Source organism: Pseudoalteromonas sp. SWXJZ94C (assembly GCF_015864385.1).
In the GTDB taxonomy this organism is placed as follows: Bacteria; Pseudomonadota; Gammaproteobacteria; order Enterobacterales; family Alteromonadaceae; genus Pseudoalteromonas.
This window is the reverse complement of sequence record NZ_JADYXF010000009.1, coordinates 56,847-114,517: the sequence shown is the minus strand read 5'-3', so window position 1 is coordinate 114,517 and position 57,671 is coordinate 56,847. Positions and strand designations below refer to the sequence as shown.

Genomic DNA, 57,671 nt, shown 5'->3' with positions numbered 1-57,671 from the left:
GAGCTAGCGCAAGGTCAATATACCGTTGTTGCAGAGGTTAGAGACAGTGTTGGTAACTTAACAACGCAGCAGGCTCAAGGTGAAATAGACAGTGTTGATCCTACATTAATTGTGAACGAAGTTAACGCGACAATAGATACAACACCTACAATTTCAGGCACAAGTAATGAGATAGGTGCAGATGTAAGCATTATTATTGGTGGTCAAACACTAACAGCAACTGTGGGTACTGATGGCAATTGGCAAGTAGATGTCCCCGTAGGACTTGTTGATGGTGATTATACGGCGCAAGTAAGTATTACCGATGACGCTAATAATATCAGCAGCACGACTATTGATTTAACAATTGATACCCAAGTACCTATTATTGTACTTAATGATATAACTGTATTTAACACTAATACACCAATTGTAAGTGGTACTTCAACTGAACCACAGAATACGGTGGTCGATATAGTCATTACAGATAGCAATAATGACACACACATTTTAACCGCAATAGTTGATGCTAACGGCGATTGGCAAGTTACGGCGCCAAGCTTGCCAGATGGCAATTATGATGTAGAGGTAAGTATTACCGATGATGCTGGCAATCAAGGTTTGGATACAGGCTCGAGCTTTATTGATACTCAAGCACCAAGTATTTCTATAAACGCATTAGGTACAATTAATGACAGCACGCCAACTATTTCAGGCACATCCAATGAACCTGAAAACACGAGTATTACAGTAACTGTGACCGATGGAGATAGTACCGAGACTTACACAACTGTTGTTGGTGCAGGAGGTGATTGGAGTGTAGATATAACCGACGCACTGACTGATGGTGAAGTTACAGTTTCTGCAAGTGTTACTGATACCGCAGGGAATGAATCAGTTGCAAATAGTACCGCAACGTTAAATACCAATGCGCCTACAATCAATATTAATACAATTGTTGATACGAACGATCAAACACCAGCAATATCGGGCACAAGTAGTGCGGCAGATAGCACAGAAATTACGGTCGTTATAACTGACGTTAATAACATTTCACATACTGTAACTACTTCGGTAGTAGGCGGGATTTGGAGTGTTGATGCGATAAGTATTCTTCCTGAAGGTGAGTTTACTGTTTCGGCAAGTGTGACTGAAGGTGGCTTAACGAGTAATGCAGCGGGCGAGGGCGTGATCGATTTAACTCCACCAGCACTTAATATTACACCGCCGGTAACGTCTAATGACACTACGCCTACAATTTCAGGCACAACTACAGCTCCACAAGGCGCCATAGTCGCTATTTTAATTACAGATAGCTTAGGTGCAGAGCAAACGGTTAATGCTACGGTTGGTGCAAATGGCATATGGTCAGTCGCTGCAAGTACAGAGTTGAGCGAGGGCACTTACACGGTTTTAGCTTCAACAACAGATACTGCCGGTAATCCTGTAAACACAAGTATTACAGGGGAAGTTGACATAACAGCGCCAGTTGTGACCATTAACGATATTGTTGGAGGTACAGACTTAACCCCAGGTATTTCAGGAAGTGTGACAGGTGCCAATGTGGGTGATGCTGTTGCAGTGGTATTCACTGATGCACAAGGTAATGAGCACACTGTAAATACAACGGTTCAAACTGGAGGTATATGGTCTGTAGAGGCAAGTAGCTCTCTTTCACAAGGAGATTATTCAGTTGAAGCATTTGTTACTGACAGCGCTGGTAATACCGGGGACGCAACAAATACAGCAACTATAGATACCATTGCACCAGAGATTAGTATTAATCAAAGTTCATTAATACTAACTCAAGATAGCACTCCATTGATTACAGGTACGTCTAACGAGGCAAATACAAACGTTATTGTTACCTTTACTGATTCTGCTGGAGTTTCTCATCAAATGACCGTTCAAACCGATGGCAATGGAGACTGGCAAGCGGCTGCTAATAATATTTTAGCTGACGGTGTTTACAGTGTTAGTGCAACTATTAGCGATGCGGCAGGTAATACTTCTACTGACAGTAAAACCGGTGGCGAGATTGATACAGTAGGACCAGAGCTAACAATAATGCCTTCGTTCTTAGTTGGGGGCATACTATCACTATCGGGTACCTCTGATTTGGGCCCTAATGAAACTGTAACAGTAACAACTAGGTTAGCAGGAAGTTTAGTTGATAGTACTTATGAAGTACTCACCGATGTTAATGGTGATTGGGAATTACTTGGCTTGACAATTAATATTATAGGCTTGTCTACAGTCACAGCATCAGCTACAGATGAAGCGGGTAATACAACGACGATAACGACAGCAGATATTGATAACACAACACCGTTATTAGATGCAGTAGTTAACTTTGTAACTGGAGAGGGGGACTTACCAATAATTAGTGGGTCAACCGACCAAGCACCAGGCACTGAAGTGCTAGTTAAAGTGGTAGATAGCGAAAATGCAGTACAAGAGCTAGTTGCTATAGTACAAGCCGATAACTCATGGGCTGTGCAAGTACCTCAATCATTGGCTGAAGGTACATATAATGCAACCGTAGATATAGTAAATGAGGTTGGTTTAACAACAACAATCTTATTGACCGAGGTTGTAGATACATTATCTCCCAGCCTAAGTTTAGAAGTTATTGGCACAACATCGGATTCAATGCCAATCATTCAAGGTACTAGTGATCTAATTAACGGTGTGGTAAAAATTCAGCTTGATGGTGGCTCAGTAATAGAGACGACAGTTAATGCTGCTGGGGAATTCACACTTCAACTAGATGTATTAACTGATGGGCAACACGTTGCTAATGTGAGTATTACCGATGGTGCAGGAAACGTAGTTACCGATACTCTCGTATTTGTAGTTGATGCACTAGTACCTGTGGTGAGTATTTTGCCATTGGCTATTAGCAATACCGATATATTAACTATTTCAGGCAGTTCTGAAGAGCCTGAAGGTACAGACATTGATGTAACTATTATTGGTAGTAATGGCAACGAAACCGTATTTAATACCTTAATTGGTAGCGATGGCAAGTGGTCTTTAGTAACTACTAGCTTATCAGATGGTGTATATACTGTTTCTGCAAGTATAACTGACGCGGCAGGTAATACAGGGCAGTCGGTCACTGAGCTAGTAACGATAGACACTTTACCCCCAATGCTAGCGATTGAGGCAATTGGTGTACTTAATACACTAACACCTACTATTGAAGGGACAAGCGATGAAAAGGTAGGAAGTTTAATTACCGTAAATATTACTGACTCTACAGATACATTATATGTAGTTACCACTTCGGTATTAGGAGACGGAACATGGCTTATTGTTACTCCTTTACTTGCTGAAGGTGACTTAACAATTGAGGCAATAAGTACAGATGATGCTGGGAATATAACAACAGTTACTCAAACGGGCACTATTAGTACAACCTTACCAGGTTTGTTAATTAATCAAATTGTAGATACAAGCGATACAACGCCAACAATTACAGGTACCACAGATATATTAGCAGGTGACGTACAGGTAGTTATTACCGATAGTAGCGGTACAGCAACGACATATAACACCCAAGCTATTGCAGGTGTATGGACTCTAATACCTACAACACCATTAGCTGAAGGTGCCTTTACTGTAAGTGCTACAGTTGAAAACTTAGGGCTTACAAGTTCTACAAGCCTAGGTGGCATTATTGATTTAACACCACCAACAGTTGAAGTTAACCAGTTACCTGTTACTAATAACCCGTTACCAACAATTACAGGTACAAGCGATGCACCAGCAGGTACAAATGTGAGTGTTGTTATTACCGATGCTAATAACAATTCACAAACTATTACCGCTCAAGTTTCAGGAAGTGGCACATGGTCAGTAACAGCTACCACCACGCTTAGTGAAGGTAGCTTTAGTGCAATAGCATCAATAAGCGATACAGCGGGTAACTCTGCTAGCGATACTATGGTGTCAAGTACCGATTACACAGCACCAACTGTAGTGATAGACCCAATTACAGTAGGGCAAGATACAACGCCTACCATTACGGGTTCTGTAACTGGAAGCTTTGCAGGTGCGGCTGTAATAGTTATGTTTACAGATTCTGCAGGCGCTTCGCACAGTGTTCAAACAAATGTGAATGCTGATGGGACGTGGAGCGTGATATCAGCAGAAGTACTTCCTGAGGGCAACTACAGCGTTGATGTAAGCATTGTTGATGGTGCAAGTAATACTGGTACGCAATCATCAAGTAGCGCAATTGACTCAGGTATTACAATTGATTCAGGATTGGTACTAACTACAGATCAAAACCCAGTTATAACAGGTACAGCCGCTCCTGGTGAGTCAGTAACGGTGACCTTTAGTGGCGCTACAGAGGCAACTGAAGCAGTAACTGCTGATGCATCGGGTGAATGGAGCGTAACAGCTAATACTAACTTAGCTGACGGGGTGTACACAGTAACAGCTGTAGCAACTGATACATCAGGTAATACAACTTCAAGCGGTAGTATATCTGGATTGGTTATTGATACTACACCACCTATAGTAAATGATTTTGAGGTTGATTATTTACTCGACGAGCTTACAGGACTTATAAAGATAGCTGTTGTAGGTTTTCATGGCACTACAGATGCAGAGCCCGGCACGACAGTTACATTAGATAACTCGTTACTACTTGGCTTAAGTATTGGAAATAAAACAACGACAGTGCAAAGCGATGGAAGTTGGGAGTTTACTAGTATTGATCTCAACTTAGGTGCTCTAGAACTTCTAGGTTTAGGACTAAACGATGTCAGAATTATATTTGAAGACGAAGCAGGTAATACCACAACCATTGATGGTGAAGGTACTGAAATACCGACTACATCAGATATTCAATCATCTCCAGACACCAATGTACTAACTTCGTTTGGTGAAGAATCAGCATTGGATGAGACAGCGCCTAATGATGTATCAAGCAACAACGTATCAAGCAACAACGTATTAAGCAGTGAGACTATTGATTTAGGTAATTTAAGCAGTTTATCAATAACGTCAGAACAAACTGTACAAATAGGTTCTGCAGAGCCACTTAATATTAACGATGTAATTGTTGATTCTGATGCAGATCAGCTTGTTGCTCTTAAGCTCCTTGATGATGAGGGTTCCTATATTGAGTATAAGCCATCGCAAAATGCAGAGCCTGCAGCTACAACACCTGCAAGTGATGTACAAACTCAATCAGAGGAGTTGATAAAACACCTAATAGAAAATGGTAACAATCAAACTGATATTTAACATACGAAACCCACCTTAAAAATATTTAAGGTGGGTTTTAGTGCAAGGTTATAATGCCAATTTGATTAAAGTATTACTTAATGTAATAAGTTGAAGTACTCATTTTAATATAGAGCGCTTGCATAGCTAATCATTAAGCAAAAAAGCCCTACTGATGCTATCAGTAGGGCTTTTTATATAATCTAGGTTTAAAGCACTAAGCTTTTAAGTTGTGTACTAACTTACTCTCGGTATTTACAGATTTACCGGCTTGGTCGTAGGTCATTGACGTTGGTGCGCCAATTAATATCTCTTTTAATTGTTTAACACTTAGTTGCGCTTGGCGGGCAGCATGAGCATTAACATTATTTTGTTTTTGGCATTGTTCCAGCTTGCTGCGAACTAATGAAATTAAATCAGGTATATCTTCGGCTTGTTCATTATTGCTAGCTATCAATTTGCTTAATTCTTTATCGAGCGAACTTAGCTTGGTTAAAAAAGACATTTTTTGTTGGGCAATTTCTTTTAAACCTTCACCACGTCGAGACGCAATCGCGGTAAGTTCGTCATTCAATAAAGAATGTAAAGATGCTAAGCAATCAACTTGCTCATTTAGTTTAATCGTAATTAAACCATTGTGATCAGCCATAAACGTTAAACTCAAAGTCAGCTAAATTTTTAGCAAGTTTTTCACTGTCTATTTGGTACTTGCCTTCGGTAATTGCTTTTTTTAGTTCAGCAACTTTATCACCATCAAAACCAGGCGACTGTTGCGCTTTATCTTGTAATGTTTTTAATTGCTGAGCTTGTGGAGTTAAGCTAACAGAATCGCTTGCAGCCTTAGGTGTAGCAGACTGAGCAGCTTGTGTATTTGCATTATCTCTTTGTAAATCAACTTTTTGTTGCTTAGCATTAGTTAAAACGTTTGCTTGTTGATTACCTGAACTAACTTGATTAACCATAATAATAAACCTGTATATTACCCAACTTATGCCAGTTTATCGGCATATACGCAGGATACTTTAGCATAAATCTAAATTAAATATTCACTTGCACAGACTCTACACCATCTACTCGCGCATTTAAAACTTTACCTGTTTTTTTGTTTTCAACTCGTATTTGTTCACCAATGGTCCCATCCTCTAATGCAACGCCAGAAGTTTTAATTTTGAGCCCTTTAAGGTTTGCATAAATGTTTACTGAGTCTCCCTTACACACCATACAAATATGGCTAAGTAATATTGGCATACCACTTCTAATATTGCGTTTACTTCTGCTGCCAATAAGCATTTTAGGATCATCTAAATATTGTATTCTTACAAAATGAGTTGGCTTCATTTCTACGCTTAGGTGAGAGCTTGTAATGACTTCTCCTCGCGTTAAATTTGCACTAGCAACAACAACTGGTGCCATTTCAATAACTCTTACATGAACATATTGAGCCCAATTTTGAGCGTCATTACATTTTATTTGTAAAGTAACTTGCCGGTTAAAAGGTGGTTCACTATTTGTAGATAACTCGGGTGCCATATCACAGTTTCTATCAGGAATTCGGCTGTCTAATGGCAATGCACTTATTTGCATTTTATTATTGTCGATATCACCAATTTTTGTTGTTACATAACTTACAGCCATCTCTTGCAATAAATCTTTATTGAATATTTTTGCGTGAAGGGGGAATGCTAAACAGAGGCTAGCAACAAAATAGAAAACACTGTATCTTCTGACTTTTTTTAACAAACTCATAATGTTTCGACTATGCTTATGGTTTCAAACAGGGTATAAATATTTGGCGTCAAAAAGAAGACGCTCCCGTGATGTTATGTAAGCTTAATAAATAGAAAGCAATTATCGTTCCGTATTATTTGTTTTCTTTAGGAGATTTGAATGGCAGGTATTTTAGACTCAGTAAACCAACGAACTCAGTTGGTTGGCCAGAACCGCCTAGAATTACTATTGTTTAAGCTCAGAGGACGGCAACGTTTTGGTATCAATGTATTTAAGGTGAGAGAAGTACTGCAATGTCCTCCACTAACAAGTATGCCAAAATCAAATGCCTATATTCGTGGTGTTGCGCACATTAGAGGTCAAACTATTTCAGTTATCGACTTATCGATGGCAGTAGGTGGGCGCCCAATAGAAAACATTAAAGACAGCTTTATTATCATTGCCGAATATAATCGCTCTGTACAAGGGTTTTTAGTCGGTGGGGTAGAGCGTATTGTTAACATGAATTGGGAAAAAATAATGCCACCACCATCAGGTGCTGGGCGTTATTCATATTTAACAGCCGTAACCGAGATTGAAAACGAATTAGTTGAAATTCTCGATGTAGAAAAAATTCTTAACGAAATTTGTCCTGTTAACACCGAAGTAAGTGCTGAAGTGGCTGCCAGTGGCGACATTCAAAAAGATTTAGGTGAGCGAATTGTTTTTATTGCTGATGATTCTGCCGTAGCGCGTAATCAAGTAAAGCGTGCATTAGAGCCGTTAGGCGTACAAACAGAACTTGCTAAAAATGGTAAAGAAGCTTTAATCAGGTTAAAAGAAATAGCAGAACTTGATTGTAAAAATGATATTACAGAGCGCGTAGCGCTACTTATTTCAGATGTTGAAATGCCTGAAATGGATGGTTATACACTAACGGCAGAAATAAAAGCTGACCCTAAGCTCGCTCCATTACATGTTATTTTACATACATCATTAAGCGGCGTTTTTAATCAAGCTATGATTGAAAAAGTAGGCGCAGATGATTTTATTGCTAAATTTAACCCAGATGAATTAGCAACAGCGGTTAAAAAATGGGTTAGTTGTGATTAATTTAAAAAGGTGGCTTTAACTTGGATAATAAAGACTTGCAGCAAAGTGAATACGATCAGTTTCGTTCGTTTTTAGAGCAGCAATGCGGTATTGTTTTAGGTGAAAACAAGCAATACTTAGTTAAAAGTCGACTTGCACCACTAATGACTCGGTTTGATGTAAAATCTTTATCAGAGCTAGTGAGTAAAACGATGGGGCTTCATGAGCGACAGCTTCGTGCAGCAGTTGTTGATGCAATGACCACTAACGAAACATTGTGGTTTAGAGATCAATATCCATTTGAGTTATTACAAAGTAAATTATTTCCTGAGTTTAAAGAATTAAGACGACCATTAAAGATTTGGTCTGCTGCAAGCTCTTCAGGTCAAGAACCGTACTCTATTGCAATGTCGGTTGCTGAGTTTCAAGTAAAAAAGCCAGGCGTATTACGTATGGGTGCGCAAATTATAGGCACTGATATTTCTAATACGATGCTTGATATGTGTAAAAATGCTGAATACGATGCCCTTGCTTTAGCGCGAGGTTTATCGGCTGAACGTCGTAAAAAGTTTTTTAAAGATAGCGGCAATGGTATGGCACAAGTAAACGACACAATAAAAAAACAAGTCAGTTTTAGGCATTTAAATTTACTCGATTCGTATGCATTGATGGGCAAATTTGATGTTATTTTTTGCCGTAATGTATTGATTTATTTTGCACCTGAAATAAAAGCTAAAATTATTAAACAGTTTGCTCAAGCGCTAAATCCTAAAGGGTACTTATTTTTAGGTGCATCGGAGTCGATGGCTGGGTTAAGTGACGAATTTGATATGGTGCGATGTAACCCCGGTATTATTTACCAAAAGAAATTATAACGTTTATTCCTTCCTTCTAAAACGACACATTATGTGTCGTTTTTCTTTTTAATACATAACCTTACAAAAATAACTGTTCTTCTAATATAAATGGCTTATTTTTTGCTTTATTTAAGGCAAGTCAATTTTTTGGAGATGGTTATGGCTATCAGTTTTGATAAAGCATTAGGTGTGCATCCGCAGGCTATGTTGATCCGTTCACAACGAGCAGAAGTAATTGCAACTAATATTGCGAATGCTGATACGCCGGGCTACAAAGCAAAAGATATAGATTTTGCCTCAGCATTAAAAGCGGCAAGATCACACCAGCAAAGCGGCAATACAATGGTACGCACTAACGATAAACACATTGGTGGTGGTACTCGCAGTATGGGTGATTCAGAATTATTTCGCTCGCCAAATCAATCAGATACAGGTGATGGTAACTCCGTTGATATACAGGTGGAACGGAACTTGTATACACAGAATGCTATGGAGTATCAGGCAAGCTTGCAGTTTTTAAGCGGCAGGTTTAAAGGTCTGAATAAAGCACTCGGTAGTCAAGGATAAAAATTATGAGTTTATATAATGTATTTGATATAGCTGGTTCGGGTATGAGCGCACAAAATGTACGCTTAAATACCACCGCGAGTAATATTTCTAATGCTAATACGATTAGTTCTTCTCAAGACAAAACATACCGAGCGCGACAACCTGTATTTGCTGCTGAACTTACCAAAGCGTCAGCATCAGCAAGTAATCCACAGGGCTCCGCTGTTGGCGTTAAAGTATTGGGTATTGTTGAAAGCAACAAACCATTACAAATTGAATATAATCCAAATCATCCAAGTGCGGATGAAAATGGTTATATCTATAAACCCAACGTTAATGTTGTTGAGGAGATGGCTAATATGATTTCTGCCTCTCGCTCTTATGAAACAAACGTGCAAGTTGCAGATGCAGCTAAGCAAATGTTAAGTAAAACACTGCTGCTAGGTCAGCGGTAACCGAGGGTAGGTTATGAGTACCGATATAAACACATCTTCATCCTATTTAGACTCTTTACGTTGGCAAGATAGTACGCCAGTTTCAACTGAAGAAGAAAGTGATGCGTTAACCCAAGAAGATTTCTTCTCGCTGTTAACACAACAGCTGTCGTTTCAAGATCCAAGTAACCCAGCAGATAACGATCAAATGATTGCGCAAATGACCAGCTTTACCATGGCGCAAGGAATTAGTGATTTGAATTCAAACTTTGAATCACTTGCCACATCAATGACCTCAAACTCAGCGCTACAAGCGTCGACGTTAGTAGGTAAACAAGCGTTACTAGAATCTAATACATTAGATTTAAATGAAACAGATGACGCAAAAGGTTCTATTGTTGCTGAAAACCCTGTTGAAAGTTTAACGTTGCGCGTTACCGATGCATCAGGTCAATTAGTGCGAAGCATTGATTTAGGATCTCAGTCTGCAGGCGCAGTACGCTTTGCATGGGATGGTAAAAATGATGCAGGTGAACGTTTACCTGAAGGTGAATATACAGTATCTGCTGAAGGCAGTACTAATGGTGAGTTTTCAAGCTTACCAATAGCAACGTTTAAAAATATTGAGAGTGTTAATATTAATGGCTCCAGCGGCATAATAATTAATACTAAAGAAGGTGCGGTTAGGCTGACAGATGTAGCAGAAATCGCGTAAAAATTTTAAGTATATTTCGCCTGTCAGCAGGCTAAAAATTAACAGGTTAAAGGTGAATTATGAGTTTCAATATTGCATTAACCGGCCTAGCTGCCGCTCAAAAAGATTTAGACGTTACTGCAAATAACATTGCAAACGTTAATACTACTGGCTTTAAAGAATCACGTGCTGAGTTTGCTGATGTATATGCATCATCTGTATTTAGCGCAGGAAACACTAAAAATGGTGACGGCGTGCAAACGACTACGGTTGCTCAGCAATTTCACCAGGGTTCATTACAATTTACTAATAACTCACTTGATTTAGCAATCACGGGCGAAGGTTACTTTGCGATGAGTGAAGATTTAGGTTCGCAAGACTTTTCATATACGCGTGCCGGTGCATTTAAATTAAATGAAGACAACTTTGTAGTGGATGCAAAAGGTAACTTTTTACAAGGGTTTCCGGTAGACGAATCAACAGGTGATACAACATCTGTAAGTTTGAGTACATCATCTCCATTACAAATACCAGATTCTTCAGGATCGCCACGTGCAACAACTCAAATATATTCGTCATTTAATTTAGATTCACGTAGTACGCAGCCAACAGTTACGCCTTTTGACTCAGGTACGAGTGCTTCTTATAACAGTTCTACATCAACAACTGTTTATGATTCGTTAGGTGAAGCACACGTTTTACAATTATATTTTGTGAAAACAGATCCTGCTACTACAGCAAATACATGGGAAGTTTACGGAACATTAGACGGTAAAAATTTCGATGCTAGTGGAACTGAAACAGCGGCTGGTGCTCATTCTCCTATCGACACACTTGCTTTTACATCGGCAGGTTTGCCAGATGTAACGTCTCCAGCTACAACGTTTGATGATGTTGCCTTAGCTTCAGGTGCGGCAGCAGGAATGAGCACTCTATTAGATAACGGTGCTAGTTTTTCTGAAAATATAAATGTAAGTTGGCGCGATGAAGCCGGCTCAGCAAATAAAATACCAACTCAATATGCAAGTAGCTTTGAAGTAAAAGCACTTGAGCAAGACGGTGCAACAGTTGGTCGTTTAGCCGGTATTGATATTGGTACCGACGGTAAAGTAGTTGCATCTTATAGTAATGGCGACTCAACATTTTTAGGTCAAGTAGCAATGGTGCGTTTTTCAAACTCACAAGGTTTGCAACAAGTAGGTGATACTTCTTGGAAATCAAGTTTGACATCTGGCGAGCCAATGGCGGGTGAACCAAACTCTGGTACGTTAGGGTCTATTAACTCATCAGCACTTGAGCAATCAAACGTTAATTTAACAAATGAACTAGTTGACTTAATTAGTGCTCAGCGTAATTTTCAGGCTAACTCTCGAGCGCTTGAAGTTAACTCTACAATTCAGCAAACTATTTTACAGCTGCAATAAATTAAACGTTCTACAGTTAAATATTTTAGGCTGCATTTTTGCAGCCTTTTTTGTTTCTACTGTTTATTTTATCGCCTCAATGTTGTGTCAATTTTAATCTGGCATCTATTTTGCATTTGTTAAGTCAGAGATTTTTTATGTGAGTCGATGTTATGGACAAAATGGTCTACATTGCGGCGTCTGGCGCCAAGCAAAGCCTACAAGGATTAGCGCTTAAAGCCAATAATTTGGCGAATGCCAATACAACGGGTTTTAAAGCTGATTTTGCTCAAGCGCGTTCTATGCAAGCATTTGGTGAAGGCTTACCTACACGCGTATTTTCTATGCAAGAACGTCCAGGTTCAAACATGACATCGGGCGGGATTATTCAAACAGGGCGAGACCTAGATATTGCAATGAGCGATAACGCATGGCTCAGCGTGCAAGATGAATCCGGCAACGAAGCTTACACAAAGGTAGGTACGCTAAACATAACAGCCGAAGGCATGTTAGTTACTAGTGGTGGTCGTCAAGTTATTGGCGAAGGTGGTCCGGTTATATTACCTGTGCCAATTGAAAAAATTGGTTTTAGTGAAGACGGTACTATTCAAGTTCGACCTCAAGGCGCACCCGCTAATTTTTTAGAAGAAGTCGATCGTTTAAAAGTAGTTGAAGCCAATGGCTCTCAGCTCGAAAAAGGTAACGATGGCTTATTCAGACCAAAGCCTAATCAAACGGTTGATACCTCAGCCAATGTAAAAGTATTAAGTGGTAGTTTAGAAATGTCGAATGTGAATCCGGTTCACGAAATGGTCGACATGATCAGCCATCAACGCCAATTTGAATTACAAGTAAAACTAATGAAAACAGCTGAAGAGATTGATAAAACGCAAGATCAGCTGTTACGCGTAGTTTAACTTTAAAATGAGGACACTATTATGAATCCTGCATTGTGGATCAGTAAAACAGGGCTTGACGCTCAACAAACCGATATATCGGTTATTTCAAATAACTTGGCAAATGCGAGTACGGTTGGTTATAAAAAAAGCCGTGCCGTATTTGAAGATTTACTTTATCAAAATATAAATCAGCCGGGCGGACGTTCATCGCAAGACACCGAAATGCCATCAGGGTTAATGTTAGGTGCTGGTGCAAAAGTGGTTGCTAACCAAAAAAACTTTTCACAAGGTAATATGTTAACCACCGAAAACTCATTAGATTGGATGATTTCGGGCTCTGGTTTTTTTGAAGTACTCCAACCAGATGGCAACATTGCTTATTCTCGCAATGGGCAATTTACTACCGATGGCGACGGAAGAGTTGTTACATCGGGCGCAGGTTATGTTGTTCAACCAGAAATGAATGTACCTGACGACGCGCAATCAATCACAGTTTCTCAAGACGGCGAAGTGTCAGTACGTGTTGCAGGACAAGCCGATAACGTTGTTATTGGGCAAATTACAATAAGTGACTTTATTAATCCATCAGGTCTTGAGCCTATAGGGCAAAACCTTTACACCGAAACCGCAGTAAGTGGTGCGCCAGTGCAAGGTAACCCAGGTGTTGATGGCTTAGGTACTATTATTCAGGGTTCACTTGAAACATCAAACGTAAACGTAACTGAAGAATTAGTAAACCTAATTGAAACACAACGTATTTATGAGATGAACTCAAAAGTAATTTCGGCAGTTGACGAAATGATGAGTTACATCAATCAACAGTTATAAGGTTTAGGGGTGAACATGCGTAATATTATGTTATTTGCAGCAGGTACTTTATTTTTAAGTGGTTGCGTATCAACACAAAATAGTGAAGTGGTGCAAGACGACCCTTACTACGCGCCAATGTACCCTGAGCCAAATATAGAGCCCGTTGTTGCAACCGGTTCATTGTTTAACACAAACGTATCTAACGATTTATACGCAGACAGAAAAGCGCTGCGAACTGGCGATATTATTACGGTTAAATTAGAAGAGTCGACTCAAGCCACAAAAGCGGCAAAAACAGAAACAGACAAAGAAACCGAGGCAAGCCTTGACCCCGTAATTGGTTTTGGCGGCTTACCGGTTAATATTGGTGGCGACAGCATTCAGTTTGGTATTGGTAGCGACTCCTCATTTACGGGTGATTCAAAATCAAACCAATCAAATAGTTTAGTGGGCGACATATCAGTAAATGTAATGCGTGTTTTGCCAAATGGTAACTTAGTTATACGCGGCGAAAAATGGCTAACACTAAATACAGGCGAAGAGTTTATTCGTTTAGAAGGTTTAGTGCGCCCGCAAGATGTAAGTTCAGACAATACAGTTGAGTCAAACCGAATCGCCAATGCGCGTATTCAGTACTCAGGTAAAGGGCAAACCCAAGAGGCACAAAGTCCTGGTTGGTTAACACGCTTTTTTAGTAGCTCGCTTTTTCCTTTTTAGAGGACATTCATTATGAATGGATTTAAAGTTTTTTGTTTAATCGCTTTACTAGGTTGCCAATTTTCGGCAAATGCAGAGCGTATTAAAGATGTCTCTATGGTTGAAGGCGTTCGCTCTAACCAACTAGTTGGTTATGGTTTAGTGGTCGGTTTACCTGGCACTGGAGAGCAAAGCAAGTTTACTCAACAGAGCTTTATGGGCATGTTAAGTAACTTTGGTATTACATTACCTTCTACTTTAAGCCCTAAAATTAAAAATGTAGCGGCAGTGGCCGTACATGCTGAGTTACCAGCATTTAGAAAGCCAGGGCAAACAATTGATATTACCGTATCGTCTATCGGTAGTGCGGGTAGTTTACGTGGTGGCACGCTAATACAAACATTTTTAAAAGGGGTTGATGGCAATGTATATGCCATTGCACAAGGCAGTCTTATTGTAGGTGGTTTAGGTGCACAGGGTTTAGATGGCAGTAAGGTTGTTATTAATACCCCCACGGTTGGTCGAATTCCTAATGGAGCAACGGTTGAGCGCGCTGTTAAAAGTCCGTTTTTGCAAGGTGACTACATTACCTTTAATTTAAATCGCCCTGATTTTACAACAGCAAAACGCCTTGAAGAAACAATTAACAACCTAGTTGGTCCTAACAGCGCACAAGCGTTAGATTCTGTTTCTATTCGTGTACTAGCCCCAAGAGATGCATCGCAACGCGTATCGTACTTATCAACGCTCGAAAACTTAGAGTTTAAACCGGCCGATATGGCTGCAAAAATTATTGTTAACTCGCGTACAGGTACCATTGTTATTGGTAAAAACGTAAAATTACAACCTGCAGCTATTACGCACGGTGGTTTAACCGTCACTATTTCTGAGCAACAAAACGTATCGCAGCCAAACCCATTAAGCGAAGGTCAAACCGCAGTAACACAACAAAGCATTATTGATGTAAAGCAAGATGATTCTCGTGCATTTGTATTTAATCCAGGTGTAAGCTTAGATGACCTAGTACGCGCAATTAATGAAGTTGGTGCGGCACCAGGCGACTTAATGGCTATTTTAGAAGCACTAAAAGAAGCGGGTGCAATTAACGGACAACTAGTTGTAATATAAAAACAAAGTTAGCCCTTGCAGTTTACTTGCTAGGGCTAAGCTAAAAAACCTCATTTATAATCCACTTATAAATTCAAAAACACATCAACTGGCTCAATTTTTGCATTTTTAACTGCATTATTCATTATTGTGTCAAAAAGCTGATGGAAACAAATCATCTCGATAAACAAAACTTTTTTGATTTAGGCAACTTAAACTCACTTCGTAAAGAAGCCTTAACAAGTGGCGATGCATCAACAGATGCCTCTAAAGCTGCACTCAAAAAAGCGGCGGCACAATTTGAAGCTATTTTTACGCAAATGCTGCTTAAAAGTATGCGTAAAGCAAACGAAGCGTTTGAAGACAAAGAAAGCCCATTTAACTCAAGCGGCGTAAAATTCTTCCAAGAAATGCACGATCAACAGCTCTCAACAGAACTCTCATCAAATGGTTCATTAGGGCTTGCTGACTTAATTGTTCAGCAGTTATCTCCCGATGGTAAAAAGTTTATGCCGGGCTCTGTACTAAGAACCACTAACGATATTTTTAGCGATAAAAGCATCGGTTCTGCACCTTCTTATGAGCAAGCCGAGAAAAAGGCAGAGCCTATAGTTAATAGCGTTGAAGCAAGTACCGAAAAGCCAAAAGCAACTGCACCTGCATTCGAAACCGCCGAAGAGTTTGTAAGTTCAGTATGGGAGCATGCAAAAACAGCAGCTAAAAAAATAGGTTTAAACCCAGCTGTAATGGTTGCACAAGCGGCGCTTGAAACTGGTTGGGGCAAACATATTATTAATAAAAGCGATGGCAATAGCTCAAATAATTTATTCAATATTAAATCGGATAAAAGTTGGGAAGGTGAAAAAGCCAGCAAAGTAACTCTCGAATTTGAACAAGGTACGGCTGTTAAAAAACAAGCCAGCTTTAGAGCCTACGATTCAATTAAAGAGAGCGTAAACGACTTTGTTGATTTTTTGACGCAAAACCCTCGTTATAAAGAAGCACTACAAAATACAGCAAAGCCGAGCGACTTTTTAGATTCACTACAAAAAGCAGGTTATGCAACCGATCCAAATTATGCCAGCAAAATAAAACAGGTACTTAACAGTACTGAATTAAAAGACATTGCGGCAAATGTGATCCGCCAAGGAGTAAAGTAACATGTCGTATGATTTACTAAATATTGCCAGTTCAGGAGTAAGAGCAAGTTCTGAGTTACTGCAAACGACAAGTAAAAATATTGCCAACGTAAATACCGAAGGCTATGTACGCGAACGCACAGAATTTACAACCACAATAGATAATCAAGTAGGGCAAGGCGATACCTACCGTTTACTTAATCAATTTGCTCAAGAGCAGTTAAACAGAGACACCTCTAATAAAACGTTTTTTGATCAATTTGTAACAGAAGCAAATAGAGTCGACACCTTATTTTCAGAAGAAGCAAACAGCTTATCTACAGGTATAAATTCGTTATTTAATAACGTACAAGAAGCGCTTAACCAGCCATCGTCAACGCTTGCTCGCTCTTTGGTTATGACAGATGCGCAAAGCTTAATAAATCAAATGGATAGGTTATCAGGTATTGTGTTCGATCAGCAAAGTGTAGTGAACGAACAGCTAGAAATATTCTCAGATGAAGCTAATGCGCTTATTCAAAATATTAGCTCTTTAAACCAAAATATAGCCGCTGTAAATGGGACCAGTAATGCCGCCGATGCCAGCTCAACTTATAACGAACGCGACAAAGCAATACGTGACTTGTCAGAGTTAATTGATATTGAAACACTTGATGGTCCAAATGGCGAAAAACTTGTATTTATGGGAACAGGTGAAGCCGTTGTAATGCAAAGTGGCTCGTTTAATTTATTTTCTATGACGGGCGATCCCGATCCTAATTTTAAAGAGCTAACGCTAGATGTTAATGGTGGCAAGGCTGTGCCTCTTGAAATAGATGCTAGTAAATTAAAAGGAAAAATTGGCGGTTTACTCGCATTTAGAGACGATATTTTAGTGCCAGCACAAAACCAAATTGGTCAAATGGGCTTAGCTATAGCTGATGCATTTAACGAACAAAACAAACTAGGTATGGATGCAAACGGTGAGCTAGGTGGAGATATATTTACCATACCTACAGTGAATGCTTTTGCTTATCAAAGTAATAGCAGCGGTGTTACAAGTATGACAGCCACGGTTGAACCCGGTAAAGGTGATGAATTACCTGCCAGCGATTTTATTATTACCTACACAGCTAATCCTAACGAAGTAAGTATTCAGGCAATTGATAATAAAGGCGAGTTAATTGGCACGCCATCACTTGCAGATACAACGAGTGGTGTAATCAATGCATCATCAATGATCAATGGTGACGAGTCTTTTGGATTACAAATAGCAATTACTGGTGCGGGTGCTGCTGGCGATCAATTTCAAGTAAAACTGAATTCTCAAGCGGCTACGAGTATATCGCTTGCAACAGGGCGTGGAGAAGAACTTGCACTGGCGTCACCAATTAGAACAGCTAACGATTTAAATAATACCGGAACAGCCACTATTTCTGCAGGCGAAGTAACCGATGTAACAACGGGGAGTTTTACTTCAGACCCTTTAGCGTTAACTAACGGCAGTATTTCTTTAGTTAAAACGGGAAACCTAAACGAATATCAAATTTCGGATGGAAGTAATACCGCAACAACAATTATTATTCCACCGCCAGGTAATAATGTCTTAGCTCAAGCAGGAGCGCCGTATAGTGATTATGGTTTTGATTTTAATATAGAAGGCACTCCGGCAACCGGCGATACGTTTACACTAGAACTTAATGAAGGTGGCTTTGACGATAACCGAAATGGTTTAAAGCTTGCTGAATTGCAAAATGGTGAACTGGTACGTCAAAATGTTGTTACAACCTCCACCGCCGACAACCATAAAACATTTAACCAAGCCTATGCTGGTATGGTTACCGATATAGGTGTAGTGACAGGGCAAGCAATTACAAGTGGAGCCGCATTTGATGCTCTTGCACAGCAATCTGAAGCTTGGTATGAATCACTTTCAGGGGTAAACCTTGATGAAGAAGCTGCAAATTTACTGCGTTTTCAGCAGTCTTATGCAGCATCAGCGCAGGTTTTATCTGCTGCGCGTTCTATTTTTGAAACTTTACTTAGTGCTGCGAGGTAATTATGCGTTTATCAAATAATTTAATGTATCAAAGCAGTATTAATAAAATACTGGACGGGCAGCAAGGTGTAGCCAATGCACAAGAACGAGTTAATACAGGTCAAAAATATTTAACAACGTCTGAAGCACCAGCAGATATTTCACAAGCAATGCTGTATTCAAATAAAATACAAACCAACGAGCAATACACAAAAAATATTAATCAGCTTAATGGTCGCCTAGAAACAGAAGAAAGCGTATTACAGAGTATAAATACTAATATTCAACAAGCACAGGAACTGGCATTACAAGCGGGTAATGGTGCTTACACCAAAGATGATCTAAAGTCGATTGCATCAGAGTTGAGTGGCATTCAACAAACGTTAGCTAATTTAATGAACACCCGCTCAGAAGACGGAAAATTCATATTTTCAGGCTACCAAGACAGCACGCAACCTTATCAGTTTGATTCAACACTGGGTGAGTACACTTATAATGGCGATCAAGGTATTCATCAAATAACCATAGCGGAAGGTGTCTCAATAAAATCAAGTGATAACGGCTTTGATACGTTTGAAAAAACGGCTGCGCGTTTGGATGTAGAATCTAACACCGCGAATGTTTCGGGTTCTGTTACAGCAGCAAGTGTTTATGTTGATGGTCAAACTGAGTTTGATAAATTTCATCAAGCTAATTACAACGCAGATCCAACAGCGTCAGCAACAGCAAATACGTATAACGTTGTTATTACAGCGGGCGCAACAGCAACCGATCCGGATCAATATGAAATTCAGCATGATGGCGTATCGCTTTCTCCTCCCGTGATAGGTGATATTACCGGCGAACCAATAGACTTTGCTGGAATGAAAATTGAATTTGAGGGTACTGCACCAGGTCAACTCGATTTTAGCCTAGAAAAACCAGAAAAAGAAAACGTACTTAATACACTACAAGCACTTATTACAGGCTTAAATGATGCCACGCTTGAAGGCGATGACTTTCAACAAGTGCTTGCCGATGGTGTTGTACAACTGCAAAACGCCAGTGAACAAGTGGTGTTTACACAAGCCAGTTTAGGTGGGCGTATGAATGCACTAGATAGGGTAACTGATTCTAATGCAGCCCTAGATATTCAAAACCAAAGTAATCGCTCAAGCCTAATAGAAGTAGATATGGCAGCGGCAATCAGTGAGCTAACAAAACAAGAAACTGCACTGCAAGCATCTCAAGCAACGTTTGGTCGCTTATCAAACCTTTCATTATTCGATTACATATAATCAGAAATACTTTGCCGCTTTACCTACTTTAAAGCGGCAATTTTTTCTACAAAATCGCGGCAATAACTTGCAAAAAATTGCGGCAAAAAATTGTCACTCCCTTCCAAATAACTTCACTCTTTATTTACTATTCAACAACCTCTATTTTTATATTTAAAAACAATCACTTAAAAATAATTTAAAGTTGGCACAGTAAATGCTTTTTCTAATAACAAGAAATTATTGAATAGTGGTTCCTGTTAAATCGTGTTGAACCACACTCTGTTTAAACCTAGGAGATGGTAAAATGGCATTAACAGTAAATACTAATGTGTCGTCACTAAACGCACAACGTAACTTATCTAAATCTGGCGAAGGCTTAGCAACTTCAATGGAGCGCCTATCATCAGGTATGCGTATTAATAGCGCAAAAGATGATGCCGCTGGCCTACAAATTTCAAACCGCTTAACATCGCAAATAAATGGTTTAGCGGTTGCTCAGCGTAATGCCAACGATGGTATTTCAATGGCGCAAACAGCTGAAGGGGCTATGAATGAATCAACAAACATCCTCCAGCGTATGCGTGAGCTTGCCCTGCAGTCAGCGAATGGTTCTAACTCTGCTGATGATCGTGATGCACTGCAAAAAGAAGTATCAGCTTTACAAACAGAATTAACTCGTATTGCAGAAACTACATCTTTTGGTGGGCAGCAACTACTTGATGGTGGTTTTGGCTCTAAAGCATTTCAAGTAGGTGCAAATGCTAACGAAACGATTAACTTATCACTTTCAAGTGTTGCAGCAAGTGATATAGGGACAAAGCAGGTTAATTTACAAAGCTCTTCACAAGGTTTTGGTTCATCGTCACTTATCGGAGAGGATTTAAGTGCTGGTAATGTAGATCATGATATTATTGATACTAAATATACTATAGCGGGTCGAGGCGGAGATGAATTTGAAGTGGATATCGCTGCGGGCTCTAGCGCTAAAGATGCAGTTAAAGCAATAAATGCAGTATCAGATTCAACAGGTGTTAAAGCACAAGCGCGTACCCAGGCAGAGTTAACAATAGGTGGTGCTCTTCCTGCTATTACTCCTGGAGCCCCTGCAGCAACACCACCCACTGTAGCTGTACCGGGTACCTATACTTTTAGTTTAAATGGCGGTGGTGACGCTAAGAGTATAACATTTGAAACAACGGGCAATGCTGCTGATGATCAAACGTTAATGGCCGCTAAAATTAATGAACAAACAGCTGAACACGGTGTTATAGCTAGTGTAGAAGATGGAAAGCTTTATATTACAAGTGATTCAGGTGAAGATATTTCAATAGAAAACTTCACTGCAACTGATGGGGATGGAACTGGAGCAGCTACAACTCTTACTGTTACATCTCAAGGCTATGATGGGACCCCATCAGGTAATCCTTCTGTATTGACAGGTAATACTGCAGCTACTGACACTACAAGAATTTATGGGGCTGTGCAGCTAAATTCTTCATCTACATTTACAGTTGAAGCTGATAATGTCTTATTAGCTGACACAGCAAATACGCCAGCAACAAGCAAAAATATAGGGGTTGATACTATTGATATAGATACCCAAAAAGGCTCGCAAGATGCATTAGCTATTATTGATAATGCAATTGCTAGTATAGATTCACAGCGTGCAGACTTAGGTGCTGTGCAAAATCGTTTTGGTCATACAATTAGTAACCTAGCTAATATCTCAGAAAACGTATCTGCATCACGAAGTCGTATTCAAGACACCGATTTTGCAACCGAAACAGCGCAAATGACTAAAAACCAAATACTACAACAAGCGGGTACGTCAATACTTTCACAAGCAAACCAAATCCCTCAAGCAGCACTTAGTTTGTTAGGCGGCTAGTTACTGTACTAATTGATGATTAGTTATATGAACGCACTTTATTAAGTGCGTTTTTTATGTTTGGAGACTTAAAATTAACTAAAAGCATAATATGTAAACTGTATTTTAAATCAATTTTAAATAACTAATCATTTAAAACAATGAGTTAGCTTTTATTAAACAAATAAATCAACTTATTTTTAAAATACCTCTAAAGATAATTTATCTCCTGCCGTTAACTTAATCAGTACGGAGCTGAGCATACATTTGTGACAGCTCTTGGTTAAATTAAAATAGCAACATTACGAAAGTAATCAGGAGTTTTATTATGATTTCAGTAAACACAAATGTATCTTCATTAAACGCGCAACGTAACCTTTCAGCTTCAGGTTCAGACCTTGCAACTTCAATGGAACGTTTATCATCGGGTATGCGTATTAACAGCGCAAAAGATGATGCGGCAGGCCTGCAAATTTCAAACCGTTTAACATCGCAAATTAATGGTTTAGGTGTAGCACAACGTAATGCTAACGACGGTATTTCAATGGCGCAAACTGCTGAAGGCGCGATGAGCGAATCAACTAGCATTTTACAGCGTATGCGTGAATTAGCACTGCAATCAGCTAATGGTTCAAACTCAGCAGACGACCGCGATGCTTTACAAAAAGAAGTGTCAGCTTTACAAACAGAACTTACACGCATAGCGGAAACTACCTCTTTTGGTGGACAGCAGTTGCTTGATGGCGGTTTTGGTTCTAAAGCATTTCAAGTAGGTTCTAATGCTAACGAAACGATCAATCTATCACTTTCAAGTGTTGCAGCAAGTGATATTGGAACAAAGCAGGTTAATTTACAAAGCTCTACACAAGGTTTCGGTTCATCGTCAATTATTGGAGCGGATTTAAGTGTTGTTCATGATATTACTGATACTGAATATACTATAGCGGGTCGAGGCGGAGATGAATTTGAAGTGGATATCGCTGCGGGCTCTAGCGCTAAAGATGCAGCTAAAGCAATAAATGCAGTATCAGATTCAACAGGTGTTAAAGCACAAGCGCGTACCCAGGCAGAGTTAACAATAGGTGGTGCTCTTCCTGCTATTACTCCTGCAGACCCTTTAGCAACACCACCCACTGTAGCTGTACCGGGTACCTATACTTTTAGTTTAAATGGCGGTGGTGACGCTAAGAGTATAACATTTGAAACAACGGGCATTGCTGCTGATGATCAAACGTTAATGGCCGCTAAAATTAATGAACAAACAGCTGAACACGGTGTTATAGCTAGTGTAGAAGATGGAAAGCTTTATATTACAAGTGATTCAGGTGAAGATATTTCAATAGAAAACTTCACTGCAACTGATGGGGATGGAACTGGAGCAGCTACAACTCTTACTGTTACATCTCAAGGCTATGATGGGACCCCATCAGGTAATCCTTCTGTATTGACAGGTGATACTGCAACTACTGACACTACAAGAATTTATGGGGCTGTGCAGCTAAATTCTTCATCTACATTTACAGTTGAAGCTGATAATGTCTTATTAGCTGACACCGCAAATACGCCAGTAACAAGCAAGAATATAGGGGTTGATACTGTTGATATAGGTACTCAAAAAGGCTCGCAAGATGCACTAGCTATTATTGATAATGCAATTGCTAGTATAGATTCACAGCGTGCAGATTTGGGTGCGATTCAAAATCGTTTCGACCACACTATTAGTAATTTGGCTAACATATCTGAAAATGTGTCTGCGTCACGTAGCCGTATTCAAGACACTGATTTTGCAACTGAAACTGCAGAAATGACTAAAAACCAAATATTGCAACAAGCAGGTACGTCAATCTTGTCGCAAGCTAACCAGTTACCACAAGCAGCACTTAGCTTATTAGGTTAATAAGTTAAACGTTATAGCTTAATGGATAGCTAGCTAGTACAAAAAGTCAGTATTAGTTTTTAAGACAAGGAGGTGGCTTTAGCTACCTCCTTTTGTGGTTTAAGGGTATAAATTAAGCTATTGTTGGTTTAATTAAGGGAAAAAAATAGGAATCTGTTATGAATACAATTACTTCAAACGCAGAAATTACAACATTACCGACCCCCGTTGCTGGTGATGATAAGCAAGTGGGGCAAGCTGCTCACTCTTTAACTGAGCGAGCGGTTGATGATGTAAAGCAGGTGGATGCACAAAATCAACAAAAGTTACAGAAAAATCAATACAACAATAATAACCAAGATGAAAAAGCTCAGCCGTTAGATCGCGAACAGTTAGAACAAATGGCGCAACAATTGCAGGATTTTATGGGCGAAATGAACCGAAGTTTGCAATTTAAAGTTGATGAAGATTCAGGCCGCGATGTTATTAAAGTACTCGATAAAGACAGCGGTGAAGTTATCAAGCAATATCCTTCTGAGGAAGTATTAAGTTTGGTTTCTAAATTGTCTGAATCTGCCGGTATTTTAATTGACCAAACGGTTTAGTGAGCGGTTCTAATTACTAATACTAAGTTAGTTTATTTTTGAGTATTTAAAGAGGTGAAGTATGTCTATTACATTTAATGGCTTAGGTTCAGGGTTAGCGGTAGCAGACATTGTTGATGCACTAGTTAATGCTGAACAAGCACCTGCTGAAGCTCGTTTAAATACTACCGAAGGTAACATAACTACAGATATTTCTGCTGCCGGAGCACTAAAAGCAGCGCTCGAAAAAGTGCAAACCTCAATGGAAGCATTGGGTGATAGCGATAATTATCAGCAACGTAATACATCAGGCAGTGATAGCTTTATATCTATTAGCTCAGATAAAGAAGCCCAGCCTGGTAGCTACAATGTAAAAGTGGATGCATTAGCGCAAGCCCATAAGTTGTCATCCCCTGCATTTGCGACCGATGAACCCATTGGCGCGGGTGTAATTACAATAGGCTCGGGCGAAAATAGCTTTTCTACGGTTTTATCGGCAACTAACACCTTAGAAGATTTACGCGACCAAATTAATAACGGCCCTTTTACTGGCAGTGATAGCAATGATTCGGTTGTTGCCACTATAATAACCAGTGATACCGGTCAGCATTTAGTACTTACAAGTAAAGAAACCGGCGAAGACAACGCAATTACAATTACCGTACAAGACGATGACGGTAATAATACCGATACTGGCGGACTTTCGCGTTTAGCATATGACGTATCAGATGCAGACCCATTAAACCATACTACAAATTTAACCGAAGTAAACGCTGCACAAAATGCACAAATAACAATTGATGGCACGTTAACTGTATCAAGTAATACCAATGAATTTACTAATGTGATTGATGGCGTGGATATTACCGCTAAAAAGTTGCATGCCACTGACGACGACTTAAGTGACATATCGGTTACCGAAAACAATAATAACATAGAAGCCGGTTTAAATAGCTTTATTACAAGTTACAACGAGCTGTTAGAGCTTAGTAATAGCCTGGGTTCATCAGGTGAAGGCGGTGCTGGAGTCATGGCTGGGGATTCACTACTTCGTGGTGTTATGTCAAAGCTGCGTAGTGAAATAACAAATCCCGTTGATTTAGGTGATGGTAACTCATTATCGCTTTCGCAATTAGGTGTCGAAACAGACCGCTACGGTGTTTTAACGCTAAATACAGAAACACTCAATGAAAAAATAGCAACGGATGTAGATTTAGTTCAGCAGTTTTTTGTAGGTGACGACGATGATGGTTTTGCACAATCGTTTGACGAAAAGTTAAGCTTTTATACAGACTCAGACGGTATTATTCAAAACCGCATAGATAGCAAAACAAACCAACTTGACGACATAGATGACCAGCGTTTAAGTCTTGCCAGTAAAATGGAGTCGCTATCGTCTCGACTATACGCGCAATATAACGCGATGGATTTATTAGTAGCGAGCCTTAATAACACCAGTAGTTATGTTCAAGCTCAGCTGGAAAATATGCCTGGGGTTGTACGAGATAACTCTTAATATATAAATAGCATATAGTTTTAATAGCTAAACCAAAACATAAAAAAACCGTTATTTATAACGGTTTTTTTATGTTTACTGTTTGAGGTGATTTTTAATTGGCTGCTTTATAAGCCTTAATTGCCTTGCCAGATTTTTTTTGTTTAATAATGGCTTTAGATGACTCGTTTTTAGCGCTATTTGCTTTTACTAAAATAGTATTTATACGCAGCTGAATTAATTCTAATTGCTCTGCGCTTGGACCTTCGCTGCTTTCGCACCATTGCTTTAGTTTAGCATTTAAAGTGTCTAAAAAAGGCTGAGCTTCGCCTGCATTATCATCATTTACTAACACTTCAATGTTACTAAGCAACGTTTGTATGAGCTCAAAGTTGTTCGTTAGTGGCTGCGAAGATGTTGGCGAGTTCATAATTTACATTAAACCGCAGGGCTGCGTTGATCTAGCGGAATGTTATTCCAACCTTCTTTAATTTCTTTAACAATACTTGATACTTCAATAATTGCTTCAATATCGTTGTGTAGGTTAGCTTGCGTTAAACGGCGTTGGCAGTAATCGTAAAGTGCCAATAAATTGTTAGAAATACTAGGGTCTTGTTCTACTTCTAAATTAAGTGCGTCTTGCAGTGCACCAAATAATAAAACACAGGCCGAAATGTTCTCGCCTTTTTTTGCGATCTCTTTGCGCTCTATAAACCCTTTAGTTGCGGCTAAACGACCAATAATATTACTAAAAATTAGGTTTATTTGTTCGTAAGGTGTCATTTCGGCAATACTACTTGCACGAACTTGACTGTATTTTTTTAATGAAGCATGAGCCATGAGAAAATCCTAGATTTGAACGATAAAAATTATGTAAAAACTAATATAAAAACTTATATAAAAAAACAGTACAAAAAATCTGTATAAAAGCTTATTCAATAATGTAGCAATATTAGTGCCAAGCATTTATGACTTATTTGTTTACTTAGTTATTTATCGGCACAATCGCTTTGTACTTAAGCTAATATTAGACATTATTTACTAATAATGTCAGCTTTACTTAAATATTAAAAAAACCATTAAAATAAAGTAACTTTAATGTTAGTTAAATAATTAGTACTTAATGATTAATTCTTAAGTACCACTATTTAACTAGTCCGTCTGTTTTTTGGCGTTCATGTCAAAAAACTGCCGCTATCGCTTGCATCCATACAGAACTGGCTTACAATTTAGCTAATTAATTAAATTAGTGAAAGTACGGCTCGCTAACTATGATCTTGATTTTAGATAATAATAACAATCGCGCAATAGGTTTAAATGCATCACTCACTTTTATTGGTGAAGCAGTACAACTATTAAACGAAACAAACTTTGAACAAGAGTGTAAAAAGTATCAACAGAAAGAATGCATTGTAATTTTAGGTGCATTGCAGTCGCTTGATCACGAAAGTTTAATTAAGTGCCATCCTACATTACCATTTTTGTTAATAGGTGAAACGCTTAAACCACTACTAAGCATTGCTAATGTTGTAGGGCTTATTTGTGAGCCGTTTAATCATGATGTAACAACACAGTTACTCCACGACTGCCAGCAGTATCAACGAATGCTTCCTAGCGAGCATAAACATTCTAAACCCCATAAAACCTTTGACGGACTTGTTGGTGAAACAGACGCCGTAAAAGATGTTCGCTTTTTAATTGAGCAGGTAGCAAAAACCGATGCCAATGTTTTAATTTTAGGTGAATCGGGCACTGGTAAAGAAGTGGTTGCGCGCAATGTGCATTTACTTTCAAAAAGAATTAATGGACCGTTTGTGCCTGTTAACTGTGGTGCTATTCCGGCAGAGCTTTTAGAAAGTGAATTATTTGGTCACGAAAAAGGTGCGTTTACAGGCGCTATATCGGCTCGTAAAGGGCGATTTGAACTTGCTCAAGGCGGCACACTGTTTTTAGATGAAATAGGTGATATGCCACTGCAAATGCAAGTTAAGTTGCTGCGAGTATTGCAAGAGCGAAGCTATGAACGTGTTGGCGGTACTAAAGCGATTCAGGCTGATGTACGTGTTATTGCTGCAACGCATCGAAATCTCGAAACCATGATTGAAGAGGGCAGTTTTAGGGAGGATTTATATTATCGTTTAAATGTATTTCCTATTGAAAACCCATCACTTAGCGAACGCGCTGATGACATCCCGCTGTTATTAAAAGAGCTAATGCGCCGTGTTAACGACCAAACAGGGTCTACAGCTAAATTTACTGAACGCGCAGTTGAGAGCTTAAAAGAGCATGCGTGGCCAGGGAATATTCGTGAACTTGCTAATTTAGTGGAGCGTATGGTTATTATGTTTCCTGAAAAAGTGGTCGATATTCCTGATTTACCAAATAAATATCGTTATATTGAGGTTGAGGCATACGAGCCTGAATACCCCGAAGAGTTAATGGAAAAAGATGCCTTTAACGACATATTTAGCACCGGCTTTAGTGATTACGACGATGAGCCTGAGGCTGAATTTAATCAAACAGGTAGTGGATTATTACCAAATGATGGTATTGAGCTTAAAGATTACCTAGCTGAGCTTGAAATTAGTTTAATAACGCAAGCGTTAGAACGTTATGATTACGTAGTGGCTCGCGCAGCCGAAATATTAGGTGTACGTAGAACCACGTTGGTCGAAAAAATGAAAAAATATAATCTTTCACGAGATTAGCAATACGTAAAAGATGAAATGTTTTTATTATTGTCCATTTGTGAGTAGTTAATTTACGGGCTTTGCCCGTAACGCAAGCAAGCTTTGCGTCTACAAGTAAATTTAACCACGACGTCAAATTTTACCGGTAGACGCCGAGCTTGCTCGCGTAAAAAGCGAAGCTTTTAATTACTTAAAATAAAATACTATTTCATAAAGGCAAAAAATAAGAGTAATTGAGAACTAATAGCCAGTTTATGAGTTGCTTCTCTAGAGCGCAGCGTCTTTTAACCTCTTTTTAAACAATTCACTTTATGATTTCCAGCCGCCACGTAAGCTTCGCGTATACAAGTTAAACACAAGTCTACACCTTGGCTGTAGACGCTGAGCTTGCTCGCGTAAAAAGCGAAGCTTTTAATTACTTGTAGTTAAATACTATTTAATAAAGACAAAAAATAAGAGCAATTAATAAGTTTCGATAATTTCAGCTTTTCTAAAGCAATCATTACTGTGATCGTTAACCATACCGCATGCCTGCATATGCGCATATACCGTTGTTGGGCCTAAAAACTTAAATCCTCGCTTTTTTAAATCTTTAGCAAACGCAGTTGATGTCTCTGTAATAGCAGGAGTGTCTTCAATATTATTTAAATTACTTACGAGCGGTTTGCCGCCGACAAATTGCCATTGGTATTTACTAAAGCTACCAAATTCCTTTTGTATTTTAATAAAGCACTTAGCATTATTAACCGTTGCTGCAATTTTTAAACGATTTCGAACAATACCTTCATTAAGCATTAATTGCTCAATATCATCGAGTGTAAATTCAGCAACTTTTTGCACATCAAAATTAGCAAATGCTTTTTTATATCCATCTCGTTTTTTTAAAATAGTGTACCAACTTAAGCCGGCTTGAGCTGATTCAAGTGTTATAAATTCAAACAGTTTTGTATCGTTATAAAGTGGCACACCCCATTCTTCATCATGATAAATAACGTAGTCGGGTTTGGTTGTATCGAGCCATGGGCAACGGCATTTTATTTGCTCACTCATTTGTGTTCCTTTATGTGTGCGTCATTTTTATGTCACTTTAAATTATCTGTAACTAAATGATAAATATATAAATAAATTTTGGTATGAATTGTGCATTTGGTCATGTATCTACATAAGTTCGAGATTTGATTATGACCCTTGCTAGCGTGTTAAAACCACAATTTATTTCTGCAAATCATTATAACCCATGTTTACTTCAAGAGGAGTACATAGGTGAGTTAAGCGATCTGCGTAAGCAAGCAAGTTGGTTATCACATTTGGTTGACACTATGCCTGCGGGCGTAGTTGTACTCGATGGCAAAGGCATGATTGCTAAAGCGAATCAAATAGCGATGGATATGCTGGGTGAACCGCTTGAAGGTGAAAGGTGGTTTAACGTTATTCAGCGCTCGTTTCGACCACATCAAGATGATGGTCACGAAGTGTCTTTAAAAGATGGGCGTTTAATTAAGCTTGATATTACGGCTTTGGCACCAGAGCCTGGACAGCTTATTTTAATGACCGATTTAACAGAAACTCGTCGTTTACAAAAACGGGTTGCGCATATGCAACGACTAAGTGCGTTGGGTAAAATGGTTGCCTCTTTAGCACATCAAGTACGCACGCCACTATCTGCTGCAATGCTTTATGCCGCTAACCTAGGCTCTAAGCGTTTACCAGAAGCATCTCGCGTTAATTTTCAAACTAAACTAATGTCGCGTTTAAAAGATTTAGAAACTCAAGTAAACGACATGCTTTTATTTGCCAAAAGTGGCACTCAACAGGTGGTTGAGCAGGTTTCTATGCAGCAATTATTGACTGAAGTTAAAGCTGGCGCAGATGCTATGGTCTTGCTTAACGAAAGTGAGTTAGACGTAAGTTTGCCAGAGCCAGACATACAAATTGTGGGTAATAAGACCGCGATTGCCAGTGCTATTCAAAACCTCATTCATAACAGTATTCAAGTGATTGGTACGGGTGCAAAAGTGCATTTGAGTGCATCGACCGATATGCAAGATCAAGACTTTGTTCGAATTAGTGTAAGCGATAATGGACCTGGTGTTGATTTATGCCAAGCAGATAAAATATTTGAACCCTTTTTTACGACTAAGAGCCAAGGCACTGGACTGGGCTTAGCTGTTGTTAGTTCTGTTGCTAATGCACATCAAGGCAGTGTTGATGTGACTAATAATACACATGGTGGTGCCTGTTTTAGCTTATTACTACCAATTCGTGCGACAACTAAATTAGAGGAATCGTTATGAGTAACACTATTTTAGTTGTAGAAGATGATGCAGGCTTGCGTGAAGCATTAATCGATACACTTGAAATGTCGGGCATAGAGTGTGTTGCAGCAAATAGTGCCGAGCAAGCAATGATCTTACTTAAAAAAGAGTCTTTTTCGCTTGTAGTAAGTGACGTACAAATGGGCGTAATGAGTGGTTTAGACTTACTGCGTAGTATTAAATTAAACCATCCCGATTTACCTGTATTGATGATGACGGCATACGCGACAATTGATGATGCTGTAGAGGCAATGCGTTTAGGTGCTATTGATTATATGGCTAAGCCATTTGCACCCGAAGTGCTGTTAAATATGGTAAGCCGTTATCTGCCTGAAAAACTAAAAGAAACGGATGGTCCTATTGTTGCCGATCCAACCAGTATTCAATTATTAGAGCTTGCAAGTAAAGTAGCACGCTCTGAAGCAAGCGTTATGGTGCTTGGTCCTAGTGGGTCTGGTAAAGAAGTTTTAGCGCGTTACATTCACGACAAGTCGAGTCGTTGTAATGAGCCATTTGTTGCTATTAACTGTGCTGCTATTCCTGAAAACATGCTTGAAGCTACTTTATTTGGTTATGAAAAAGGGGCTTTTACCGGTGCGATTCAAGCATGCCCTGGTAAGTTTGAGCAAGCGCAGGGCGGTACTATTTTACTTGATGAAATTACCGAGATGGACTTAGGGCTGCAAGCTAAACTTTTACGTGTACTGCAAGAGCGCGAAGTAGAGCGTTTAGGTGGTCGAAAAACAATACAGCTAAATGTACGTATTTTGGCTACCAGTAATCGCGACCTAAAAGAGGCCGTTGCTAAAAATCAGTTTAGAGAAGATTTATATTATAGATTAAATGTTTTTCCATTGATGTGGCGACCATTGTGTCAACGCCCTGGCGATATAATTGTGTTAGCTAAGCATTTAATTGAACGTCATATCAGTAAAAGCAAAGAGCCAATGGCATATCTAGATAAAAATGCTGAACAAAAGTTATTAGCCCATGCTTGGCCCGGAAATGTACGTGAGCTCGATAATGTTATTCAACGTGCGCTTATATTGAGAACGGGTAATACGATAAACGAACACGCCATTTTTATCGAAAACTTAGTTTCTAGTAATTTTGTAATGGAGTCATCAACGACTTCGATCGTAACAAATACAGCAGAAGTAACACATCAAAATGCAGATAAAAATGCAGAGCAAAACACACCAAGTTCTGCTTATTATGATGAAAAGTTATATGCTACAGATGAGCCTAAGCAAGGCTTACTTGCAGCAGATACTGGTAGCTACAAAGATGAGCTTAAAGATAAAGAGCATCGCATTATTTTAGAAACACTTGCTCGCTGCCAAGGTAAGCGCAAAGATGTAGCCGAAACACTCGGTATTAGCCCACGTACTTTACGTTATAAGCTAGCACAAATGCGCGATTTAGGTATTTCACTTCCTGCATAATCCTCTTTAAACCCTAAATTTGGCTTGCTGATTTAGGGTCGTCAAAACTATGACTTCCTACATTTACCTCTAAGCTTTTGTATTTTATCGTTTATTTATTTGGCATGCTTTGTGCTTTATTAACTGTAATAGTTAATTGCAGTGTCAGAGATAAATTATGAAAATTCAAAATAGTGCTGTATTTCAAGAAATGCAATCAATGGCTTTAGAAGCCGGACGCAATAACCAAATTAATAAACTGCCAACCCAAGTGCAATCTACATCTTCAGCGGCATTTGGTGATATGTTGAGCAATGCGCTAAATACAGTGCATGAATTGCAACAAGATGCAGGGCAAAAAGTAAAAGCAGTTGAAATGGGTGATAGAAGTGTATCGCTTGCTGAGGCAATGATTGCTTCTCAAAAATCATCAGTTGCATTTGAGGCTACATATCAGGTTCGTAATAAACTTGTTGAAGCTTACAAAGAAATCATGAATATGCCTGTTTAATTAGGTAGTGGAGAATAATTGTGGCGCAATCTAATCAATCTACAGACCTTGCACTTGCTGGTGGCGGTATTGACCAAAGCGATAGTGATGATCAACAAGAACAAAAATCAGGCTATTTAAGTGCTTTGAATGGTGTTGATGTATTACGCCAAGTAACACTCGTTATTGCATTGGCAATTTGTTTAGCTATTGCCATTTTTATTATTATTTGGGCTCGTCAGCCAGAAATGCGCCCTTTAGGTAAAATGCAAACTGAAGAGCTTATTCAAACGCTTGATTTTTTAGATGCACAACAAATTGAATATCAACTTGATGGCAATGTAGTATCGGTTGATGAAAGTGAATATCAAAGTATTAAACTACTAATGACTCGCGAAGGGTTAGAGCAAGGTCCGGCATCAGGCTCAGATATTATAATGCAAGACATGGGCTTTGGTGTAAGCCAACGTTTAGAGCGTGAACGCCTTAAGCATGGCCGTGAACAACAATTAGCGCGTACAATAGAAGAACTTAATAATATTACTCGCGCCAAAGTATTGTTAGCCATTCCTAAAGAAAACGTATTTGCCCGTAGAGAGAAAAAGCCATCGGCTACTGTTGTATTAACAATTAAACGTGGACGTTCGCTTGATCGCGAAGAGGTAGACTCTGTTGTTGATATGATTGCCTCAGCAGTACAAGGTTTAGAGCCAGCCCGCGTAACGGTTACCGACCAAAATGGTCGTTTATTAAATTCTGGTTCGCAAAGCTCATTAGCTGCTCGCTCTCGTAAAGAGTACGATTTAGAGCGTAAACGCGAGCAAGAGTACCTTGAAAAAATTGATAGTATTTTAATACCTGTAGTAGGGCTTGCTAATTACACGGCACAAGTAGATTTAAGCATGGACTTTAGTGCGGTTGAAGAAACTCAAAAACGCTATAATCCAGACCTACCTGCAATACGCAGCGAAACCACATTTGAAGAAAGTAATATGGGTGGGCTAGCTGTAGGTATTCCTGGTGCATTAACAAATCAACCTCCAATTAACTCAGATATACCAGAAGTTGCTGATGGTGGTGGTGCGGGTAGCGCAACGGCGCCATCACGAAGCCATAAAGAAGCAACACGTAATTATGAACTCGACACCACTATTTCACACAGACGCCAACAAACAGGTGTTATACGTAGAATTAGTGTATCGGTTGCTGTTGACTACATTCCTAAAGTGGGTGAAAACGGTGAAACCACAATGACACCGCGCTCTGTAGAGGCATTGTCAAATATTCGTCGCTTATTACAAGGTGGTGTTGGTTTTGATATGCAACGCGGAGATGCGCTTGAAGTAGTAACTGTGCCGTTTGTACGTGAAGCAACCGATTTAAACATTGAAATTCCTATGTGGGAACAAGATTGGTTTATGAAGTATGTACGCCTTGCTTTAGGTGCACTGGTTATAATTGTACTTATTATGGCTGTAGTTAAACCAATGCTTAAACGTCTTATTTATCCAGATGACACGCTTGAAGAATATGACGAAGATGCACTTAGCTCTGGCGTAGATATTGGCGATAACACGCTTGATATGCTAAATAAAGACTTTGATTCTGCTTCAATTGGTTTCTCAAGCGATGGTACACTACAGTTACCAGACCTACATGGTGACGAAGATTTACTCAAAGCAATTCGTGCCTTAGTAGCTAATGAACCAGAACTATCATCACAAGTAGTGAAAGCGTGGTTAACAGAAGATGACTGATCAAGAACAAAAACAACTACCTCCAGCATTTGATGTTGATAAGCTAGATGGTGTAGATAAGGCTGCTATATTACTTTTGAGTTTGTCAGAAGAAGATGCCGCGCAAATACTCAAACACCTAGAACCTAAGCAGGTCCAAAAAGTGGGTATGGCTATGGCTGGGCTGGATGATTTATCCCAAGCTAAAATAAGCGCTGTCCATAATTTGTTTATTGAACAAATTCAAAGCTTTAGTACAATTGGTTTTCAATCAGAAGACTTTATTAAAAAGGCACTTACTGCTGCATTAGGTGAAGATAAAGCAGCCAGCCTTATTGACCAAATTGTTATGGGCTCGGGTGCCAAAGGTCTTGATTCGTTAAAATGGATGGATTCTAAGCAGGTTGCTAATATTATCCGTAATGAGCATCCGCAAATTCAAACCATTGTATTATCTTATTTAGAGCCAGAGCAGTCGGCTGAGATTATTGCTCAGTTTCCTGAAAAAGTTCGCTTAGATTTAACAATGCGTATAGCTAATCTTGAAGAAGTACAGCCAGCAGCACTGCAAGAGCTAAACGAAATTATGGAAAAACAGTTTGCAGGTCAAGCCGGTGCACAAGCAGCTAAAATGGGTGGTTTAAAAGCCGCTGCAGATATTATGAACTACCTAGATACGAATGTAGAAGGGCAGTTAATGGACTCTATTCGTGAGCACGATGAAGAAATGTCTCAGCAAATTCAAGACCTAATGTTTGTGTTTGAAAACCTGATGGAAGTAGAAGACCGTGGTATTCAAGCAATACTGCGTGAAGTACAACAAGATGTACTAATGAAAGCGATTAAGGGCACCGATGATGCACTTAAAGATAAAATACTCGGTAATATGTCAAAACGTGCAGCAGAAATGCTTGCCGATGATTTAGAAGCAATGGCACCGGTTAGAATTAGTGAAGTAGAAGCAGCACAAAAAGAGATTTTATCAACAGCGCGTCGTTTATCTGACTCTGGTGAAATTCAACTCGGCGGTGGCGGCGGTGAGGAGTTCTTGTAAACCATGAGTAAGTTAAAAGGACGCCCACTTAATGCTGAAGAAGCCGATGAATTACTAAAAAATTGGGCAACGCCTGATTTAGCCCCTGATGAGAAAAGTTTTGGTAATCGCTCTACTGCATTTGGTACGCCACTTTCTGATTTATACAGAAAAGAAATGGCAGAAGAAATGCCAATGGATGATGAGGTAGAAGAGCCTGAATTACCTTCTCTTACTATGGTTGAGCTTGAACGCATTAGGCAAGATGCTTATGAAGAAGGGCTTAAACAAGGGCATGAGCAAGGTTATATTGATGGCTTTGATAAGGGTGTAACCGAGGGCAAAGAAGCTGGTTACAAAGAAGGAATCGAAATTGGTAAAACCCAAGGTCATGAAGACGTAAAACCGTTAATTGAAGAGCAGTTAACTGCCTTACGTACTATTTTAGATAGCTTAACTAATCCGCTTAATAAAGTGGATGACCAAGCTGAAAAACAATTAGTGCAACTGGCAGTAATGCTGGCTGAAGCAATAATTTATCAAGAAGTAAAAACCTCCCCCGATATTATTTTGCACACACTTAAACACAGCATTGATTCACTTAATGCTGATGAAGAGAAAGTGCGAATACATTTACACCCCGAAGATGTCGATCTTATTAAAGCCAGTTATGGTGAGCAAACGATTACTGATAATAATTGGCAATTAATAGCAGAACCAACACTTGAACGTGGCGGTTGTGAAGTTAAAACAGCTCAATCATCACTCGATATGACATTAAAAACGCGTGTCAAAGAAACGTTGGATAGTTTTTTGCATAATAGTGGTATCTAACTACTTTTTTGGCATGTTATGTCTGCTCAAGATGCTTCTTTAAGCGAACGCTTATCTCAATATCAACAACATGTTAAAGCTCCCATACCTGCTGTAGCGGGTATTTTAACACGAGTTGTAGGCCTTACTCTTGAAGCCAGAGGCTTGCGCGCACCAGTTGGTAGCCAATGTAAAATAGAAACCATGAATGGCTTTGTTGACGCCGAAATAGTGGGTTTTAACGATCAAACTCTTTATTTAATGCCTAACGATCATATTTCGGGAGTATTACCTGGCGCACGTGTGATCCCACAAGTAAACAATTTAGGCTTACCTGTAGGCATGAGTTTATTAGGGCGTGTTGTTGATGGCTTAGGTCGTCCGCTCGATGGACTTGGCAAAATAAACGCAGAACACTATTTAAAATTTGCACAAAATACTATAAATCCACTTTCTAGACGACCAATAAGCAAGCCTATGGATGTAGGTGTGCGCGCTATTAATTCAGTCATTACAGTAGGACAAGGTCAGCGAATGGGCTTATTTGCGGGCTCTGGTGTAGGTAAGTCGGTACTACTTGGCATGATGACGCGCGGTAGTGAAGCCGACGTTATTGTAGTTGGGCTTGTAGGCGAGCGTGGTCGAGAAGTAAAAGAATTTATTGAAGAAATACTAGGTGTAGAAGGTCGTAAACGCTCTGTTGTTGTTGCAGCTCCTGCTGATTCATCTCCGCTTATGCGTTTAAAAGGTTGTGAAAGTGCAGTGACGATTGCAGAGTACTTTCGTGATCAAGGTTTAAATGTACTATTACTTTTAGACTCCGTTACTCGCTACGCCATGGCTCAGCGTGAAATTGCACTTGCTGTAGGTGAGCCACCAGCAACAAAAGGTTATCCGCCTTCGGTGTTTGCTAAATTACCTGCGCTGGTGGAGCGTGCTGGTAATGGTGGTGAAGGACAAGGCTCAATTACTGCCTTTTTTACAGTTTTAAGTGAGGGTGATGACATGCAAGATCCTATTGCTGATGCAGCGCGAGCGATATTAGATGGACATATTGTACTTTCGCGGGATTTAGCTGACAGCGGTCATTATCCTGCTATAGATATCGAAAAATCAATTTCGCGTGTTATGCCTCAAGTAGTTTCTGAATCGCACATGCAACAAGCTCGGGTTCTTAAGCAAGTGTATTCAATGTATCAACAAAACAAAGATATGATCACGTTAGGCGCTTATCAAAAAGGTACTGACCAAATGCTTGATCAAGCAATTAATATGATGCCAAGAGTAAATGCATTTTTACAACAAGGTATGCGAGATGTGATTAGTTATGATGATGGCTTACAAGGTCTTGCTCAGTTATTAGGGCAAGCATAATGGCTAAAAACAAACTCGATTTATTACTAAAAATTGAAAATGAGAAAGAAGAAAATTTGCGAATGAGTTACTTGCAAGCAAACCAAAATTTGCAAGCTAACCAACAAAAGCTACAAGGTTTAAATAACTTTAGACTGGAGTATACACAGCAATTGCATGTCAAAGGTCAGTCGGGTTTATCAAGTGCAGGGTTTAGTCAGTACCATGCTTTTATAGCAAAAATAGAAGAAGCAATTCGTCAACAAGCAGGAACTGTAAATACAGCAAAGCAGGTGGTAATTCAACGTAAAGCTATATGGCTAAAGCAACAAATTAAAGCCAAAGCAGTTGCAAAACTAATCGAAAAACAAAAATTAAAAGCGGATGTTTTAGTCGCTAAAAATGAGCAAAAAATGTTGGATGAATTTTCATCAAATCAATTTTTTCAACGTCGTAAAAGCTTGTAAATTAGGCACGTTAATTGCTTTACTGAACAGTGTATTTAATTTTTTGGTGATGTGCGGTGGTGCATTGCCGCCTATTAATGGGTGATTTATGGCGATGAATGACATCTCAACTGTAATAAGGTCTGAAAAAGACACTTACTTAGCTATTAAAGACAATGGTTTAAGTGAAAGTAGCGAAAGTACGGGCGTTGAATTTTTAAGCCAATTATATAATGCCCACAATTCATCTGAGCCAAAAACGAAGGAGCTTGATAGCTCTACGCATAAAGAATCTGAGAAAAGTGATACGTCAGATGGAAAGAAAACTGATAATGATTCACTTTTATCCGGCGATAATATGCTGGCACAAATTAATTCAGCTCAGGCTATAGACACCTCAATTAAAAAGCATGTTGGTGAAAGTACACAACCAATAAGTACGGGTTTAAATAAAGCAAATATAGTAACTAATGACGCTGAGCTTGACGTTTTGGCTCAAGGAGATAGCAAGGTAGTTACTGAACAATCTGAATCAGCAAAAACAGATAGCACCAAAACCACGGCTATCGAATCATTACTCAATAAAGATGCTAGCTTAATTAAATCAGACAAAACACTCGCAAGCTTAACTCCTGAGCAGCGTGAGCAATTAAACACACAAATTCAAGCGATGGATAAACCACAAAGTAACGACAACGTAACTGCACTCAAGCAGATGCTCGCACAATATATTACTGAGAATGAGCAGTCATCAACAGCGGTATCAAAACAAAGCGTTAGTTCCGAAGTGGATGCATTAACAACAACTGAAAAACAAGCATTACTTTCTCAATTAAATAGCTATATGAAAAATGCAGAGCCAAAAGGTGAGCAATTAATATCTCTTAAAGAAACTATAAGTGATTTAAAAACCTCTATTGATAAGTCAATAACAATTAATGAAGTACAAAAACAAGACTCAAAATTAGATGGTAATGAATCAAATAAATTGATGAGTAATTTATCTAAAGACGAGGGGCTAGAAAAACAGTTTGATACTCTTCAAAAAGAAAGTACTCGTAGCAATAGTGCTGATCAGCCTACAAATAAAGTGACCAAATTGCTAGCACAAATAACGGGTGGTTTTAGTACGTCACAAGCAAATACCCTAAGTGATAACAATATACTTAGCTATGAAGAGTCCGTTATAGATATCCAAGCATTGCAATCTCAAGCTCTACAAAGTACAGCTCAAGTTAAGCAAGTTAGTATTGACCCTGGTGTGATGCAGGCTATAAATATTATTAAAAGTGATGCAGCTAAACTGCTTCAAGAGCGTGTTAGCTCAATGCTAAGTATTAATAATAAAGAAGCTGAAATACGTCTTGATCCACCAGAAATGGGGAGCATGCAAATACGGATCAGAAGTGATGCAGAACAAGCTCAAATAAACTTTGTGGTACAAAATCAACAAGCAAAAGAAGCGCTAGAGCAATCGCTTCCGCGATTACGTGAAATGCTTGCGCAGCAAGGGATAGATTTAGGCGAGAGTACAATCTCTTACGGAGGCTCAGGAAGTGAGGGGGCAGAGCATAATGAAAGCGATTCCAAGGGTACTTTGGCTAATAAAAACTCAGTTATTGATGAAAATGATGATACAACAGGCAGTGGACAGCAAAGTTCTCGTCAACAAACTTCATCATCAATAGATTACTATGCCTAAGTACTGCTATTATAATAACTAAAACAAGTAAGTACCTTTAGAATAAAGGAAATACAATGGCTGAAGACACTAATTTAGAAATTGAAGAAACAGGTAAAAGTAAAAAGAAACTGATAATAATTATAGTAGCCGTTTTACTTGTTGTTGCTGGTGGCGTAGGTTATTTTTTAATGTCGGGCTCTGACGACTCTGTTGAAACACTTGATGAAGAGACTACAATATCTGAAGAAGCTCCATCAGAGGCCGCTGGTTCATCTGCTGAAATAGGAAGTGCTTTATATGTAGCTATGCCAAGACCATTTGTGTTTATTGTGCCCAGCTCAAGCCGTGATAGAACAGTACAAATTAAAGTTCAGTTATTAGTGCGTGGCGATATAAATGAAGAAACTGCGAAAAAACACATTCCGCTTATTGAAGGTACATTGTTAAGTGTATTTTCCACTACAACAGCTGATGAGTTAGGTACAAGTGCAGGTAAAGAGACACTTCGTTTTACTGCGCTTGAAAAAGTACAAGCTGCATTATTAGATTTAGAAGGCAGCAAAGTTATAGAGCGGGTGTTATTTACCGGCTTTGTGATGCAATAAGGGGTTAGCGTGAGCGATTTATTATCCCAAGAAGAAATTGATGCGCTATTACATGGTGTTGATGACGTTGAAGAGGAAGATATACACGACAGTGAAGACGGTGGAGGAAGTACGCTCCAGTACGATTTTTCTTCGCAAGATCGGATTGTACGTGGTCGCATGCCGACACTGGAAATTGTTAATGAACGTTTTGCCCGCCACATGCGAATTAGCCTATTTAATATGATGCGTCGCACCGCTGAGGTGTCTATTAACGGCGTTCAGATGATTAAGTTTGGTGAATACGTTCATACTTTATTTGTGCCTACTAGCTTAAATATGGTGCGATTTAGACCATTAAAAGGCACTGGGCTTATCACCATGGAAGCACGGCTTGTGTTTATTTTGGTTGATAACTTTTTTGGTGGTGATGGTCGCTATCATGCAAAAATTGAAGGGCGCGAATTTACACCTACAGAGCGCCGAATAGTGCAAATGCTACTTAAAATAATCTTTGAAGATTATAAAGAAGCGTGGGCACCCGTTATGGATGTGTCTTTTGAGTATCTTGATTCAGAAGTAAACCCAGCTATGGCTAATATTGTTAGCCCTACTGAGGTTGTTGTTATTAGTTCTTTTCATATTGAGCTTGATGGTGGTGGTGGCGATTTTCATATTGCATTGCCTTATTCTATGCTTGAGCCAATTAGAGAGTTGTTAGATGCGGGTGTTCAGTCTGATACTGAAGATACCGATTTACGCTGGAGCAAAGCGCTTCGCGATGAAATAATGGATGTAGAGGTTGAGATGTCGACTCAATTACTTGAAGTTGATTTAACCCTAAAACAAATTATGGAGCTTAAAGCAGGTGATATTATTCCAGTAGAAATGCCTGAACACATAACTGTATTTGTTGAAGAATTACCTACATTCAGGGCTAAAATGGGTCGCTCTCGCGACAATGTTGCCCTACAAATTAGTGAAAAAATTAAACGTCCTGATTCAGTTAAGTCTGAGCTGCATGTATTTACTAAAGGCGGCAAGAAAATTGATTCAGATGCAGAATTAGCAGAACTAGAAGATGATTTACACCTCTCTGACGGTGTAGACTTAGACTGGTAATTGATTAAAAGGTTAAATGTATGAGCGATGATCAAGATACGATGGATGAGTGGGCAGCAGCATTAGCAGAAGCCGAAAGTCCAGAAAACGGTGCTGAGGCACATGTTGCTGAATTAGACGAGTTAAGTGATTCAAAACACGAAATCAGTGGTGATGAAAAACGTAAACTGGATACTATTTTAGATATCCCCGTTACTATTTCGATGGAAGTGGGGCGCTCTAAAATTAATATTCGTAATTTATTACAGCTAAATCAGGGGTCAGTTGTTGAACTTGACCGTGTGGCGGGTGAGCCGCTAGATGTACTTGTTAATGGTACTTTGATTGCTCATGGAGAAGTAGTTGTAGTTAATGATAAGTTTGGTATTCGTTTAACTGACGTAATTAGCCAAGTAGAGCGGATCAAAAAGCTACGATGAATGCATTTATTGCTTTAACGAGTTCCGTTTTTTCAAAAGCAGATGTAGCAACACCAACAGGAGATATACTCTCTATGGTGTTGTCACTTGTTATGGTGTTAGTACTTATTGTGGTACTTGCTTTTTTTGTTAAAAAGCTTAATCCAAATTTAGCAAATAGTGATGAATTTAAAGTTGTCCGTAGTTTGCCGTTAGGCTCACGCGAGCGTTTATTGGTTGTTGAAATAGATAACGCACAACATTTATTAGGGGTGACACCTCATAGTATTAATTATCTGCATAAATTAGAGACTCCATTAAGTGAAAAAGAATTACCTGAGCTGGCAAAACGCTTTAGTAAACTCTTAAATCCACAAACAAACCAAAATAAAAAGAAATGATATTATGACAAAGTGGCTGCTTATTATTTTAGTTATTGTGTTTGCACCCAACGTAAGTGCCGAAGGTATTGATGCACTGACTATTACAACAAACGCAGATGGCACGCAAGATTACTCGGTAACATTACAAGTTTTAGCTATTATGACGGCGCTGAGCTTTATACCCGCCGCTATAATTATGATGACCTCATTTACACGTATTATTGTTGTACTTGCTATTTTACGCCAAGCAATTGGTTTGCAATCAACGCCTTCCAATCAAGTGTTATTAGGTATGTCGCTTTTTTTAAGCATTTTTATAATGTCGCCTATTTATCAACAAGTAAATGAGCGCGCAATAGAGCCATATTTAAACGAGCAAGTAACATCGGTACAAGCGCTTGAGCTTGCTAAAGAACCTATGAAAACGTTTATGTTGTCGCAGGTTCGAATTAAAGACTTAGAAACATTTGCTAAAATAGCCGGTTACGATCAGTTAGATTCGCCCGAGGATACACCTTTAATCGTGTTGATCCCTGCATTTGTAACCAGCGAATTACAAACAGCTTTTATTATTGGATTTATGTTTTTCATCCCATTTTTAATCGTTGATTTAGTCGTTGCCTCTGTTTTAATGGCAATGGGTATGATGATGCTTTCACCGATGATTGTATCTCTCCCGTTTAAAATTATGCTATTTGTACTTGTTGATGGTTGGAGCTTAGTTATGGGTACTTTAGCTAAAAGCTTTGGTTTAGGAACATGATGATGCTTAATAAAAAGCAAATGCCTAACTAGGAGTACAGCATGGAACCAGAAATTTTTGTTGATATTCTTAGTGATGCTCTGTTTTTAATTATTAAGTTGGTTTCTGCTATTGTAGTGCCTGGCTTAATAATTGGCTTAGTAGTTGCTGTATTTCAAGCAGCAACCTCTATCAATGAACAAACATTAAGCTTTTTACCTCGTTTATTAATTACAATTAGCGCCTTAATAATTGGTGGGCATTGGATTACGCAAGAATTGATGGACTTTTTTACTCGCTTAGTTTTACTTATTCCTGAAATTGCAGGCTAAATGTGGAGTATCCATTTTCAGTTGTAATTCAATGGTTGAGCGATTTTTTGCTGCCTTTAATACGTATCAGTTCAATGATCATGATTATGGCGGGTTTGGGTGCTAAAAATGTACCTACACGAATAAAAATGGGTTTGTCTGTTGTTGTAACCTTTGTTGTTGTGCCTGTCCTACCACCATCTACTTTTACTAACTTGTTTTCGTTTGAAATGATTTTAGTTGTTATACAACAAATGCTGATAGGGACTGCTATTGGCTTCGCTTCTATCCTTTTATTAAATACCTTTGTATTAGCTGGGCAAATACTAGCAATGCAAACCGGTTTAGGTTTTGCTTCTGTTATTGATCCCTCAAATGGTGCAAGTGTTCCTGCTGTTGGACAATTTTTTCTTATTTTAGCGACACTTTTATTTTTTGTATTTAATGGTCATTTAATGATGATTCAAATGGTTGTGCATAGCTTTGATGTATTGCCAATTGATGGTAATTGGTGGTCTGTAGATCATTACTGGGACATAGTGACGTGGGGCAGCTGGATGTTTACTACAGCGCTTGTGCTTTCACTTGCGCCTCTTACCGCTATGCTTGTTATAAATATGTCGTTTGGCATTATGACGCGTGCAGCACCTCAGCTAAATGTTTTTTCTATTGGCTTTCCACTTACTTTAGTTGCTGGGCTTATTATTATTTGGGCTACGCTGGGCAACTTTGTATCTCAATTTGAGTTTCAGTGGTTAAAAATGATTGAGTTAATGTGTAGCTTAGTTGGTTGTTCGCCTTAGGAGAGAGTAATGTCTGAAGATTCAGGACAAGAAAAAACAGAAGAACCCACATCCAAAAAAATCGAAGAATCCAAAAAGAAAGGTCAAATAGCCCGTTCAAAAGAACTTGGAACTATGTTTGTTCTTATTTTTTCTGCAATTTCATTATTAATGTACGGTCCTGAAATAGGCAAAGCTTTATACAATATTATGGGTAGGACGCTCAGCCTTAACCGAAGTGAAACTTACGATACAACAAAAATGTTTGCTGTATGGGGGGAGGTTTCAGATGCTTTAATGTTTCCGATGGCTATGTTTGTATTAATAATTGTTTTTGCAGCATTTATTGGTAATACGCTATTAGGTGGCTTTAATTTTAGTTGGGAAGCAGCTGCGCCAAAAGCGAGTAAAATGTCACCAATGAAAGGTTTTAAACGCATGTTTGGTCCACAAGCTGCTATTGAGCTTGTAAAGTCACTTTTAAAGTTTGGTTTAGTTGCTAGTTTTGCTGTTTTTTTAATTAATACTTATTTTGATGAGATACTTCATTTAAGTGTAGAAAGCGCACCGGGTAATATTATTCATGCCTTAGAGATTTTAGGATGGATGTTTTTAGGGCTCTCTTGCACGTTAATTGTTATTGCTGCTATTGATGCACCATTTCAAAGCTATAACCATAACAAACAACTCAAAATGACGTTGCAAGAAATTAAAGATGAGTATAAAAATTCAGAGGGTGATCCTCAAATAAAAGCTCGAATAAGGCAAACGCAAAGGCAAATGTCGCAAAAGCGCATGATGCAAGATGTACCAGATGCCGATGTTATTGTTACTAACCCAACGCATTACTCAGTGGCATTAAAATACGATACAGAGCGAGCAGGTGCCCCTATTGTGCTTGCCAAAGGTGCAGATGAAATGGCGATGCAAATACGTAAAGTCGCTATTGGTAATGAAGTCCCTATAGTTGAATCACCTATGCTTACTCGAGCACTTTATCATACGGCAGAAGTGGGCGATCAAATTCCAGATCAGCTTTTTACCGCAGTTGCTCAAGTTTTAGCTTATGTATTTCAGCTTAAGCGCTTTAATAAGGGGCGCGGAAAGCGTCCAACTAAGCTTAAGAGTAAGCTTCCTATCCCCGATGCTTATAAGTATTAACATCTTAATACAGCTAATTTATTAACTTGGAATAGTTATTGCTAATTCTACGTAGTGTCAATTTTTTGAAATTGTAGAATTATGAGTTTTAAAGCTGTATTACAACAACTTAACAGAGATAAAAAAGAATATGCTAAAGGGGTAGGTACACCTTTACTTGTTCTTGCTGCCTTGGGGATGGTTATTTTACCATTACCTCCTTTCTTACTTGATATCCTTTTCTCGTTCAATATAGCTTTAGCCCTAGTGGTTCTTTTGGTTACCGTATATACCATGAAGCCTGTCGAATTTGGTATGTTTCCGGCTGTGCTGTTGATTGCAACGATTATGCGCTTAGCCCTTAATGTGGCCAGTACACGTGTTGTGTTACTTGAAGGTCATAATGGTGGTGATTCCGCTGGTAAAGTAATTGAAGCCTTTGGCTCAGTTGTTATAGGCGGTAACTACGCAGTTGGTTTGGTTGTATTCTTAATTTTAATCATTATTAATTTTGTGGTAATTACAAAAGGTGCAGGGCGTATTTCAGAAGTATCTGCACGTTTTACCCTTGATGCAATGCCTGGTAAACAAATGGCAATTGATGCTGATTTAAATGCCGGTTTTATTAGTGCTGAGCAAGCACGTGACCGACGCGAAGAAGTAACGCGCGAAGCCGATTTTTACGGCTCAATGGATGGTGCGAGTAAATTTGTAAAAGGTGATGCTATTGCTGGCATCATTATTTTGATTATTAATATAGTCGGTGGTTTATTTGTTGGGATGATTCAACATAATTTAAGCTTTGGTCATGCGATGGAAGTTTATACATTACTTACTATTGGTGATGGGTTAGTTGCTCAACTTCCTTCTTTACTACTTTCAATTGGTACTGCGATTGTTGTAACGCGCCAAAATGAATCACTCAATATGGGTGATCAATTTAAGAAACAACTCGGTAACGAAAAATCATTATTTATTGCATCAGGTATTTTAATAATAATGGGTTTGGTCCCTGGCATGCCACATTTTGCCTTTTTAAGCTTAGGTGCACTTTTAGGGTATTTAGCTTATTACACGCAACAAGTTAAAATTAAAGCCGCTGCTGCAGAAGCAGAAGAGGCTGCTAATGGAGGGGCTGTAGGAACAGGCGTTGCAAATAAACAAGAGCAAAAAGAGCTTGGCTGGGATGATGTTCAACAGGTTGATGTAATTGGCTTAGAAGTAGGTTACAGATTAATTCCGTTGGTAGATCAATCTCAAGGTGGAGAGCTATTAAACCGTATTAAAGGCGTTCGTAAAAAGCTTTCTCAAGAATTAGGCTTTTTAGTACCGCCGGTTCATATTCGCGATAATTTAGAGTTAGACCCTAATGCATACAGAATAACACTAATGGGTGTTTCAACTGGTGAAGGGGAGCTAAAACACGGTGATGAGCTGGCTATTAACCCGGGGCAAGTTTTTGGTCCTATAAAAGGGGTGGAAACAAAAGACCCGGCATTTGGACTAGATGCAGTGTGGATTAAGCCAGATCAAAAAGATGAGGCGCAATCTTTAGGGTATACCGTAGTTGATTCAGCGACCGTTGTTGCTACGCATATTAGTCAATTATTAACGAACAGTGCTGCCTTATTACTTGGTCATGAAGAAGTTCAAAACTTACTTGATATGCTAGCTAAAAGCCATCCTCGTTTAGTGGAAGGGCTAGTGCCAGATGTGCTTCCTTTAACTGCAATTGTAAAAGTATTACAGAATCTATTAAACGAAGGTGTTGCAATACGCGACATGCGCTCAATAGTACAAACCCTTGTAGAGTACGGTCCTCGAAGCCAAGACCCTGATGTATTAACGGCTGCGGTACGTATTTCATTGCGCAGATTAATTGTTCAAGATGCTGTTGGTATGTCTTCAGAAATCCCTGTCATAACCTTGGCACCTGAGTTGGAACAGATGTTGCATCAGTCATTACAGAATGCAGGTGACGAAGGTGCCGGAATAGAGCCAGGTCTTGCAGAGCGACTTCAAATATCATTAAGTGAAGCGCATCAAAATCAAGAAATGGCTGGTGAACCTTCGATATTGCTGACATCAGGAATGTTACGCACTGTGTTATCTCGTTTTGTTAAGTACACCATTCCAGGATTGCGAGTGATGTCTTACCAAGAGGTACCAGACGAAAGACAGATTAAGATTGTTAGCTCGGTAGGCCAACAATAAGATTTCAACAGGGGTTAAATAATGAAAATTAAACGTTTTTTTGCTAAAGATATGCGCACTGCACTTAAAGAAGTTAAAGATGAGTTAGGTGTTGATGCGGTTATTATGTCAAACAAAAAGCTTGCCAACGGTGTTGAGATTGTTGCAGCTGTTGACTATGAAAAAGCAGCCCCTAAAGCAGTAGCCCAACCACAAAATGCACCGCCAGAGCGTGCTAACCGTATGGCGCAATCACAAAGTATGCATAACTTTGTGAAACCAGAACCTCAACGTTCAAAGCCTGTACAACAAGCAAAAGTTGCTGATAGCCTAGAAGCCTTATTAGAGCGTCAATCACCACGCCCTCGCTCTCCTGAACTTGCATCTATGTTTTCACAGTCAGGAATCGATACTACCGAAAATTATCAAGAGCCTGCAGTAAAACAACGCCCTACAAGTAATATGTTTGCACGTGAAAACTCTGCACCAGCAAGACCACATACTCAAGCCGATAGTTTAGGTTTTGACGATTTAGACCGTGATTTTGATGATTTAGAGAGCCCTGTTACTACACGCCAAACAGTTAAAAATAATGAAAGTGAAGAAATAACGTCAATGCGTGAAGAGATGAATGCAATACGTCAATTATTAGAACACCAAGTATCAGGATTAATGCAGCAAGATATGGCACGCCGCGACCCAACTCGTGCATGTATGATTGACCGCTTAGTTGGTATGGGAATAGATAAAGAAGTTGCAGAGCAAATGGCATGCTTTGTTCCTGATGATGTTTCTCGTCAGCAAGGCTGGAAAGCTTTATTGACTATGGTCGAAGACCAAATGCAAACAACCAATAATGAAATACTACGCCAAGGCGGTGTTTACGCATTAGTAGGACCAACAGGAGTTGGTAAAACAACAACTGTAGCTAAATTAGCAGCCTTAGGAGCACAAAAATACGGTGCCGATAAAGTTGCGTTAATTACCACCGATACATACAGAATTGGTGCATATGAACAGCTTGCAACTTATGGTCGAATCATTGGTTGTGGTGTAAAGCAGGTTAAAGATGCTAATGAATTAGCTGAAGTTTTATATCATTTACGAGATAAGCGTCTAGTATTAATAGATACTGCAGGTATGAGCCAACGAGACTTACGTTTGACAGAGCAGTTAAATACGCTAATGCGTAATCAGCGTGTTGATATTCGTAGCTATCTTGTACTAAGTGCAACAGCACAAATAAACGTATTGCAAGAAACAGTAAGGCATTTTAAAAAAGTACAGTTAAGTGGTTGTATTTTTACTAAATTAGACGAATCTTTAAGTTTAGGTGAGATTATTAGTATTGCGATTCAAAACCGCCTCCCAATAGGGTATCTTACTAATGGTCAACGAGTTCCTGAAGACATTCGTGTTGCAAATGCCGAAAAACTAGTAAAAAAAGCTGAGCAATTGTATTTAAAAAGAATAAAAGCACAACATTCAAGACACCAATCAGTGGCGTCGAGCACAGTAGGGATGTATGATTAACACAGTATTAGATCAAGCAAGCGGCCTGCGCAAAATGAGTCAAAACAATAACAACGGCGTAAAAGTTATCGCTGTGACCGGTGGTAAAGGTGGTGTAGGTAAAACAAATGTTTCCCTTAACACCGCAATAGCACTTGGTCAGCAAGGAAATCGAGTATTAGTACTTGATGCCGACTTAGGTTTAGCAAACTGTGATGTGATGCTTGGACTGCGTGTTGAACGTAATTTATCGCACGTATTATCTGGCGAATGTGAACTCGATGAGATTTTAGTTGAAGGTCCAGGCGGAATTAAAATAGTACCAGCAACATCAGGCTCTCAAAGTATGGTTGAGTTATCACCATCAGAGCATGCTGGCCTTATTCGTGCTTTTAGCGAATTAAATACCGAATTTGATATATTAATTGTAGACACTGCCGCCGGCATTTCAGATATGGTGCTAAGCTTTTCACGTGCAGCACAAGATGTAATGGTTGTCGTTTGTGATGAACCAACATCGATCACTGATGCATACGCACTTATTAAAGTTTTAAGTCGTGAGCATGGTGTATATAAATTTAAGATTGTTGCGAATATGGTTCGCAGCATGCGCGAAGGTCACGAACTCTTCGCAAAACTTTCCAAAGTAACCGATCGCTTTTTAGATGTGTCTATGGAGCTGGTGGCTATTGTTCCTTATGACGAAAATATGCGTAAAGCAACGCGTCGTCAAAAAGTCATTGTAGAATTATTTCCAAATTCACCTGCGGCATTAGCTTTTAAAGCACTCGCGACGAAAGCTGTAAAATGGCCTATACCTAATCAACCTTCTGGGCATTTAGAGTTTTTTATTGAGAAGCTGGTTAACGGCTAATTATGACAATATCGGTAAATAGAGCTATGGGATATCAGTCAACACAAAATTTAAATGTGATTGTTGAAAAGCATGCATCACTTGTCAAAAAAGTGGCGTGTCACTTAATTGCTCGCTTGCCTCCTAGTGTTCAGCTCGATGATTTAATTCAATCAGGCATGATTGGTCTAATAGAGGCATCAAAAAACTTTGACGCTACTAAAGGTGCAAGCTTTGAAACATTTGCAGGTATTCGTATTCGTGGAGCAATGCTTGATGAAATGCGACGCGGTGACTGGGCTCCTCGCTCAGTACACCGTAAAAGCCGCCTTGTAGCCGAGACTATTACTACATTAGAAAAAGCGTTAAATCGTGAGCCAACAGATACAGAAGTTGCTGAAAAACTTGAAATTTCGCTAAATGAGTACCATCATATTTTAAATGATGTAAATTCAAGTAAAATTTTAGGCATTGAAGACTTGGGAATAGATGACGATGTTATCACTCCAGCAGGTCAAGATTTAACGCTAGACAAACCCTTTAATAATGTTAAAAATGAACGCTTTAATGAATCATTGTTAAGTGCAATAAAGTCATTGCCTGAGCGAGATGCGATGGTACTCTCTTTGTACTATAACGATGAAATGAATTTAAAAGAGATTGGACATATACTCGATGTAAGTGAATCGCGTGTAAGTCAGATACATGGTCAGGCGATGATTAAGCTCAAAGCAAAAATCAATGACTGGATAAACTAGTAGTAAGTAAACAAGGTTAAGACCTCACCGGAGGATGTTTTGGATAAAAACATGAAAATTCTTGTTGTTGATGATTTTTCGACAATGAGACGTATTATTAAAAATTTATTGCGTGACTTAGGCTTTACTAATGTTCAAGAAGCAGATGATGGCTCAACTGCTTTACCTATGCTACAAAATCAATCATTTGACTTTGTAGTTACAGATTGGAATATGCCTGGAATGCAGGGTATTGACCTTTTAAGGGCGATTAGAGCTGATGATAAACTAAAGCACCTACCTGTTTTAATGGTGACTGCAGAAGCTAAGAAAGAACAGATAATAGCTGCAGCTCAAGCTGGTGTTAATGGTTATATTGTTAAACCATTTACGGCTGGAACATTGAAAACAAAATTAGAAAAAGTGTTTGAACGCTTAGGTTAATGAAGGGGAGAGGCTTATGTCAGCACTTGCTGCGCCTCGAATAACGTTAGAACAAGCTCGCCAGCTCGTTGTTTTTTTAGAAAATGGTGAGCAAGATAAAGCCGATGAATTAATTTTAGACACCGCGTCTAAAGAGCAGTCAGAAATATTTGCTGAAGTTGGAAAATTAACTCGTCAATTACACGAAGCTTTAAAAAGTTTTGAGCTTGATACGCGTTTAACCAACATAACAACTGATGCTATTCCAGATGCTCAAAAGCGGCTTAATTATGTTATAGAAATGACAGAAAACGCTGCTAATAAAACAATGGATGCGGTTGAAGCTGGGTTACCAATAGCTCAGGAGTTAGCTAATGAAGTGGCCCATATTAAACCGACATGGGATCGCTTAATGAGCCGCGAAATTGATCTTGGCGAATTTAAAACACTATGCCACAGCATCGATAAGTTTATGAATAACTCTCATCATAAAACTGATGAATTACAAAGCTTAATGACCAATATACTCATGGCTCAAGATTACCAAGATTTGACAGGGCAAGTTATTCGTCGAGTTATGGAGCTTGTAAGAGAAGTTGAAGAAAGCTTACTCCATCTGTTAACAGCTTTTGCTGCGCAAGATGTGAATACTGCTGACACAATAGAACAACAAAAAACAGAAGACCCGGTTAGCGCACAAACATTAGCAGGACCAGAAGGCCCTATTATTGATAAAGAATCGCGTAATGATGTTGTATCTGATCAAGATGAAGTCGATGATCTTTTATCAAGTTTGGGCTTCTAAGAGGAGAGTAACTGCATGTTTGAAGTCGATGAAGATATTTTACAAGACTTTCTTGTAGAGGCAGGAGAAATCCTTGAGCTTTTATCTGAACAGTTAGTTGAACTGGAGAACAATCCAGAAGATACAGAGTTACTGAATGCTATATTCAGAGGCTTTCATACCGTAAAAGGTGGTGCAGGATTCTTAGCAATGACGGAGTTGGTTGATGCTTGTCATGGCGCAGAAAATGTATTCGATTTACTCAGACAGGGTGTACGCACAGTAAACTCTGAATTAATGGATGTTATTTTACAAGCACTCGACACCATTAATGAAATGTTCGCAACGATTCAAAATCGCGATAAGCCAGAACCCGCAGATCCTCAATTACTTCAAGTTTTACATAAATTAGGCTTACCACCAACAGAGGAAGAACTCACCGGTTCATCTTCAGAGGTTGATATTGAGCAACCTCAAAATGAAATAGTTGAAGCCCCAGAATTAGATGACGAAGACCCATTTGCTTTTGATGAGTTATTTAACCCTCCTACAGGGTCAACTGCATCTACTTCTGATACTCAAATTGATGAAATAACGGAAGATGAATTTGAAAACTTACTTGACGAATTACATGGAAAAGGCAAAAGCCCTACCATTCAAGGGTCAATAAGTAGCAATGATTTGAGTGGTGATATTACAGATGATGAGTTTGATAACTTATTAGATGAGTTACATGGCGTGGGTAGTTTTGGTGCTGTCGAAATAAAAAATGACTCAATAGCGACTCAAAATACGAGCCCAACTAATAAAGGTACAGAACAAAAATCATCCTCAGCTACTAATGCTATAGACTCTTCAAATGATGAAATTAGTGATGATGAATTTGAAGCTTTGCTTGATGAACTTCATGGCAAAGGAAGTGCACCTAAATCGATTGAAAACGTTTCGGCTGCACCTAAAAAACCAGCATCTGCGAAAGTCGCTCCAGTAGTACAAAATAAAAAAGCTGAACCGGCAAAAGCACCAGTTGTAAAAGCAGCAATAAAACCAGTAGGTAAACCGGTTGTTAAAGCGCCGAGCACACCTGCTGTTAAAAAAGCAACACCACCGGCAGCAGAAACTACAGTACGTGTTGATACTAAGCGCCTTGATCAAATTATGAACATGGTAGGTGAGTTGGTATTGGTACGTAATCGTTTGGTTAGCTTAGCGACTAATTCAGATAGTGAAGCAATGGGTAAAGCAATATCTAACTTAGATGTTGTTACAGCTGATTTGCAAGGTGCGGTTATGAAAACACGCATGCAGCCTATCAAAAAAGTATTTGGTCGTTTTCCTCGCGTTGTTCGAGATTTAGCGAGAACTTTAAATAAAGACATTAATTTATTACTAATCGGTGAAGAAACCGACTTAGATAAAAACTTAGTTGAAGCTCTTGCCGATCCGCTAGTGCATTTAGTGCGAAATTCAGTTGATCATGGTATTGAAATGCCTGATTTACGCGAAGCCGCAGGAAAACCAAGAACAGGTACTGTTACCTTATCCGCTTCTCAACAAGGCGACCATATTTTACTTACCATTCAAGATGATGGTGCTGGTATGGATGCTGAAAAGCTGAAAAAAATAGCAATTAACAAAGGCGTACTTGATCATGACCAAGCAAGTCGACTTTCTGATACTGAAGCATATAACCTAATTTTTGCGCCTGGCTTTTCGACTAAAGAAGAGATTTCGGATATTTCAGGTCGCGGTGTAGGTATGGATGTAGTTAAAACCAAAATCATTCAACTTAATGGCTCTGTAAGTATTCAATCTGAACTAGGTGTTGGTACTATTTTAGAAATAAAAGTACCGCTAACACTGGCTATATTACCAACCTTAATGGTTATTGTTGGTGAGCAAACATTTGCATTGCCTCTGGCTGGCGTTAGTGAAATTTTTCACTTTGATTTAAATAAAACAAATGTAGTGAATGGTCAACTAACTGTTATTGTTCGTAAAAAAGCAATTCCACTATTTTACCTAGAGCATTGGTTAGTGAAAGGCGCCGACCGCTCACAACGTAAGGCCCAAGGACACGTTGTTATTGTGCAAATAGGCACGCAACAAGTAGGCTTTGTTGTTGACTCATTGATCGGGCAAGAAGAAGTGGTTATAAAACCACTTGATGCTCTATTACAAGGTACACCAGGCATGGCCGGTGCGACTATTACTTCGGATGGTGGTATAGCGCTGATTTTAGATGTTCCTAACCTGTTAAAACATTACGCTGGCTGATAATAAAGTAGATGCACTGTAAGGTGCATCTACACTTAAATTAAATAAGAGAGCTAAATGGCCGTTAAAGTTTTAGTTGTTGACGATTCAAGTTTTTTTCGCCGCAGAGTAAGTGAAATTCTTGAGCAAGATAGCGATATTGAAGTTATAGGCTTTGCCGTTAATGGTAGAGAGGCTGTTGATAAAACAGCTCAGCTACGTCCTGATATGATTACAATGGATGTAGAAATGCCTGTGCTTGATGGTATTAGTGCGGTAAAAGAGATCATGGCGAGTAATCCAACGCCTATTTTGATGTTTTCATCTTTAACACGTAATGGAGCAACAGCAACACTTGATGCTTTAGACGCTGGTGCAATGGATTTTTTACCTAAAAAGTTTGAAGATATTGCGCGTAACAATGAAGATGCTATAAAACTTTTACAAACAAAGGTTAAAGAAATTGGTCGTAGACGCATCCCGCGTTCTTTTAAGCCTCTTACACCAACAAAGCTTACATCCAATACCCCTGTAACACCCTCAAGCTTAGCTAAAAATACAAATATAAAGCAGCCAGATAGAAGCTTTCAACGTGAAGAATCTACAACTGTTGCTCATTCTAGAGCTAATACATCGTCAATACGCGCGAGTGGAAAGCAGTATAAACTTGTTGTTATTGGAACTTCAACAGGAGGGCCTGTTGCATTACAAACAATATTGACTCAATTACCGGCTAACTTTGCGCATCCTATTTTATTGATTCAGCATATGCCCGCTGCATTTACACCGGCATTTGCGGCTCGTTTAAATGGGTTGTGTCAAATTAAAGTAAAAGAGGCACAACAAGGCGATCGCCTACAACCGGGTACTGCTTATTTAGCGCCTGGTGGACAACAAATGATGGTAGAGGGACGCGGCTCAGCTAAAACATTACGAGTATTTGAAGATCATAGTGAGCGAATTAGTTACAAGCCTAGTGTAGATGTAACGTTTGCAAGCGTTGCAAAAGCGTACCAAGGCGATGTACTTGCTATTGTTTTAACGGGTATGGGAGCTGATGGACGCGATGGCGCAAGAATGCTAAAACAAACTGGTGCAACTATTTGGGCACAAGATGAGAAAAGCTGTGTTGTTTATGGAATGCCACAAGCAGTTACTAATGCTGGCTTAGCGAGTGAAAGCTTGCCTTTAGCTGAGGTGGCAACGCGGATTAAAAGAGAGATAGGTTGTGGATAAGCTTTCGGTACTTGGTTTATTTATTGCTCTTGGCGCTATAGCTATAGGCTATTCGTTAGAGGGGGGTGATGTATCTGCATTATTTAACGGACCTGCGCTTATAATTGTACTTGGTGGTACGCTTGGTGCCGTGATGCTACAAACATCAACAAGTACATTTAAAAAAATGTTAAAGATAAGTCATTGGGTTTTTATATCTCCACAATATGATATTGACGAGGCTATTGAGCAAGTTAAACGTTGGTCTCAAAAGGCGCGTCAAGAAGGCTATCTTGCTCTTGAAAATGAAGCACTTACTCATCCTGATGCGTATGCGGCAAAAGGGTTAAGTTTACTTGTAGATGGTTGCTCAGAACACAAAATAAGAGATACGCTAGAAATTGACTTATTATTAGAAAGAGACCGTTTATTAGAGGCTGGTCGCGTTTATGAAGCAATGGGAGGTTACAGTCCTACTATTGGTATTTTAGGTGCCGTGCTTGGTCTTATTCAGGCTATGTCTTTTATTACAGATCCACAAAAGCTAGGTGCAGGTGTAGCAACTGCATTTATAGCCACTATTTATGGTGTTGGTTTAGCTAATTTATTATTTTTGCCAATGGCAAATAAGCTAAAACAACGTGTTGAACAAAAAATGCTTTACCATGAAATGCTCGCTGAAGGTGTCATTGCAATAAGCTTAGGTGAAAGCCCGATAAATATAGAACTAAAGCTTGAGGCTTATCGTGTAGAACGCCCTAACTTAGTGGACGAATAACGGCTATGTTACGCCGACGTTTACGCAACAACACTGCATCAAAAAGTCAGCATACTGAGCGTTGGCTTGTATCCTACGCTGATTATATGACAATTATGTTTGCCTTTTTTGTTGTTTTGTATGCTATAGCTATTAATAAAGAAGAAAAGTTTCAAATTTTATCGGATTCACTCGAACAAGTTTTTGATAAATCTGCACGCCAGCACTCCCAAAAAGGGGAGGGAGTTAATGGTGATGGTATTCTTACCGATAGAGTAACACCCGAACAAGAGATACTTTATGGTGAGAGTATTCAAAAACAGGAGCAAGGACCTCTCTTGCTTGACGGTCAAAGTGATACCAGCAATATAAAGCAAAAGTATTTAGGAAAGCCTTTAGATAGCTTATTAACAAAATTACAATCAGCACTCATTGATGAAATCCGAGATGGTGAAGCAAGTTTAGAATTAACTGAAGATTGGTTGATAATAGAACTTAGCTCAGGAATGTTATTTTCAAGTGGTAGCTCTGTTGCACACTCTCGTGCAAAGCAAGTGGTTAAAATAGTTAAAGATATTATTGCTCCTGTTGATAATTATATTAGAGTACGTGGTTATACTGATGATGAAACAATCCGAAATGAGATTTTTAGATCAAACTGGGAGCTGTCGGTTGCTAGGGCAACATCAATTTTGGTTGAACTTGAAACGTTAGGGATTAACTCTGCTCGAATGGCAATAGAAGGGTATGGTCAATATTCTCCTTTTGCAGATAACGAAACACGTGAAGGTCGAGCTGAAAATCGCAAGGTTGTTATAGCGCTTTCAAAATATGGATTACCCCCTAAACTTGAAACGAAAATACCAGAACAAACAAATAAAGATGTACAGCCAGAACCAGAAGTTGAGCTACCTTCAGATGACGATACAATAAAAATACTTCGTTTGCCTCATGGTGGAATTCGTATAACTACACGCAATAAACAGTAATTAGGATGTAATGTGAAGATTTGGACTGTAGCAAATCAAAAAGGTGGAGTAGGTAAAACAACAACTGCTGTTAGCCTTGCTGGTATTCTTGCATTGCAAGGTAAGCGCGTATTGCTTATAGATACAGATCCCCATGCATCACTCACATATTACTTTGGTATTGACTCAGAAGATTTAGAAATTAGTGTATATGATATTTTTGCACGCGGAACGAGTATGCAAAGCGAGGAAATACTCCAAGCATTATGCCCATCAACACTCGAAAACCTTGATATTTTACCTGCGACTATGGCAATAGCCACATTAGATAGAAGTATGGGAAATAAAACCGGGATGGGATTAATATTAAAAAAAGCGCTTGCAAAAATTAGTGAACATTACGATTATGCCATTCTTGATTGTCCTCCTGTACTGGGGGTATTAATGGTGAATGCACTTGCGGCGAGTGAACGTATTTTAGTGCCTGTACAAACAGAGTTTTTAGCCTTAAAAGGCCTCGATAGAATGATGCGTACTATGGAGTTAATGCAAACCTCTCAAGCGAAAAGCTATCAATATACTATAATTCCTACTATGTATGATAAGCGTACAAAAGCATCGTTAGAAGCATATAAAACACTGAGAGATACATATAAAGATAAAGTTTGGCCGGGTGTAATTCCGGTTGATACAAAGTTTAGAGATGCAAGCTTTGCACAAAAAGTCCCTGTTGAGTTTTGTCCTCGCTCTCGTGGTGTATTTGCGTATAAAGCATTGCTAGATTATTTAATTGAACAAGGTTAATAAATGAGTAAGCAATTA

Annotated in this window: 54 protein-coding genes (2 of these 54 cut by a window edge); 48 read left to right on the top strand and 6 right to left on the bottom strand. The window is 39.1% G+C overall.

Annotated elements, in window-relative coordinates; all coding sequences use genetic code 11:
- On the top strand, positions 1-5,241 hold the end of the coding sequence (locus tag I6F65_RS05915) for an Ig-like domain-containing protein (protein ID WP_331461418.1). Its footprint begins 5,733 nt before the window's first position; the window shows 5,241 of its 10,974 coding nt (coding positions 5,734-10,974); the start codon falls outside the window, past its left edge; the stop codon is at positions 5,239-5,241.
- Positions 5,242-5,437: 196 nt separating this feature from the next.
- On the opposite strand, the gene flgN is transcribed toward I6F65_RS05915, so the two are convergent.
- The 3 genes from flgN to flgA form a co-directional block, all read right to left on the bottom strand.
- Positions 5,438-5,869 carry a flagellar export chaperone FlgN gene (gene flgN, locus I6F65_RS05910; protein WP_166108926.1) on the bottom strand — a complete coding sequence of 144 codons (432 nt, stop codon included), beginning with the start codon at positions 5,867-5,869 and terminating at the stop codon, positions 5,438-5,440.
- Positions 5,862-6,182: a flagellar biosynthesis anti-sigma factor FlgM gene (gene flgM, locus I6F65_RS05905; RefSeq protein ID WP_024611496.1), complete on the bottom strand. Its 321-nt coding sequence runs from the start codon at positions 6,180-6,182 to the stop codon at positions 5,862-5,864. The genes flgN and flgM overlap by 8 nt, the downstream gene beginning before the upstream one ends.
- 76 nt (positions 6,183-6,258) lie before the next feature.
- The gene (gene flgA, locus I6F65_RS05900) at positions 6,259-6,966 is read right to left on the bottom strand and encodes a flagellar basal body P-ring formation chaperone FlgA (protein WP_197111956.1); all 708 of its coding nucleotides are present in this window, start codon (positions 6,964-6,966) and stop codon (positions 6,259-6,261) included.
- A 141-nt stretch (positions 6,967-7,107) separates the two neighbouring features.
- On the opposite strand from flgA, the gene I6F65_RS05895 reads away from it, so the two are divergent.
- The 17 genes from I6F65_RS05895 to fliD all read left to right on the top strand — a co-directional run bounded on the left by I6F65_RS05895 (position 7,108) and on the right by fliD (position 25,726).
- Positions 7,108-8,040 (top strand): chemotaxis protein CheV, encoded by a 933-nt coding sequence (locus I6F65_RS05895; protein WP_024611498.1) that lies wholly within the window; start codon positions 7,108-7,110, stop codon positions 8,038-8,040.
- Between the two features lie 20 nt (positions 8,041-8,060).
- The gene (locus I6F65_RS05890; protein ID WP_166108928.1) at positions 8,061-8,894 is read left to right on the top strand and encodes a protein-glutamate O-methyltransferase CheR; all 834 of its coding nucleotides are present in this window, start codon (positions 8,061-8,063) and stop codon (positions 8,892-8,894) included.
- 141 nt (positions 8,895-9,035) lie between these two features.
- The gene (gene flgB, locus I6F65_RS05885) at positions 9,036-9,443 is read left to right on the top strand and encodes a flagellar basal body rod protein FlgB (RefSeq protein WP_166108929.1); all 408 of its coding nucleotides are present in this window, start codon (positions 9,036-9,038) and stop codon (positions 9,441-9,443) included.
- 5 nt (positions 9,444-9,448) lie between these two features.
- The gene (gene flgC, locus I6F65_RS05880; protein ID WP_024611501.1) at positions 9,449-9,880 is read left to right on the top strand and encodes a flagellar basal body rod protein FlgC; all 432 of its coding nucleotides are present in this window, start codon (positions 9,449-9,451) and stop codon (positions 9,878-9,880) included.
- Positions 9,881-9,893: 13 nt separating this feature from the next.
- Positions 9,894-10,574, top strand: a complete 681-nt coding sequence (locus tag I6F65_RS05875; protein WP_024611502.1) for a flagellar hook assembly protein FlgD — start codon at positions 9,894-9,896, stop codon at positions 10,572-10,574.
- Positions 10,575-10,633: 59 nt separating this feature from the next.
- A complete protein-coding gene (gene flgE / locus I6F65_RS05870; RefSeq protein ID WP_197111953.1) occupies positions 10,634-11,977 on the top strand; it encodes a flagellar hook protein FlgE in 1,344 nt (447 codons plus the stop codon).
- 152 nt (positions 11,978-12,129) lie between these two features.
- Positions 12,130-12,873 (top strand): flagellar basal body rod protein FlgF, encoded by a 744-nt coding sequence (locus I6F65_RS05865; RefSeq protein WP_166108931.1) that lies wholly within the window; start codon positions 12,130-12,132, stop codon positions 12,871-12,873.
- Between the two features lie 21 nt (positions 12,874-12,894).
- On the top strand, positions 12,895-13,683 hold the full coding sequence (gene flgG / locus I6F65_RS05860) for a flagellar basal-body rod protein FlgG (protein ID WP_024611504.1): 789 nt from the start codon (positions 12,895-12,897) through the stop codon (positions 13,681-13,683).
- A gap of 15 nt (positions 13,684-13,698) precedes the next feature.
- Positions 13,699-14,382: a flagellar basal body L-ring protein FlgH gene (gene flgH, locus I6F65_RS05855; protein ID WP_166108932.1), complete on the top strand. Its 684-nt coding sequence runs from the start codon at positions 13,699-13,701 to the stop codon at positions 14,380-14,382.
- A 12-nt stretch (positions 14,383-14,394) separates the two neighbouring features.
- The gene (locus I6F65_RS05850) at positions 14,395-15,489 is read left to right on the top strand and encodes a flagellar basal body P-ring protein FlgI (protein WP_024611506.1); all 1,095 of its coding nucleotides are present in this window, start codon (positions 14,395-14,397) and stop codon (positions 15,487-15,489) included.
- A 143-nt stretch (positions 15,490-15,632) separates the two neighbouring features.
- On the top strand, positions 15,633-16,628 hold the full coding sequence (gene flgJ, locus I6F65_RS05845) for a flagellar assembly peptidoglycan hydrolase FlgJ (protein ID WP_197111951.1): 996 nt from the start codon (positions 15,633-15,635) through the stop codon (positions 16,626-16,628).
- Between the two features lies 1 nt (position 16,629).
- The gene (gene flgK, locus I6F65_RS05840; RefSeq protein ID WP_197111949.1) at positions 16,630-18,645 is read left to right on the top strand and encodes a flagellar hook-associated protein FlgK; all 2,016 of its coding nucleotides are present in this window, start codon (positions 16,630-16,632) and stop codon (positions 18,643-18,645) included.
- A 2-nt stretch (positions 18,646-18,647) separates the two neighbouring features.
- Complete coding sequence (flgL, locus tag I6F65_RS05835) at positions 18,648-19,901, top strand: flagellar hook-associated protein FlgL (protein ID WP_197111948.1); 1,254 nt, start codon at positions 18,648-18,650, stop codon at positions 19,899-19,901.
- Positions 19,902-20,187: 286 nt separating this feature from the next.
- Positions 20,188-21,771: a flagellin gene (locus I6F65_RS21980; protein WP_197111946.1), complete on the top strand. Its 1,584-nt coding sequence runs from the start codon at positions 20,188-20,190 to the stop codon at positions 21,769-21,771.
- A gap of 307 nt (positions 21,772-22,078) precedes the next feature.
- Entirely contained in the window at positions 22,079-23,647 is a 1,569-nt protein-coding gene (locus I6F65_RS21975) for a flagellin (RefSeq protein WP_269435952.1), read from the top strand.
- Positions 23,648-23,805: 158 nt separating this feature from the next.
- On the top strand, positions 23,806-24,231 hold the full coding sequence (locus I6F65_RS05820; RefSeq protein ID WP_197111944.1) for a flagellar protein FlaG: 426 nt from the start codon (positions 23,806-23,808) through the stop codon (positions 24,229-24,231).
- A 61-nt stretch (positions 24,232-24,292) separates the two neighbouring features.
- A complete protein-coding gene (fliD, locus tag I6F65_RS05815) occupies positions 24,293-25,726 on the top strand; it encodes a flagellar filament capping protein FliD (RefSeq protein ID WP_197111941.1) in 1,434 nt (477 codons plus the stop codon).
- 94 nt (positions 25,727-25,820) lie between these two features.
- On the opposite strand, the gene I6F65_RS05810 is transcribed toward fliD, so the two are convergent.
- Together I6F65_RS05810 and fliS are read right to left on the bottom strand one after the other, a co-directional pair.
- Positions 25,821-26,135, bottom strand: coding sequence for a hypothetical protein (locus I6F65_RS05810; protein ID WP_197111939.1), 315 nt, complete (start codon positions 26,133-26,135; stop codon positions 25,821-25,823).
- Positions 26,136-26,143: 8 nt separating this feature from the next.
- Positions 26,144-26,545 carry a flagellar export chaperone FliS gene (gene fliS / locus I6F65_RS05805; RefSeq protein ID WP_197111937.1) on the bottom strand — a complete coding sequence of 134 codons (402 nt, stop codon included), beginning with the start codon at positions 26,543-26,545 and terminating at the stop codon, positions 26,144-26,146.
- 431 nt (positions 26,546-26,976) lie between these two features.
- On the opposite strand from fliS, the gene I6F65_RS05800 reads away from it, so the two are divergent.
- Positions 26,977-28,413, top strand: a complete 1,437-nt coding sequence (locus I6F65_RS05800) for a sigma-54-dependent Fis family transcriptional regulator (RefSeq protein ID WP_197111935.1) — start codon at positions 26,977-26,979, stop codon at positions 28,411-28,413.
- A gap of 444 nt (positions 28,414-28,857) precedes the next feature.
- On the opposite strand, the gene I6F65_RS05795 is transcribed toward I6F65_RS05800, so the two are convergent.
- The gene (locus I6F65_RS05795) at positions 28,858-29,445 is read right to left on the bottom strand and encodes a DNA-3-methyladenine glycosylase I (RefSeq protein ID WP_197111934.1); all 588 of its coding nucleotides are present in this window, start codon (positions 29,443-29,445) and stop codon (positions 28,858-28,860) included.
- A gap of 131 nt (positions 29,446-29,576) precedes the next feature.
- Here I6F65_RS05795 and I6F65_RS05790 point away from each other — a divergent pair, with 131 nt between their 5' ends.
- The 29 genes from I6F65_RS05790 to I6F65_RS05650 all read left to right on the top strand — a co-directional run.
- Positions 29,577-30,689: a PAS domain-containing sensor histidine kinase gene (locus I6F65_RS05790; RefSeq protein WP_197111932.1), complete on the top strand. Its 1,113-nt coding sequence runs from the start codon at positions 29,577-29,579 to the stop codon at positions 30,687-30,689.
- Complete coding sequence (locus I6F65_RS05785; RefSeq protein WP_197111930.1) at positions 30,686-32,155, top strand: sigma-54 dependent transcriptional regulator; 1,470 nt, start codon at positions 30,686-30,688, stop codon at positions 32,153-32,155. Before I6F65_RS05790 ends, I6F65_RS05785 begins: the two co-directional genes overlap by 4 nt.
- Positions 32,156-32,312: 157 nt before the next feature.
- Entirely contained in the window at positions 32,313-32,645 is a 333-nt protein-coding gene (gene fliE / locus I6F65_RS05780; RefSeq protein ID WP_024610564.1) for a flagellar hook-basal body complex protein FliE, read from the top strand.
- A 20-nt stretch (positions 32,646-32,665) separates the two neighbouring features.
- The gene (gene fliF, locus I6F65_RS05775; protein WP_166108943.1) at positions 32,666-34,381 is read left to right on the top strand and encodes a flagellar basal-body MS-ring/collar protein FliF; all 1,716 of its coding nucleotides are present in this window, start codon (positions 32,666-32,668) and stop codon (positions 34,379-34,381) included.
- On the top strand, positions 34,374-35,414 hold the full coding sequence (gene fliG, locus I6F65_RS05770; protein ID WP_197111928.1) for a flagellar motor switch protein FliG: 1,041 nt from the start codon (positions 34,374-34,376) through the stop codon (positions 35,412-35,414). The genes fliF and fliG overlap by 8 nt, the downstream gene beginning before the upstream one ends.
- 3 nt (positions 35,415-35,417) lie before the next feature.
- Positions 35,418-36,227, top strand: a complete 810-nt coding sequence (fliH, locus tag I6F65_RS05765) for a flagellar assembly protein FliH (RefSeq protein ID WP_166108945.1) — start codon at positions 35,418-35,420, stop codon at positions 36,225-36,227.
- 18 nt (positions 36,228-36,245) lie between these two features.
- Positions 36,246-37,580, top strand: coding sequence for a flagellar protein export ATPase FliI (gene fliI / locus I6F65_RS05760; protein WP_166108946.1), 1,335 nt, complete (start codon positions 36,246-36,248; stop codon positions 37,578-37,580).
- Positions 37,580-38,026, top strand: coding sequence for a flagellar export protein FliJ (fliJ, locus tag I6F65_RS05755; RefSeq protein WP_166108947.1), 447 nt, complete (start codon positions 37,580-37,582; stop codon positions 38,024-38,026). The genes fliI and fliJ overlap by 1 nt, the downstream gene beginning before the upstream one ends.
- 88 nt (positions 38,027-38,114) lie before the next feature.
- Positions 38,115-39,707: a flagellar hook-length control protein FliK gene (locus I6F65_RS05750; protein WP_197111926.1), complete on the top strand. Its 1,593-nt coding sequence runs from the start codon at positions 38,115-38,117 to the stop codon at positions 39,705-39,707.
- A gap of 56 nt (positions 39,708-39,763) precedes the next feature.
- Positions 39,764-40,294 (top strand): flagellar basal body-associated protein FliL, encoded by a 531-nt coding sequence (fliL, locus tag I6F65_RS05745; protein ID WP_197111924.1) that lies wholly within the window; start codon positions 39,764-39,766, stop codon positions 40,292-40,294.
- A gap of 9 nt (positions 40,295-40,303) precedes the next feature.
- Positions 40,304-41,395, top strand: coding sequence for a flagellar motor switch protein FliM (gene fliM, locus I6F65_RS05740; protein ID WP_166108950.1), 1,092 nt, complete (start codon positions 40,304-40,306; stop codon positions 41,393-41,395).
- Positions 41,396-41,415: 20 nt separating this feature from the next.
- On the top strand, positions 41,416-41,814 hold the full coding sequence (gene fliN / locus I6F65_RS05735) for a flagellar motor switch protein FliN (RefSeq protein WP_024610556.1): 399 nt from the start codon (positions 41,416-41,418) through the stop codon (positions 41,812-41,814).
- Positions 41,811-42,194: a flagellar biosynthetic protein FliO gene (gene fliO, locus I6F65_RS05730; RefSeq protein ID WP_024610555.1), complete on the top strand. Its 384-nt coding sequence runs from the start codon at positions 41,811-41,813 to the stop codon at positions 42,192-42,194. Before fliN ends, fliO begins: the two co-directional genes overlap by 4 nt.
- A gap of 4 nt (positions 42,195-42,198) precedes the next feature.
- Positions 42,199-42,939 (top strand): flagellar type III secretion system pore protein FliP, encoded by a 741-nt coding sequence (gene fliP, locus I6F65_RS05725; protein ID WP_024610554.1) that lies wholly within the window; start codon positions 42,199-42,201, stop codon positions 42,937-42,939.
- 41 nt (positions 42,940-42,980) lie between these two features.
- Complete coding sequence (fliQ, locus tag I6F65_RS05720; protein ID WP_166108951.1) at positions 42,981-43,250, top strand: flagellar biosynthesis protein FliQ; 270 nt, start codon at positions 42,981-42,983, stop codon at positions 43,248-43,250.
- Between the two features lie 2 nt (positions 43,251-43,252).
- Entirely contained in the window at positions 43,253-44,032 is a 780-nt protein-coding gene (fliR, locus tag I6F65_RS05715) for a flagellar biosynthetic protein FliR (protein WP_166108952.1), read from the top strand.
- A gap of 9 nt (positions 44,033-44,041) precedes the next feature.
- On the top strand, positions 44,042-45,172 hold the full coding sequence (gene flhB / locus I6F65_RS05710) for a flagellar biosynthesis protein FlhB (protein ID WP_024610552.1): 1,131 nt from the start codon (positions 44,042-44,044) through the stop codon (positions 45,170-45,172).
- A gap of 81 nt (positions 45,173-45,253) precedes the next feature.
- A complete protein-coding gene (gene flhA / locus I6F65_RS05705; protein ID WP_166108953.1) occupies positions 45,254-47,365 on the top strand; it encodes a flagellar biosynthesis protein FlhA in 2,112 nt (703 codons plus the stop codon).
- A gap of 21 nt (positions 47,366-47,386) precedes the next feature.
- Complete coding sequence (gene flhF / locus I6F65_RS05700) at positions 47,387-48,877, top strand: flagellar biosynthesis protein FlhF (protein ID WP_166108954.1); 1,491 nt, start codon at positions 47,387-47,389, stop codon at positions 48,875-48,877.
- Positions 48,870-49,730 (top strand): MinD/ParA family protein, encoded by an 861-nt coding sequence (locus tag I6F65_RS05695; RefSeq protein ID WP_024610549.1) that lies wholly within the window; start codon positions 48,870-48,872, stop codon positions 49,728-49,730. The genes flhF and I6F65_RS05695 overlap by 8 nt, the downstream gene beginning before the upstream one ends.
- Before the next feature lie 26 nt (positions 49,731-49,756).
- Entirely contained in the window at positions 49,757-50,467 is a 711-nt protein-coding gene (locus tag I6F65_RS05690; RefSeq protein ID WP_024610548.1) for an RNA polymerase sigma factor FliA, read from the top strand.
- A gap of 39 nt (positions 50,468-50,506) precedes the next feature.
- Positions 50,507-50,890: a chemotaxis response regulator CheY gene (gene cheY / locus I6F65_RS05685; RefSeq protein WP_024610547.1), complete on the top strand. Its 384-nt coding sequence runs from the start codon at positions 50,507-50,509 to the stop codon at positions 50,888-50,890.
- A 16-nt stretch (positions 50,891-50,906) separates the two neighbouring features.
- Positions 50,907-51,674, top strand: coding sequence for a protein phosphatase CheZ (locus I6F65_RS05680; RefSeq protein WP_166108955.1), 768 nt, complete (start codon positions 50,907-50,909; stop codon positions 51,672-51,674).
- A gap of 15 nt (positions 51,675-51,689) precedes the next feature.
- Positions 51,690-53,930: a chemotaxis protein CheA gene (locus I6F65_RS05675; RefSeq protein ID WP_166108956.1), complete on the top strand. Its 2,241-nt coding sequence runs from the start codon at positions 51,690-51,692 to the stop codon at positions 53,928-53,930.
- A 57-nt stretch (positions 53,931-53,987) separates the two neighbouring features.
- Positions 53,988-55,145, top strand: coding sequence for a chemotaxis response regulator protein-glutamate methylesterase (locus tag I6F65_RS05670; RefSeq protein WP_197111922.1), 1,158 nt, complete (start codon positions 53,988-53,990; stop codon positions 55,143-55,145).
- Positions 55,138-55,902: a flagellar motor protein gene (locus I6F65_RS05665; protein WP_024610543.1), complete on the top strand. Its 765-nt coding sequence runs from the start codon at positions 55,138-55,140 to the stop codon at positions 55,900-55,902. Before I6F65_RS05670 ends, I6F65_RS05665 begins: the two co-directional genes overlap by 8 nt.
- Positions 55,903-55,907: 5 nt before the next feature.
- Positions 55,908-56,870, top strand: a complete 963-nt coding sequence (locus tag I6F65_RS05660) for a flagellar motor protein MotB (RefSeq protein WP_197111920.1) — start codon at positions 55,908-55,910, stop codon at positions 56,868-56,870.
- A 12-nt stretch (positions 56,871-56,882) separates the two neighbouring features.
- Entirely contained in the window at positions 56,883-57,653 is a 771-nt protein-coding gene (locus tag I6F65_RS05655) for a ParA family protein (RefSeq protein WP_166108958.1), read from the top strand.
- Between the two features lie 3 nt (positions 57,654-57,656).
- Positions 57,657-57,671, top strand: the 5' end (the start) of a protein-coding gene (locus I6F65_RS05650; protein ID WP_197111918.1) for a chemotaxis protein CheW. 765 nt of this gene lie beyond the right edge of the window; the window shows 15 of its 780 coding nt (coding positions 1-15); it begins with the start codon at positions 57,657-57,659; its stop codon lies off the right edge, out of view.

Bases quoted from the DNA above. Each gene is read 5' to 3' on its own strand.
- I6F65_RS05695 (WP_024610549.1), top strand. From the start codon at position 48,870: ATGATTAACACAGTATTAGATCAAGCAAGCGGCCTGCGCAAAATGAGT.
- I6F65_RS05750 (WP_197111926.1), top strand. From the start codon at position 38,115: ATGGCGATGAATGACATCTCAACTGTAATAAGGTCTGAAAAAGACACT.
- fliJ (WP_166108947.1), top strand. From the start codon at position 37,580: ATGGCTAAAAACAAACTCGATTTATTACTAAAAATTGAAAATGAGAAA.
- I6F65_RS05875 (WP_024611502.1), top strand. From the start codon at position 9,894: ATGAGTACCGATATAAACACATCTTCATCCTATTTAGACTCTTTACGT.
- I6F65_RS05785 (WP_197111930.1), top strand. From the start codon at position 30,686: ATGAGTAACACTATTTTAGTTGTAGAAGATGATGCAGGCTTGCGTGAA.
- fliH (WP_166108945.1), top strand. From the start codon at position 35,418: ATGAGTAAGTTAAAAGGACGCCCACTTAATGCTGAAGAAGCCGATGAA.
- I6F65_RS05690 (WP_024610548.1), top strand. From the start codon at position 49,757: ATGGGATATCAGTCAACACAAAATTTAAATGTGATTGTTGAAAAGCAT.
- flgM (WP_024611496.1), bottom strand. From the start codon at position 6,182: ATGGTTAATCAAGTTAGTTCAGGTAATCAACAAGCAAACGTTTTAACT.
- flhF (WP_166108954.1), top strand. From the start codon at position 47,387: ATGAAAATTAAACGTTTTTTTGCTAAAGATATGCGCACTGCACTTAAA.
- I6F65_RS05820 (WP_197111944.1), top strand. From the start codon at position 23,806: ATGAATACAATTACTTCAAACGCAGAAATTACAACATTACCGACCCCC.
- I6F65_RS05790 (WP_197111932.1), top strand. From the start codon at position 29,577: ATGACCCTTGCTAGCGTGTTAAAACCACAATTTATTTCTGCAAATCAT.
- flgL (WP_197111948.1), top strand. From the start codon at position 18,648: ATGCGTTTATCAAATAATTTAATGTATCAAAGCAGTATTAATAAAATA.
- flgK (WP_197111949.1), top strand. From the start codon at position 16,630: ATGTCGTATGATTTACTAAATATTGCCAGTTCAGGAGTAAGAGCAAGT.
- fliQ (WP_166108951.1), top strand. From the start codon at position 42,981: ATGGAACCAGAAATTTTTGTTGATATTCTTAGTGATGCTCTGTTTTTA.
- I6F65_RS05850 (WP_024611506.1), top strand. From the start codon at position 14,395: ATGAATGGATTTAAAGTTTTTTGTTTAATCGCTTTACTAGGTTGCCAA.
- I6F65_RS05660 (WP_197111920.1), top strand. From the start codon at position 55,908: ATGTTACGCCGACGTTTACGCAACAACACTGCATCAAAAAGTCAGCAT.
- I6F65_RS21980 (WP_197111946.1), top strand. From the start codon at position 20,188: ATGGCATTAACAGTAAATACTAATGTGTCGTCACTAAACGCACAACGT.
- fliE (WP_024610564.1), top strand. From the start codon at position 32,313: ATGAAAATTCAAAATAGTGCTGTATTTCAAGAAATGCAATCAATGGCT.
- flgB (WP_166108929.1), top strand. From the start codon at position 9,036: ATGGCTATCAGTTTTGATAAAGCATTAGGTGTGCATCCGCAGGCTATG.
- flgG (WP_024611504.1), top strand. From the start codon at position 12,895: ATGAATCCTGCATTGTGGATCAGTAAAACAGGGCTTGACGCTCAACAA.
- flgN (WP_166108926.1), bottom strand. From the start codon at position 5,869: ATGGCTGATCACAATGGTTTAATTACGATTAAACTAAATGAGCAAGTT.
- flgC (WP_024611501.1), top strand. From the start codon at position 9,449: ATGAGTTTATATAATGTATTTGATATAGCTGGTTCGGGTATGAGCGCA.
- fliD (WP_197111941.1), top strand. From the start codon at position 24,293: ATGTCTATTACATTTAATGGCTTAGGTTCAGGGTTAGCGGTAGCAGAC.
- fliP (WP_024610554.1), top strand. From the start codon at position 42,199: ATGACAAAGTGGCTGCTTATTATTTTAGTTATTGTGTTTGCACCCAAC.
- fliN (WP_024610556.1), top strand. From the start codon at position 41,416: ATGAGCGATGATCAAGATACGATGGATGAGTGGGCAGCAGCATTAGCA.
- I6F65_RS05675 (WP_166108956.1), top strand. From the start codon at position 51,690: ATGTTTGAAGTCGATGAAGATATTTTACAAGACTTTCTTGTAGAGGCA.
- I6F65_RS05865 (WP_166108931.1), top strand. From the start codon at position 12,130: ATGGACAAAATGGTCTACATTGCGGCGTCTGGCGCCAAGCAAAGCCTA.
- I6F65_RS05895 (WP_024611498.1), top strand. From the start codon at position 7,108: ATGGCAGGTATTTTAGACTCAGTAAACCAACGAACTCAGTTGGTTGGC.
- I6F65_RS05810 (WP_197111939.1), bottom strand. From the start codon at position 26,135: ATGAACTCGCCAACATCTTCGCAGCCACTAACGAACAACTTTGAGCTC.
- fliI (WP_166108946.1), top strand. From the start codon at position 36,246: ATGTCTGCTCAAGATGCTTCTTTAAGCGAACGCTTATCTCAATATCAA.
- flgA (WP_197111956.1), bottom strand. From the start codon at position 6,966: ATGAGTTTGTTAAAAAAAGTCAGAAGATACAGTGTTTTCTATTTTGTT.
- I6F65_RS05670 (WP_197111922.1), top strand. From the start codon at position 53,988: ATGGCCGTTAAAGTTTTAGTTGTTGACGATTCAAGTTTTTTTCGCCGC.
- fliO (WP_024610555.1), top strand. From the start codon at position 41,811: ATGAATGCATTTATTGCTTTAACGAGTTCCGTTTTTTCAAAAGCAGAT.
- I6F65_RS21975 (WP_269435952.1), top strand. From the start codon at position 22,079: ATGATTTCAGTAAACACAAATGTATCTTCATTAAACGCGCAACGTAAC.
- flhA (WP_166108953.1), top strand. From the start codon at position 45,254: ATGAGTTTTAAAGCTGTATTACAACAACTTAACAGAGATAAAAAAGAA.
- flgJ (WP_197111951.1), top strand. From the start codon at position 15,633: ATGGAAACAAATCATCTCGATAAACAAAACTTTTTTGATTTAGGCAAC.
- flgE (WP_197111953.1), top strand. From the start codon at position 10,634: ATGAGTTTCAATATTGCATTAACCGGCCTAGCTGCCGCTCAAAAAGAT.
- I6F65_RS05800 (WP_197111935.1), top strand. From the start codon at position 26,977: ATGATCTTGATTTTAGATAATAATAACAATCGCGCAATAGGTTTAAAT.
- I6F65_RS05680 (WP_166108955.1), top strand. From the start codon at position 50,907: ATGTCAGCACTTGCTGCGCCTCGAATAACGTTAGAACAAGCTCGCCAG.
- fliG (WP_197111928.1), top strand. From the start codon at position 34,374: ATGACTGATCAAGAACAAAAACAACTACCTCCAGCATTTGATGTTGAT.
- flgH (WP_166108932.1), top strand. From the start codon at position 13,699: ATGCGTAATATTATGTTATTTGCAGCAGGTACTTTATTTTTAAGTGGT.
- I6F65_RS05795 (WP_197111934.1), bottom strand. From the start codon at position 29,445: ATGAGTGAGCAAATAAAATGCCGTTGCCCATGGCTCGATACAACCAAA.
- fliL (WP_197111924.1), top strand. From the start codon at position 39,764: ATGGCTGAAGACACTAATTTAGAAATTGAAGAAACAGGTAAAAGTAAA.
- fliS (WP_197111937.1), bottom strand. From the start codon at position 26,545: ATGGCTCATGCTTCATTAAAAAAATACAGTCAAGTTCGTGCAAGTAGT.
- flhB (WP_024610552.1), top strand. From the start codon at position 44,042: ATGTCTGAAGATTCAGGACAAGAAAAAACAGAAGAACCCACATCCAAA.